Consider the following 56,259-nt stretch of genomic DNA (forward strand, 5'->3'; position numbering starts at 1 on the left):
ACCAACCCCAACCGGGGCCCCCCCACCCCCCAAAACCCAAAGGGCTACCCCCCCGGGCCCCGGGCCCGCCCGCCCCCCGGGCCGGCCGGCCCCCCCCCGGCCCCCCCCCCCCCCCCCGAGCCCGGCCTCATCCCTCATCCCGGCTCTCGGCCGCGTCGTCCGGGGCGGCCGAGAGCCGGTCACCGCCTCCTCAGGTCCGCCGGACGCCGATGAGCCGCTGCAGCAGGATGAAGGCGAACAGCAGCAGGCCGATGAAGATCTTGGTCCACCAGGAGCTGAGGGTACCCTCGAAGCTGATGATCGTCTGGGTCAGGCCGAGGACGAGGATGCCCAGAACGGTGCCGAAGAGATACCCGGAGCCGCCGGTGAGCAGCGTGCCGCCGATGACGACGGCCGCGATGGCGTCCAGCTCCATGCCGACGGCGTGCAGGCCGTACCCGGACAGCATGTAGAAGGACAGCAGGATCCCGCCGAGCGCGGAGCACAGCCCGCTGATCGTGTAGACGGCGATCTTCGTTCGTCCCACGGGGAGACCCATGAGCAGCGCGGACTGCTCGCTGCCGCCGACGGCGTAGACCGTGCGGCCCAGACGCGTGTAGTGCAGCACGTACGCGGCGACCAGCACCACCACCGTGGCGATCACCACGCTGGGCGAGATCCACATCTCTCCGACCAGGTCGATCCTGGTCTGCGCGAAGGCGGTGAAGAGACCGTCGGTGATCGGGATCGAGTCGGTGCCGATCGTGTAGCACAGCCCGCGCGCCAGGAACATCCCGGCGAGGGTCGCGATGAACGGCTGGACCTGGAAGTAATGGATGATCGCCCCCATCCCTGCTCCCAGCGCCGCGCCGACGGCCAGCACCAGCACGATCACCACCGGCGCCGGCCAGCCCTGGTTCGTGACGAGGCTGGCCGTGATCATCGTGGACAGCGCCACCACCGCGCCCACCGACAGGTCGATGCCGCCGGCGAGGATCACGAACGTCATGCCGACGCCGACGACGAGCAGGAAGGCGTTGTCGACGAAGACGTTGAGTATCACCTGGCCGCTGGCGAACCCCTCGTACCGGATGCCGCCGGCCGTGAACATCGCGATGAGCAGGCCCGCGGTCACCGCGACCGGAACGTACCTGCGGGGGATCGCGAGCCGCCCGGCGGGACCGGCCGTGATGGTGTCCGTCGTCATCTGTTCCTCACCGTCTCTTCCCGTGCCTGCCCGCCCTCTTCCCGCGCCTGCTCGGCGTCCGCGCCCGCGGAGGGACGGCCGGGCTCCTCCTTGGGAACCGGAGGCGGTGGGGCAGGACGTCTGTTCCCGCCGAACACCTTCTGCCGGAAGGCGGGCGACTGCAGCAGGCACACGATGGTCACCACGAGGGCCTTGAACAGCAGCGTCGTCTCGGGCGGCACACCGATCGAGTAGATCGTGGTGGTCAGGGTCTGGATGATCAGGGCCCCCAGCACGGTGCCGCTGAGCGAGAACCGGCCGCCCGCCAGCGAGGTGCCGCCGATGACGACGGCCAGGATGGCGTCCAGCTCGATCCACAGGCCGGCGTTGTTGCCGTCCGCGCTGGACACGTTGGAACTGATCATCAGACCCGCGATGCCCGCGCACAGCCCGCAGAAGGTGTACGCCACGATCAGCACGCCCCGGGAGCGGATCCCCGACAGCCTGCTGGCCTCGGCGTTGCCGCCGACCGCCTCGATGAACATGCCCAGTGCGAGCCGCCGGGTGAGAAAGGCGGTCAGCGCGATCAGCGCGATCACGATGAGGATGCCGAACGGCAGCGTGAGCCAGTAGCCACCGCCGATCAGCTTGTACGGGCTGCTGTTGATCGTGATGATCTGCCCGTCGGTGATCAGCTGGGCCAGGCCCCGTCCCGCGACCATGAGGATCAGTGTCGCGATGATCGGCTGGATGCCGATGGCGGCCACCAGGAACCCGTTCCAGGCCCCGAGCACGAGTATCACCAACAGCGTGAGGCCGATCGCCGACAGCACGCCGCCGACGGCGTTCTGGTCGGTCAGGTCGCTGATCTGCATGCAGGCCAGCGCCCCGCTGATCGCCACCACCGATCCGACCGACAGGTCGATGCCGCCGGTGGCGATGACGAGCGTCATGCCCAGCGAGACCAGGATCAGCGGCGCCCCGAAGCGGAGGATGTCGATGAGGCTGCCGTAGAGGTGGCCGTCCCTCATCTGCACGTTCAGGAAGTTGTCGGTGAACACCACGTTGAGCGCGAGCAGCGCGCCCAGGATCACGGCGGGCCAGAACAGCCGGTGCCGCGTCAGCGCGCCGAGGGCGCCGTTTCCCACAGTGCTCATACCGGTGCTCCACTCGCGATTTTCTGCATCAGGACATCGGTGGTGAGCGCGTCGTCGTTGTCGAGCTGGGCGATCAGCGTACGGTCGCGCAGCACCCCGACCCGGTGACTGAGCCGCAGGACCTCCTCCAGCTCCGCGGAGATGAACAGCACGGCCATGCCACCGTCGGACAACTCGACGACCAGCCGCTGGATCTCCGCCTTCGCGCCGACGTCGATCCCCCGGGTGGGCTCGTCGAGGATGAGCAGCCGGGGTTCCATGATCAACCAGCGGGCCAGCAGCACCTTCTGCTGGTTGCCGCCGCTGAGGGTGCGGACCGGCTGCTCTGGATCACCGGGCCGGATGTTCAGCGCGGTGATGTACTTGGCGACCAGTTCGTCCTGCTTGCGGCGGGACAGCGGCCTGCTCCAGCCGCGATCGGCCTGCAGCGCGAGGACGATGTTCTCCCGCACCGTGAGCTCGTCGACGAGTCCCTCCGCCCGGCGGTTCTCCGAGCAGAAGGCGATCTTCTGGTTCATCGCCGCCCTCGGTGTGCGCAGCGCGACCCGCTTGCCCTCGACCCGCAGCGAGCCGCTGTCGGCGTGGTCGGCGCCGAACAGCAGGCGCGCCAGCTCGGTACGGCCGGAGCCGAGCAGCCCGGCCAGCCCGATCACCTCACCCTGCCTGATGGTGAGCGTGAAGGGGCTGACACCGCCCGCCCGCCCGAGGTCGCTCGCCTCCACCAGCGGCTCCGCGACCCGAGCGGGCGGCTTTCCTTCGAGTTTCTCCAGATCGGCCAGTTCCCGCCCGATCATCTTGGCGACCAGATCGACCTGGGAGAGCTCGCGGGTGAGGTACTCCCCCACGAGCTTCCCGTTGCGCAGGATCGTCATGCGATCCGATATCTCGTAGATCTGGTCGAGGAAGTGCGAGACGAACAGGATGGCGATGCCCTTGTCCTTCAGCCGGCGCATCACCCGGAACAGCTGGGCCACCTCGCCGGCGTCCAGGCTGGAGGTCGGCTCGTCGAGGATCAGCACCTTGGCCTCGATGTCGACCGCCCTGGCGATCGCCACCATCTGCTGAACGGCCAGCGAGCACGACGCCAGCGGCGCCGACACGTCGATGCGCAGATCCAGGTCGCCCATCAGTTCATCGGCCCGGCGGCGCATCTCCCGCCACCGGATGCGGCCGAAGCGGCGGGGTTCGCGGCCCACGAAGATGTTCTCCGCCACCGAGAGGTTCCCGCACAGGTTGACCTCCTGGTAGACCGTGCTGATACCGCCCTGCTGGGCGGCGGACGGACTGGAGAAGGCGACAGGCTTCCCGGCCAGCTCGATCTCGCCCTCGTCGACGCCGTACACGCCGGTCAGGACTTTGATCAGTGTCGACTTCCCCGCGCCGTTCTCTCCCATCAGCGCGTGCACTTCGCCCGGCAGCAAACGGAAGCCGACATCGTCCAGGGCCTTGACGCCGGGGAATCGTTTGCCGATTCCGCTCATCCGTACGATCGGTGCCGGTTGGTCCATGCCGCGCTCTCCTCTCTTTCCCAGGTGGGCGGCTCAGTACTGACGGTTGGGGAGGGCTTCCTTCGCCTGCTCCTGGGTGAAGGTGGTCTCCTCGGTCACCACGCGCTCGGGGACCTGCTCACCGGCGACGACCTTCTTGGCCAGGTCCATCAGCTGGGGGCCGAGCAGCGGGCTGCACTCGACGATGTAGCTGATCTTCCCGTCGGCCAGGGCCTGCATCCCGTCCTTCACGGCGTCAATGGTGATGATCTTGATGTCCTTGCCCGGCACCTTGCCCGCGCCCTCGATCGCCTCGATGGCGCCCAGCCCCATGTCGTCGTTGTGCGCGAACAGCACGTCGATGTCCGGAGTGGACTTCAGGAACGCCTCCATGACCTCCTTGCCCTTGGCCCGGGTGAAGTCACCGGTCTGCGAGGCGGCGATCTTGAACTTCGAGTCGGCCGCGATCACCTCACCGAAGCCCTCCTTGCGGTCGTTGGCCGGGGCCGAACCGGTGGTGCCCTGGAGTTCGACGATGTTCACCGGGTCGGTGGAGTCCTTGTACTCCTCCACCAGCCACTGGCCGGCCTTCCTGCCCTCCTCCACGAAGTCGGAGCCGAGGAAGGTCTTGTACAGGGTCTTGTCCGCGGAGTCCACCGCCCGGTCGGTCAGGATCACCGGGATCTTGGCGTTCTGCGCCTCCTTCAGCACGGTGTCCCAGCCGGACTCCACCACCGGCGAGAACGCGATGACGTCGACCTTCTGCTGGACGAAGGACCGGATCGCCTTGATCTGGTTCTCCTGCTTCTGCTGGGCGTCGGAGAACTTCAGCTCGATGCCGGCGCTCTTCGCCGACTCCTGCACCGACTTGGTGTTGGCGGTGCGCCACCCGCTTTCGGCACCCACCTGGGAGAAGCCCATCACGATCGTGTCGTTGGCACCGGCTCCGGCGCCGCCGGCGTCGGCGGTGTCCGGTCCTTCCGTACTGCCGCAACCCGTCATCGCCGCGGCCATGACGCCCGCCAGGACGAGCGCTGAGATCTTTCGGAACATGGGGGGATGTCCTTCTATGTGAGCGTTAACATTTGAACGGAGGACCATGATTGGCGCCGGTCGTCCGGGTTGACGGCCGCGTCGACGAAGCGCCGCTCACCCGCAAGGCGATCGAGGGCACGCGATGGATGTCCGCGCACCACGCCCGACGCCTGGACCTGCTATGACGGCACGTCGATACCGCGCCACTTCACAGTTCCGCAGTCTCCGGTCGCGTGTTTTCTCCCACGCGCCCGAAGGTCCGTTGTGTAGCCGGGCGACCGTCTGGCGCGACATGCTCGCCTCGGCCGTCACCGGCGGTTGGAGCTCCACACCTGTCTGCACGGCCGCTCCTCATCTTGCGTTGGACAAGACTGTGAACGCTAACAACCGTGCCGTCAAGCGGTCGCCTTATTACGGTCTAATCACACCGGAAACCTGGGCTCTGCTAGACCTCGACCATCCACTGCCACGGGCAAGGACATTACTCACCATGACTCCCGGCTCCGGGAGAGCCGACCTGGACACGGAGCCGGACCGGGATACCCGCTCACCGGAAACGCCGGAAAACACGCGGAGGGCGGCGGCACGGGACGGCGATCCGCGGCTCTCCCCCGACCACCACGGGCATGCGCTCCGCACCCCACCCCGATACCGGTTCGGCGCCACCGCGAGCCCGGAGAGCGGAAAAAGGGTATTGACAGCGGTTACGTTAACGACAAAACTCGTGTTTGAAACATATCGGTAACCAGGCCGCCTCTCGCATCGCGATTGCCGCACCGCCACCCGGCGGCGCGCATCCTTCCTTCGCGAGACGTTCTCCCAAGAGCACAATTTTCCAAGAAGGCGGCGCGAAAACCGACGTGAGATGTTAACGCTAACAAAAAGTCTCACCCGGAGCGGCGCGACGGGAGCCCGACCGTGCGCTCCGGAACGTCCGGGCCTGCCGGGCGGCTCCCGGGAAGCCCCGACGGCACCGCCGGCCACCGACGGCCTCGACCGCGACGATTCACCCACCTCTCGTCGGCACCCGCCCTCCGCGACACCGGCCCCGGGAAACCCTCCCCCGCGGCACTACTCTTTGGCCCTGGGCTGGGCGCGGACGTGCATGCGCTCCCCCTGGGGACCGAAGAGGCTGAGGATCTCCGCCGCCCCCGCCCCCGCGCTGCCGAACCAGTGCGGGAGCCGGGTGTCGAACTCGGCGACCTGACCCGCGACCAGCACGAGGTCGTGGTCGGCCAGCACGAGCCTCAACCGGCCGGAGAGCACGTAGAGCCACTCATAGCCCTCGTGAACCCTGGGATCGGGCTCGGTCTGGTCCGCGGGGACGATGATCTTCCAGGCCGCGATGCCCCCCGGCTGACGGGTGAGCGGGACCACGGTCCGGCCGTGCGCGCGGCGAGGCGTGAGCCGGACCCTGGGATCGCCCACCTCGGGCGTGCCGACCAACTCGTCCAGCGGCACCTGGTGGGCCAGGGCGATGGGAAACAACAGCTCCAGGCTCGGCTTGCGCTGCCCGGACTCCAGGCGAGACAGCGTGCTCTTCGAGATCCCGGTCGCCTCGGACAGCGCGGCGAGGGTGATCTCGCGCTGGATCCTGAGCCGCTTGAGGCGAGGCCCGACCTCGGACAGAGCTTGAGCGATCTTGTCCATGCCACCAATTGTCACAGGGAACCGGCCTCGCGGCGGGCCCGGTCCCTCACGAGGTTTTTGTCGTACCGGCGTGGCAGCATGCCTCCATGGCGACATCGAAACAGCCGGTGACGGTTCCGACCGGCGTGAGCGCCGACGACTTTATGGCCACGGTTCCCGACCCACGCCGGCGAGCCGACGCGGAGCGCCTGCGCGCGATCCTGTGCGAGGTGACCGGTGAGCCCGCGGTGATGTGGGGTCCGAGCATCGTCGGTTTCGGCAGTTACCGTCGCACCTACGAGAGCGGGCGCACGGACGAGTGGCCCCTGGTGGGCTTCTCGCCGCGAAAGCAGCATCTCGTCGTCTACCTGGTGGGCGGGTTCGAGGAGCGCTACGCATCGGTGCTCACCCGGCTGGGTCCGCACAAAGCCGGAAAAGGTTGTCTCTACCTGAAAAGGCTCGACGACGTCGACGAGAGCGCACTGCGTGAGCTCGTCGACCGTGCGGCTCGGGTGCACAGGGGCGTCGACCGGGCCGGGTGAGCGTCGACGATCACCGTTGCCCGTCCCGTGAGGGCGGCTCCGCGGCACGGCACGCCTGCCGACGACCCCGCGCGTCCGGCGGCGCCGCCGGACGCGCGCGTCCACGGCTTTCCTGGCCGCCTCGCGGTTCGGTCAGCGTTCTTCCAGCATGTCGGTGACCGGCCGGCGGACTCCCCTGCCCTCGTCGAAGGTGACGCCCAGACGCATGATCATCTGGGGATACTCCTGCGAGCACAGCTCCTGTCGCAGGAATTCCCGCAGGTGAAACATCTCCAGAGCCTGGGTGTGGAAGGCCGCGCTGAGACCGTGGGCACAGGCGCGCAGCAGGACGCGCTGCAACGCCTGACCGGCCGTGATCCAGTCCTCGCGGGAGTCGCCCTTCGTGGTCAGGACCGCCACGACACCGGTGGAGACGGAGAAGAACTGATCGCTCTCGTTGCCCCAGGGATGGCCGTGGGTGTAGTCACGCTGGGCGAAGTGCGGGCGGGTCCGCCGGGGAGCGCGCGGGTAGCCCTCGGCCGGGACCCCGTCCGCGCGGGCGCTACCCGGTGGCCGTGCCCAGCGGATCAGCTCCAGCGACAGCGCCCGGTCCTGCGACTGCACGTCCTGGGCGGCGCAGGTGATCGCGGCGAGCACCCGGATCGCCGCCTCGGAGCGGATCGGTGTCAGCCGGGCCCCCGCACCGTCCGCCTCGGCCACCAGTGTCTCGACAAGCCGCTCCGGGACGGGCAGCTCGGTGAAACCGGCCCGGTGGGTGCGACGGCGCTCGATCTCGGCATACAGCAGCCGGGCGCTCTCGTCGGCGGGTATGGCCGCTCTCGGCCGTATCGTGGCCAGCAGCGCCGGGCGGTCGGGGTCTGGCAGCACGCGCACGTGCGGCTCGTAGCCGAGCGCGCGCAGCGCGAGCCGCACGTTCATCAGGGCCGCGCCACAACTGATCAGCATCTCCCGGCCGGCGGCGTCACCGATCCGCAGTTTCCTGTCGCTGTCGGCGCGCAACGCGATCTCGTCGCCGTCGACCCCGAAGGACCACGGCTGGGTGTTGTGCACCGACGGCGCCCACGTGGCGGCCTGGAGCGCCGTGCGGATCACCGAGGTGATCTCTTCTGCGGTGCGGACGTTCATGATCTTCCCCTTGTCCATGGTCTCGTCCCTGTCACAGGAACGGCGGAACGGGAACGAGGTCATCGGATCGGCAGGTGAGGGCGTTCTCGACCTCGATGACACCCTCGATCTCGCCGACCGCCGCGACCAGGGGCGCGATCTGCGACCGGAAGGGGAGCCGTCCCCTCAGCGTGACCACCCCCGCCTCGACGGCCACGCTCATCGCCTCCGGGGCGACGGCGAGCCGGTCACGGACCTCGGCGACCTCGCGTTCGATCTCCTCGGGCGGGCGGGCGAAGACCTGGAGCAGATCGCTCTGGTGAACGGTGCCGGTGATACGCCCGGTGACCGCGTCGATCACCGGTAGCTGCTTGATCCGATGCCGGTGCATCAGCCGTGCCGCGTCCCGCACGGCGGTGTCCTTCGTGATGGTGATCACGGGGGTGGTCATGATCTGCCTGGCCGTGCCGCCCGCGGCCTTACGGTGCTCCTGGCGTCTTTTGTGACTGTCGAAGACGCCGGCGCGCGCGCCCGAATCGGTCTCCCTGAGCAGGAGATCGTCGTCGGATACCATGCCGATGGGATGGTCGTCGGCGTCGATGACGGTGAGCGCGCCGACCTTGAAGCGCCGCATGGCGTCGACCATCTCGGTGAACGTCGCCTCCGGCCGCACCGCGATCGCCGTGCCGCCCATGACTTCCCCGACCTTCATGACGCACCTCCTCACGACGAGCATCGCAAGGCGGTCCTGGAGGCGTCAGCGGCGAAAGTCCCTGAACAGGAGGACTTATGGTCTGCGCACGACGATGATCTCCCAGATCTCCCAGATCCCTCACCTCGTGCCCCGCACCCGTCCGAGGGCGGACGCGGGGCGCCGGGACGGGTCCCTTTAGTGGGGCCAGGTCCAGTCGCGGATCTCGGGCAGGTCCTCACCGTGCTCACGGGTGTAGGCCCGGGCGGTCAGGCGGGCGTCGGCCATGTGCTGGCGCAGGTGCGCCGACCGCTCGGCCAGCCCGGGAACCCGGTCGATGACGTCCATCACGAGGTGGAACCGGTCGATGTCGTTGAGCATGACCATGTCGAACGGCGTGGTCGTGGTGCCCTCCTCCTTGTAACCGCGCACGTGGATGTTCTCGTGACCGTTGCGCCGGTACGTCAGGCGATGGATCAGCCACGGATAGCCGTGGAAGTTGAAGATGATCGGCCGGTCGGCGGTGAACACCGTGTCGAAGTCCGCGTCCGACATGCCGTGCGGATGCTCCGACGGCGGCTGCAACCGCATCAGGTCCACCACGTTGACCACCCGGACCCGCAGTTCGGGCAGATGCTCACGCAGCAGCGCGGCCGCCGCCAGCGTCTCCAGGGTGGGTACGTCGCCCGCGCACGCCAGCACCACGTCCGGTTCGACGCCGGCGTCGGTGCTGGCCCAGTCCAGGATGCCCAGCCCTCGGGTGCAGTGCGCGATCGCCTCGTCCATCCCCATCAGATCCAGCACCGGCTGCTTACCCGCCACGATCACGTTCACGTAGTCGCGCGAGCGCAGGCAGTGATCGGCCGTCGACAGCAGCGTGTTGGCGTCCGGCGGCAGATACACCCGCACCACCTCGGCCTTCTTGTTCATCACCACATCCAGGAAACCGGGGTCCTGGTGGGAGAAGCCGTTGTGGTCCTGGCGCCACACGTGCGACGACAGCAGATAGTTCAGCGAGGCCACCGGACGACGCCAGCCGATCTTCCGCGAGGACTCCAGCCACTTGGCGTGCTGGTTGAACATCGCGTCGATGATGTGGATGAACGCCTCGTAGCAGTTGAACAACCCGTGGCGGCCGGTCAGCAGGTAGCCCTCGAGCCAGCCCTGACACAGGTGCTCGCTGAGCACCTCCATGACCCGGCCGCCCGCCTGGAGGTGGTCGTCGCCGTCGCGGATCTCGGCGTTCCAGGCGCGGCCGGTGACCTCGAAGACCGCCTGCAGCCGGTTGGAGGCGGTCTCGTCGGGACCCATCAGCCGGAAGGTCTCGGGGTTGGCGGCGATGACCTCGCGCAGAAACCCGCCCAGCACCCGGGTGGGCTCACTGCTCGCGGTGGCCGGTGAGGTGACCTTGACCGCGTGCTCGCGAAAATCGCCGAGCGCCAGCGGCCGCAGCAGTTCGCCGCCGTTGGCGTGCGGGTTGGCGCTCATCCGCAGTGGTCCTTCGGGCACCGTGTCCAGGATCTCGGCCACCGGCCGCCCGTCGGCGTCGAACAACTCCTGTGGCCGGTACGAGCGCATCCACTCCTCCAGCATCGCCAGGTGTTCGGCGTTGTCGCGCACCCCCGACAGCGGGACCTGGTGCGAGCGCCAGGTGCCCTCCACCGGCAGGCCGTCGACCCGCTCGGGACCGGTCCACCCCTTCGGCGTCCGCAGAACGATCATCGGCAACCGCTCGGCCCGCCCCCGCCGGTAGTCGGCGATCTGCTCCCAGACCGTCTCCAGCGTCCGGGCCATGAGCGCGTGCATCGCCTCGGGCTCGTCCCCGGCCACCACGTGCGGGCGGTATCCGTACCCCTCCATCAACGCGAGGAGCTCTTCTTCCGGGATGCGGGCCAGCACGGTGGGATTGGCGATCTTGTAGCCGTTCAGGTGCAGGATCGGCAGCACCACGCCGTCACGCCTTGGATCGAGGAACTTGTTGGAATGCCAGCTGGCCGCGAGCGGCCCGGTCTCGGCCTCCCCGTCCCCGATGACACTCGCGACCACCAGCTCCGGGTTGTCGAACGCGGCCCCGTAGGCATGCGCCAGCGCGTACCCGAGCTCCCCTCCCTCGTGGATCGAACCGGGCGTCTCGGGCGCCACATGGCTGGGAATGCCACCGGGAAAGGAGAACTGCCGGAACAACCGCCGCATCCCCTCCCCGTCACGGGAGATGTCGGGATAGCACTCGGTGTAGGAACCCTCCAGCCAGGCGTGCGCCACCGCCGCCGGGCCGCCGTGACCCGGACCGGCGATGTAGATCATGTCCTGGTCGCGTTCGGTGATGATCCGGTTCAGGTGGGCGAAGCAGAAGTTCAGTCCCGGGGTGGTCCCCCAGTGTCCCAGCAGCCGCGGCTTGATGTGCTCGGGCCGCAACGGCTCGGTCAGCAGCGGGTTGTCCAGCAGATAGATCTGACCGACCGACAGATAGTTGGCCGCGCGCCAGTAGGCGTCGACATGCGCGAGTGCGTCCATACATCGACAGTTCCTCGGCTGAGGCGTTCAAACCCCGATACGGCGAACACGTTCGTCACATCGCGCGGCACGGGCGCACCACGCGTACGAGGGCGTACCGGGACCAATCGGGGCAGGCGCGTCGAACCACCGGACCTCGCCTCGCCGTGATCGACAGCGCCTTCCCTCTACCGGATCGGGGTGGAATAGACGAAGATCTCCGGGTGAGCCGAGAGGGCCGTACGGACGCGTTCGCAGTCGCCGCGGTTCACATCGCCGGGAGCATCGGGACGCCCCCCCCCGGCAGCACAGCGGTACCTCGGGGTGAGACGCCATCCGACGAGAGGAGCCCCTGAGTGAAGGTCGCCATTGTCGGCGGAGGTCTCGGCGGGTTGACCGCCGCCCTGCTCCTGCGGCAGGCCGGTGTCGAGGCCGTCGTGTACGAGCAGGCCGCCGAGTTGCGCGAGGTGGGAGCGGGGATCGGGGTGAGTCCCAACATGGTCCGCCCCCTGGTGCGGGCCGGACTCGGCGAGCGACTGGCCTCCTTCGCCGTCCCCATGGATGCCGCCTGGGAGTTGAGGCGCTGGGAGGACGGCCGGGTGCTGGCCTCCCAGACGATGGGCGAGGAGTGCCGGCGGCTGTACGGCAGCGACTTCTACGTCGCGCACCGCGCCGACCTGCTCGACATGCTGGTGAAGGCGCTGCCCGAGGACGTCATCAGGACCGACCGGCGACTGGAGGTGCTGCGGCAGGACCCCGACGGGGTCGAGCTGACCTTCGGCACGGCCACAGGCGCGAGGGCGACGGTGGTCGCCGACGCGGTGATCGGCGCCGACGGCATCCACTCGGCGGTCCGGCCTGCGGTCGTCGACGAGGAGCCCCCGCGCTTCTCCGGGCTCTGCGCCTACCGGTGCCTCATCGACGCCGAGCGGGCCCCTGAGCTGTCGGTGCGCCGGGTGCAGACGCTCTGGCTGGGGCCGGGGCGCCACTTCGTCCACTACCCGATCAGGGACAGAAAGCTGATCAACGTCGTCGCGATCGTGCCCGCGGGCGAGTGGCGCGTCGAGTCGTGGACGGCCGACGGGCGGCTTGAGGACCTGAGGGGCGAGTTCGAGACCTGGGACCCTCGGCTGAGAGGGCTGATCGACGCGGCCACCGCGACCAAGCGCTGGGCCCTGTACGACCGCTCTCCCCTGGAACGCTGGACGTCGGGGCGGGTGACCCTGCTGGGGGACGCCGCCCACTCGATGCTGCCCTTCCTCGGTCAGGGCGCCGCCCAGGCGGTCGAGGACGCGGTGGTGCTCGCGATCTGCCTGCGCGAGGCCACCCGCGAGACGGCGGCGGAGGCGCTGGCCCGCTACGAGAGGATCCGCAGGCCCCGGGCCTCGCAGGTGCAGCTGATGAGCCGGGGCCGCGAGGTGCTGAACCATCTGCCCGACGGGCCCGCCCAGCTGGAACGCGACGCGACCCTGGCCGCCAGTAGTCCGCTCCGGCAGAGCGCCTGGCTTTACGGCCATGACCCCGAGACCGCCGTGGCGGACTGAGACGACGATCCCGGCCGCGGACCGGACGGCGGGCCCGACAGCGAGCTCGGAGCCGGGCTCACCCGCAGACGACGCCTCGGCGAGGCTCGCCGTCGCGCTCGGGCAGGGCCCCGTTCATCTGCCGGCCTCGGCGCGCAGCTCGGCGAGCAGCTCGCCCTGCTCGGCGAGAACCTCGGCCAGGATCGATCGCGCCACGGACATCAGGTCGGCCAGGTCCCTGGTGGACAGGGCGTAGACGACGGTGGCGCCGTCCCTGGTGGCGGTCACGACTCCCGCGCGGCGCAGCACGGCGAGTTGCTGGGAGAGGTTGGAGGCCTCGACGTCGATGGCGCTCAGCAGGTCCCGCACCGGCCGGGGGCCGTCCTGGAGAAGCTCCAGGACCTGGATGCGGACCGGATGGCCGAGGGTGCGGAAGAATTCGGCCTTGGCCTGGTGCAGCGGCACCGGCATGATCACACAGCTCCGGCGGCAGGCCCGCCACCGGCGTGTCGTACGTCGACGCCGTGCTGGTCGGCGATGCGCAACAGGTTCTCCAGGCGCCCGGACAGGACCTCGATCGCGTGGTCGTCGAAGGCCTGGCGCATGAGCTCCAGCTCGCCGTCGACATCGGCGATGCGTGCCCGTAGCTCCGCCGCGAACTCGCTCATGTCCCCCACCTCCCGTGGATCAGGTCACTCCCCGGCGTCTGGTTTTATCGGCACACCGTTCCTCATGATGTGGCAAATTGCATAATTCTTCAAATCGTAATGACGTTGGCTATGATGGCGAAGGCCGTTTTCTACCAGGGCCCGCGGCCGGTTCGAGCCCGATCGATGACGGATCGACCGCGAAGCGGGATACTTGGTACGGCTACCGCAGACTGACCTGCGGCGTCAGAGCGCGCCAGCCGGCGATGCGACAGTGACGAGGGGCCGAGCACGGCCTGCGCGAGGGAGTACAGCCAATGGGACGGGGCCGAGCCAAGGCTAAGCAGACGAAGGTTGCCCGTGAGCTGAAGTACAGCAGCCACAGCATGGATCTTGACCGGTTGCGCAAGGAGCTTGGCGCCGGCGACGATCCTGCGCCGGAGAGCGAGGCCGACGACCCCACCGGTGAGCCCACCGGCAGGTGACACCGCGGACGGGCCCTGCCCCCCGACCGGCCCCGCCCGGCCGCCATGACACCGGCGGAGTCCGGCCCTCGGACCTCGCGACTCCGTCGTGAGGGTTCTTCTCGGCGTATCGTGCGGCCGTGAGCCGCTCGAGGGACATATCGATCGGCGGTGAACCCCCGAGGCGGTGTCCGCCGCGCCGGGGCGAATTCCGCGCAACATCCGGCAACATCATTGAGGCACCCGCCCAGGGCTGCTTACCGTCACGGTTGTGCGTACCGCAGCGTCGCGGTCGCACTCCCGGTCAGCGCGTCGACGGAGAGCTCTGGCGGGTCCCATTCATCTCTCGGTGGCCGGCTTCCCTTCCTCGCCGGGCATCCGGGATCCGCCAGTTCACACGCCGTGGCCCCGGGACGAATCGCCGGATCGCGCGAGGTCGTGCCTCGCGCGGGCGGAAAGTCTCCCCGGGCCACGGCCACCATCGACCTCCCCGCCTTCACCGCGCCTCAGCGTGCCTTGCGCCCTCTCGCCCGGGATCGCCGAAGCCCTCCGGACAGAAAGCACGGCTGACACATGTCCCGACTTGTCCGGTTATGCTGGCTGGTCCGATGGACCTGACCGGGTGGAGTTCTCGATGACGATCTCCCGCGGGGTGGCCGGAGCCACCCCGCGAGCCGTGCCCGGCGGCGACGGGCCGCGACACGCGTGGGCCGGGACCTTCCCGCCGGAGGAACAGTGACGAACCGCTACGGGCCCCAGTTCGGGCCCGACATCACCTTCCTCGGCGTCGAACGGTGCTCACTGGACGATCCCGCGAGCTACGCGGGCGCCGACGTCGTGATCGTGGGCGCGCCGTTCGACGGCGGCACCTCACACCGGCCCGGCGCGCGCTTCGGACCGCAGGCGATCCGGATGACCGACTACCTGCCGCACGACGGGGCGCGCCCCAGCCTGGCGCTGCGCACCGACGGTCTGCGCGACCTGCGCGTCCTGGACGCGGGTGACGTCGAGATGCCGCCGGGCGACATCGCGACGTCACTGGCCGCGCTGGAGTCCGCCGTCGAGAAGGTCGCCCGTTCGGGGGCCATCCCGGTGATCCTGGGCGGTGACCACTCGATCGCCTTCCCCGACGCCAAGGGGGTGGCCAACGTCCTCGGGCACGGCCGGATCTCGATGATCCACTTTGATGCCCACGCGGACACCGGCGACATCGAGTTCGGCTCGCTGTGGGGCCACGGGCAGCCGATGCGCCGGCTCATCGAGTCGGGGGCACTGCGCGGCGACCGTTTCCTGCAGGTCGGCCTGCGCGGCTACTGGCCGCCGCCGGAGACGCTGGACTGGATGGCCGAACGGGCGATGCGCTCGTACGAGATGACCGAGATCGTGCACCGGGGCCTGGACGAGTGCCTGACCGAGGCCTTCGCCATCGCCGTCGACGAGTGCGACGGCGTCTTCCTGTCCGTCGACATCGACGTGTGCGATCCGGGTCACGCCCCCGGCACCGGAACCCCGGAGCCGGGTGGCATCACCGCGCGCCAGCTCCTGGACTCCGTGCGGCGCATCTGCCTGGAGCTGCCGGTCGTCGGCGTCGACGTCGTGGAGGTCAGCCCGCCCTACGACCACGCCGACATCACCGCCGCGCTGGCCAACCGCGTGGTCCTTGAGGCGTTGAGCGCCATCGCGCGGCGGCGGCGCGACGCCCGGGACGGAACCGTCTGGAACCCGCTGCTGCCGCTGCTCGCCGAACGCCCGGACCGCGGGGCCGACCGGCCGGGCGGTCCGGGCCGCTGACCCGCCCCGGAGGCCTATCTGGCTCTCGGGCGGTTGCCCCATTTGGGCCTGCGGAACAGGTCTCGGCGTTCCAGCAGGTAGACGAGCTTCGAGGCCGCGGTCCTGACGGCCTCCTCGTGGCGGTGGCGCTTCTGCGGGACGACGGCGCTCCAGCGCTCCAGCAGGAGGGCGATCTCCTCGGCGAGTTCACCGATCACCCGGTAGCGGGTGCTGAAAGCGTAGAGGTCTCCGTGTATCTCACCCACCAGGTCCTCGTCGACCCGGTGTGCGAGCGGCCTGACCCTGCTGAGGATCCCCGCCTCCATCGCCGGGGTGACCGGTGCCCGGCGGGCGTCGCCCTCGGGCACCATGATCAGGGCACGGACCCGCGCGACGGCCAGGGCGCGCTCGGCCTGCGGGGTCGCGGGGTGCTCTGCGAGGTCCAGGAGGCGGCGGAGGGTCTCCTGCGTCTTGTCGTCGAACATGGAAAACCCGTTCCGCCTTCGCGTCCGCATTGCCGCCGGACCGGGAGGAAAAGGGGGGAAGGTCTCGGCATCGGCACCCACGCATGCCGCGCACGTGCCATCACATGCTATTCGACCCGATGGACTCTGATAGGCGGGACGCGTACCGGTGTGACCGGTGAGCGCGGGGTGAGTCGAGATATGCCCGGAAAGTGAGAGAGCCACCGGCGTCCCGGACCTCATCCGTCGCCGGACATCCGGGGGTGGCGTCGCGCCGGGACCGGGGCGGACGGCCGGACGATGGTACGTGCTGCGGGGACGCGTTTCCCGCCTTTCACCGGATCCGGTATGGGATGACCTCTCAGCTCGGCTTTTTCCGCAAATAGCCCCACTTCTCAATTTTTCTGCGAATACAGTCCAGTTTTGTCGGACGGCGCCCCCTTCTCTGAAGGGTGGAGGAGAGTGGACGGGGTGGCTCACAGCCATGGATCCGATCGGTGACGATCTGCTCAGGACCATCAAGCCCGAACTCGGGTACCGGGAGGGGCCGGGCCAGCACAGCAAGTTCGGCGAGTGGTACGCGGTCAACGTGGCCCAGGACCCGCAGTACAGGACCGCCCCCTGGTGCGCGATGTTCATCGCCTGGGCGGCGGAGAAGGCGGGGGTGCAGGAGTACGTGGGGCAGTTCGCCTGGACCCCTTCACAGGCCCGCTGGTTCGAGAACCACGGCGCGTGGACACGGACGCCGGAGCCGGGGGCCCTGGTCTTCTTCGACTGGTCGGGCGGCAAGGACATCACGGGGATCGACCACGTCGGCATCGTGGAAAGCGTGAACGGTGGAACGATCCACACCATCGAGGGGAACGTCGACCGGGTCTGGCTGAAGCGTAAGACCCGCGACCAGAGCAAGGTCGTCGGCTACGGCCTGCCCCGCAAGGTCAAGGAGAAACTGACGGCCGTCCCGGGAAAGGACGGCACCGCTCCACAGGTGGCGGGGCGGATCGAGGTCCGTCCCGCGCTCGCCCCCGGCGCGACGACCTCTTCCGACACCCCTGGAACGCTTCCCGTCTCCATGGAGACCGCCGCGATCGCCGGACTGCTCACCTTCATCCTCGGCACCACGTTCGTCCTGTCCCGGCTGCGCCTTCGTGCCTCCCGCGTCCCGGCGGGGCGGCATCGCAGGAGGAACGGGCGGGGGGAACGCGCCGATCCGTGGATCGGCATGGCACCTCCGGTCGCCGAGACGCTCCCTCGCACGCAGACACCTCCGGACCGGCAGGCGCTCCCCTCGACCCTGGTGTCCCATCCGGGCGACCGGCCGGACGGCGCGCCCCGGATCCGCGAGACGATCCGGGTGAGCAGGCCGAGCTGGGCGTACGAGCCGTACCGCGCGAGCCTGTCCGAACGCGCCGACGGCGTCTTCGGCCGCGCCGGCACCCGCATCGCCGGGCCGGACCCGGAGGGGAGGTCGCGGCGCGGCACGCTGGAGACACACGAGGGCGAGGAGGCGCGGGCCGCGTGACCGATCTCGCCCGTAACGGGGGGAGATCGGACAGGATCACCTGGGCACGTGCAGGAACGAAAAGGATCGGACAGCCGCGGACAGCATCAGATGGCCACACGCCAGGCCACGACGGGTTGCTCAATAAGGTTAGGCAAAGCTAAGTTGCTGAGGACGGCATTCCCTCGGTGAAGGCGGCACGATGACAGCGGGCGGCGAGCAGACCCTTGAGCGCGCGGCGGAGGTCCCGGCCTATCGTGGCCACCAGGTGGCGGTCCTGCGGACGGAGCGGCTCAGCCCGAGCTTCGTGCGGGTCACCTTCGGCGGCGAGGATCTGGCGGGCTTCGCCGACAACGGTTTCGACCAGCGGATCAAGGTGATCCTCCCGCTGCCCGACGGCAGCATCACCCCCCTGGGCGAGGGTGCCGACTGGTACCAGCGGTGGCGGGCGCTCCCCGACGAGCTGCGCAACCCGATCCGCACCTACACCGCCCGCGCCGTACGGCCCGAGCAGCGCGAACTCGACGTCGACTTCGTCCTGCACGGCGAGACCGGCCCCGCCTCCCGATGGGCGACCCACGCCTCCCCCGGTGACCGGGTCGTGGTGGTCGGCCCCAACGCCGCGCACCCCGGTCCCACCGGCGGCCAGGAGTGGGCCCCGCCCGCCGGGGCGTCGCACCTGCTGCTCGCCGGGGACGAGACGGCCGTGCCCGCCATCGCCGCGATCGTCGAGTCGCTGTCCGGCTCCGTGCGTGCCACGGCGCTGCTGGAGATCCCGAAGGCCGCCGACGCGCTCCGGCTCGACGTCCGGCCTGGCGTGAAGGTCACCTGGCTGCCCCGCGGGGGAGCCCGCCACGGCGACCTGCTCATCCCGGCCGTACGCGAGACCCTGGGCGCGCTCACCGCCGAGCGCGCCGTCACCGGCGCCGCGAACCCGCTGGAGGACGTCGACGTCGACGCGGAGATCCTCTGGGAGGTCCCCGAGGCCCCGCAGGGCGACGGCCTGTACGCCTGGCTGGCCGGCGAGGCGGGCATGGTCAAGCTGCTCCGCCGCCACCTGGTGCAGGAGGCCGGCGTCGACCGCTCCTCGGTGGCCTTCATGGGCTACTGGCGGCTGGGACGCTCGGAGAGCGCCTGAACAGGGCCCCTGCCATGTCACCGGCGCCGGTGACATGGCCCTCACCGGGGCGCCTTTGCCCTCACCCGCGCGAAACCTGCCGACTCCTTGACGCCGGGGAGACCCCGGCAGGTGTGCGGGCCACGTAGCTTGAGGGCGTGAGGTGCCCCGCTCGCGACGTGAGAAGGCCGACATGACGGCAGCGGAATCCGCTCGTCAGGATCCGGCGGGCGCCTGCGGATACCGGCCCATCGCCGACCACGGACTCATCGGCGACCTGCGAACCGCCGCGCTGGTGGACACCGGCGGCACCATCGTCTGGTACTGCTGCCCCCGCTTCGACGCGCCCAGCGTGTTCGGCTCGATCCTGGACGCGAGCCGGGGCGGATCGTTCGAGCTGGGCATCCGGGAACCGGCGAGCACCAAGCAGTTCTACTTCCCCGACACCAACGTGCTGATCACCCGTTTCTTCGCCGCCGACGGGGTGGGCGAGGTCCAGGACTTCATGCCGATCGTCGGCGGCACGTCCGACGACACCCGGCACCGGCTGATCCGGCGGGTGAGATGCGTGCGCGGGTCGCTGTCGTTCCGCGCCCGGGTGGCTCCGCGCTTCGACTACGGCAGGCAGCCCCACGTCCTGAGCCTGTCCCAGGAGCGGGCGGTCTTCGAGTCGCCGTCGCTGTCGCTGGCCCTGTCCTCCAGCACCGTCCTGGAGGCGGACGGCCAGGACGTGCGCTCGGAGTTCGAGCTCGGCGAGGGCGAGTGCGCGGTGTTCGCCCTCGACAGGTTCGGCGACGACCTGGCGCCGCGCTCGTGCCCGATCGAGGAGGCCGAGGAGGAGTTCGCCGCGACCGTGGCGTACTGGCGCCACTGGCTGTCCTCCTCGACCTACCGGGGCCGGTGGCGGGAGATGGTGCACCGGTCCGCGCTCACGCTGAAACTCCTCACCTACGCGCCGACCGGCGGGATCGTGGCCGCCGTGACGACCAGCCTGCCCGAGCAGATCGGCGGGGAGCGCAACTGGGACTACCGGTACGTCTGGATCCGCGACTCGGCGTTCTGCGTGTACGCGCTGCTGCGGCTGGGCTTCGGCGAGGAGGCCGAGGCCTTCATGGGGTTTCTGTCACGGCACGTCAGCCGCGACGACGGCGGCGGGCCCTCGGGCCCTCTGCAGATCATGTACGGCGTCGACGGGCGCACCGAACTCCCCGAGATCGAGCTGGCCCACCTGGAGGGCTACCGGGGCTCGGCTCCGGTGCGCGTCGGGAACGCCGCGGTGGACCAGCTCCAGCTGGACATCTACGGCGCCCTCCTCGACTCGGTCTACCTCTACGACAAGTGGCACCGGCCGATATCCAGCGCTCTCTGGGACGACGTCCACATCCTGGTGGACTGGGTCTGCGCCAACTGGGACCGGCCCGACGAGGGCGTGTGGGAGACGCGCGGCGGGCGCAAGGACTTCGTCTACTCGCGGCTGATGTGCTGGGTGGCGATCGAACGGGCCATGCGGATGGCCGCCCACCGCGGGCTGCCCGCCGACACGCCGCGCTGGCAGCTGGCCCGTGACGCGATCTACCGGCAGATCATGCGGCGCGGCTGGTCGGAGGAACTGCGGGCGTTCGTCCAGCACTTCGACGACGACGTCCTCGACTCCTCGGTGCTGATGATGCCGATGACGAAGTTCATCTCCCCCACCGACCCCAAATGGCTGTCGACCCTCGACGCTCTCGGCGCGAACCTGGTGTCCGACTCGCTGGTCTACCGCTACGACCCCGACGTCAGCCCTGACGGGCTGCGCGGTGAGGAGGGCACGTTCTCGATCTGCTCGTTCTGGTACGTCGAGGGGCTCACCCGGGCCGGGCGCCTGGACGAGGCACGGCTCGCGTTCGAGAAGATGCTCACCTACGCCAACCACCTCGGCCTGTACGCCGAGGAGATCGGGCGGACCGGCGAGCAGCTCGGCAACTTCCCGCAGGCCTTCACCCACCTCGCACTGATCAGCGCCGCGTTCAACCTCGACCACGCCCTGGGCTGAGCCGCTCCCCTTGGCGTTCCTCCCACGCCCCCGAGGGTGGGAGGAACGCCAAGGGTTCTGGCCGGACATCGCCGAAACGGTGAAACCCGTGGAGCCCGGTGAAAGCGCGGCACCGCCCCGGTCAGACTCCGCCCTCCAGGTCTCCCTCGGACTTGAGGTAGACCTCCTGCAGATCGCGCAGGACGGCGGGGTCGGGATGCTCCCACATGCCGCGACCGGCCGCCTCCAGCAACCGCTCGGCGATCCCGTGCAGCGCCCACGGGTTGGACCTGGCCATGAACTCCTGGTTCTCCGGGTCCAGCACGTAGGTCGCGGCCAGCTTGTCGTACATCCAGTCGGCGACGACGCCGGTGGTGGCGTCGTAGCCGAACAGGTAGTCGACGGTGGCGGCCAGTTCGAAGGCCCCCTTGTAGCCGTGCCTGCGCATCGCGGCCAGCCAGCGGGGGTTCACCACCCTGGCGCGGAAGATCCTGGACGTCTCCTCGGAGAGCGTCCTGGTGCGGACCGCGTCAGGCCTGGTGCTGTCGCCGACATAGGCGGCCGGGGCCTTGCCGGTGAGCGCCCGGACGGTGGCGATCATGCCGCCGTGATACTGGAAGTAGTCGTCGGAGTCGGCGATGTCGTGCTCGCGGGTGTCGACGTTCTTGGCCGCCACGGCGATCCTGCGGTAGGCCGTCTCCATGTCCTGCCTGGCGGGAACACCGTCGACGTCCCGGCCGTAGGCGAAGCCGCCCCAGACCGCGTACACCTCGGCCAGATCGGCGTCGTCGCGCCAGTTGCGGCTGTCGATCAGCGGCAGCAGCCCGGCGCCGTAGGCCCCGGGCCGGGAGCCGAAGATGCGCATGGTGGCTCTGCGCTCGTCTCCGTGCTCGGCCCGGTCGGCGAGCACGTGCGCCCGCACGTAGTTGAGCTCCTCGGGCTCGGCCAGCCCGGCCACCAGTCGTACGGCGTCGTCCAGCATCGCCACGACGTGCGGGAAGGCGTCGCGGAAGAAGCCACTGATCCGGATGGTGACGTCCACGCGCGGACGGCCCAGTTCGGTGGCCGGGATCGGCTCCAGGCCGGTGACGCGGCGCGAGGCCTCGTCCCAGAGCGGCCGCACGCCCAGCAGCGCCAGCACCTCGGCGACGTCGTCGCCCGCGGTGCGCATCGCGCTGGTCCCCCAGACCGACAACCCGACCGAACGCGGCCAGTCGCCGGTGTCGGCGCGGTAGCGCTCCAGCAGGGAGTCGGCCATCGCCTGGCCGGTCTCCCACGCCAGTCTGCTCGGCACGGCCTTGGGATCGACCGAGTAGAAGTTGCGGCCGGTGGGCAGCACGTTGATCAGCCCGCGCAGCGGCGAACCGCTCGGCCCGGCGGGCACGTAGCCGCCGTCGAGGGCGTGCAGGATCGCGTCGATCTCGTCGGTGGTGCGCGCCAGCCGGGGCACGACCTCGACGGCGGCGAACCGCAGGATCCGCTCCACCTCCCCCAGGTTCGCACCGCGTACGTCGGCCGCGGCGGGCACCCCGGATCCGCCGCCCCGGCCGGTCACTCCGGCCGGGCCCGCCGAGGCGCCGGCGTCGTCGCGGCCGGTGTCGTCGGCCCGGCCCAGGACCTCGGCGGTCACCTCCCCTGCCGCGGCCGGGTCCCAGCCGCGGTGTTCCATCGCCTCGACCAGGGCTCGGGCCAGGGTCTCGGCGTCGTCGACACCGATCCGTCCCGCGCTGCCGTCCTCGGCCAGGCCCAGTGCCTCGCGCAACCCGACGAGCGCCTCGCCACCCGCCCACATCTGCCGGGCGCGGAGCATGGCCAGGACCAGGTCGACGCGCGGCCCCCCTTCGGGGGCGGCTCCCAGCACGTGCAGGCCGTCGCGGATCTGAACGTCCTTGACCTCGCACAGCCAGCCGTCGATGTGCAGCAGGAAGTCGTCGAACTCGGCGTCGTGGGGACGGTCGGCGACCCCGAGGTCGTGGTCGAGCCTGGCGGCCTGGATGAGCGTCCAGATCTGGGCGCGGATCGCGGGCAGCTTGGCCGGGTCCATCGCCGCGATGGAGGCGTGCTCGTCGAGGAGCTGCTCCAGCCTGGCCATGTCCCCGTAACTGTCGGCGCGGGCCATCGGCGGGACGAGGTGGTCGACCAGGGTGGCGTGGGCGCGGCGCTTGGCCTGGGTGCCCTCGCCCGGGTCGTTCACCAGGAACGGGTAGACGAGCGGCAGGTCGCCGAGCGCGGCGTCCGGGCCGCAGGAGGCCGACAGGCCCGCCGACTTGCCGGGCAGCCACTCCAGGTTGCCGTGCTTGCCCACGTGGACCACGGCGTGCGCGCCGAAGCCGTCGGCCAGCCAGCGGTAGGCGGCCAGGTAGTGGTGGCTGGGCGGCAGGTCGGGATCGTGGTAGATCGCGATGGGATTCTCGCCGAAGCCGCGCGGCGGCTGCACCATGACCACCACGTTGCCGGAACGCAGCGCGGCCAGCACGATCTCGCCCTCGGGATCGTGTGAGCGGTCCACGAACAGCTCGCCGGGCGCCGGGCCCCAGTGCTCCTCCATCCGGGCGCGCAGGTCCGCGGGGAGGGTGGCGTACCACTCGGCGTACCGGCTCGCCGCGATGCGCACCGGGTTTCCCGCGAGCTGTTCCTCGGTGAGCCAGTCCTGGTCCTGCCCGCCCGCGGCGATCAGCGCGTGAATGAGCGCGTCGCCGTCCTGCCCGCTCACCCCGGGCAGCTCGTCCTCGGCGCCGATGTCGTAACCGCGCTCGCGGAGCGCGGCCAGCAGCCGTACCAGGCTGGCCGGGGTGTCCAGGCCGACGGCGTTGCCGATGCGCGCGTGCTTGGTGGGATAGGCCGACAGCATCAGCACCAGCCGCCGCTCGGCGGGCGGGATGTGCCGCAGCGCGGCGTGGCGCACCGCGATGCCCGCCACCCGCGAGGCCCGCTCGGGGTCGGCCACGTAGACGGTGAGCCCGTCCTCGTCGATCTCCTTGAAGGAGAACGGCACCGTGATGATCCGTCCGTCGAACTCGGGGATCGCGACCTGGGTGGCGGCGTCCAGCGGGGACAGGCCGTCGTCGTTCTCCTCCCAGGAGGCCCGGCTGCTCGTCAGGCACAACCCCTGCAGGATCGGCACGTCCAGCTCGGCGAGCGCGCCGACGTCCCATGCCTCGTCGTCCCCGCCCGCCGACGCGGTCGCCGGGCGGGTGCCGCCCGCGGCGAGCACGGTCACCACCAGGGCGTCCACCGTGCGCAGGACCTCCAGCAGGCCGGGTTCCGCGGTGCGCAGCGAGGCGCAGTACACCGGCAGCGCCCGCGCGCCCGCGTCCTCGATCGCCGAGCAGAGCACTTCGACGAAGGCGGTGTTCCCCGCCACGTGGTGGGCCCGGTAGTAGAGCACCCCGACGACGGGTCCGTCCTGGCCGCGCGTCTCGCGCGCGAGCGTTCCCCAGGTGGGGGTGGGCTCGGGCGCGGCGAACCCGTGGCCGGTGAGCAGCAGCGTGTCGGACAGGAAGTGATGCAGCTCGGTCAGGTTGGCCGGGCCGCCGTGGGCGAGGTAGGCGTGCGCCTCGGCGCAGACCCCGCCGGGCACGGTGGACAGCTCCATCAGCTCGGCGTCCGGCGCCTGCTCGCCGCCGAGGACGACGACGGGCCGGGGTCCGGCGAGCAGCGCGTCCAGCCCCTCCTCCCAGGCGCGGCGCCCGCCGAGCAGGCGGACCACGACCAGGTCGGCGCCCTCCAGCAGCGGTGGGAGGTCGGCGGCGGTGAGTCTGGCGGGGTTGCCGAGCCGGTAGTCCGCGCCGCTCGCGCGGGCGCTCAGCAGGTCGGTGTCGGAGGTCGAGAGCAGCAGGATCACGCGCCACACTCCAGCAGAGGAGTGGCGGTACGGCCCGCGGGAGCCGCGATGCGGCGGGAGAGCGGCGACGTCGCGGTGTGACGCGGGAACGGCGGTGTGACACCGTGATGCGGCGACCGCGATGCCGCGTCGTAATGGGAAGACCACGATGCCGCGTCGTAGCGGGGGAACGGCGATGTCGCGGTGTGACGGGGGAACGGCGAAAAGCGCACGGAGCTTCCTCCCTCGGGGTCCTCGCCCCGGGTCGTCGTCGGCCACGACGGCTGGAGTCTCCTGGCTCCCGGATCGGTGCTCACCCCGGCCTTCCCGTCCTTCGTCGGACAGTGGCCCGGGTGGGGTTCGCTCCCCGGTTACAGTGGCGGGACCGCGCCGGATTCACACCGGCTTCCTCCCTTGCCGTCGCCATCGATGACACTACGGCAGTCCGGGTCATTGCAAGAAACTGGCATTAACATCCTCTGAGTGTCCATTGCCGACTTTTCCGGACGATCGCGGCTCGACGCGTGCCCCGGGGCCCTCCAGGTCCACCCCGCCGCGGACGGCGGCCTGGCCCGCGTCCGCGTACCCGGAGGTCGTCTCACCCCCTCCCAGCTGCGAGAACTCGCCGACGCCGCCACGGCGTACGGCAACGGCGTCATCGAGCTCACCTCCCGGGCGAACGTCCAGGTGCGCGGTCTCGGGCCGGAGAATCCCGGAAGCGGTCCGGAAAACGGATTCGCCGCGCGGATGGCGAGAGCGGGCCTGCTGCCCTCGGCGACACACGAGCGCATCCGCAACATCCTCGCCTCCCCGCTGACCGGAGTGGACGGACCGGCCGAACCAAACGACCCCGGCAGACCGGCTGGATCGGCCGAACCAAACAAATTCGGCAGACCAAACAAACCAACCGGACCCGCCCAACCAGGCGGAATCGACGAGCCAAGCAGGCCGAGCGGACCGAGCGGCGGGGATGCTCCGAACGGCACGAAAACGAACGGCTGTGGGATCGCCGACATCACCCCTCTGGTCGGCGAGCTGGATCGACGGCTGTGTGCTCGCCCGGCCCTCGCCACCCTGCCGGGACGGTTCATGTTCGCCCTCGACGACGGACGGGGAGACGTGGCCGGCCTGGGCGCGGACGCCACGATCCTGCCCACGGCACCGGACGAGGCCGCGTTGCTCCTCGCCGGAACCGACACCGGCCTGCGCGTACCGCTCGACGAAGCCGTGACCGTCCTGCTCGCCGCCGCCGAGGCGTTCCTCGACGAACTGGCCACCCGGGACGTCACCGCCTGGCGGATCGCCGAACTTCCCGACGGGCCCTCCCGGATCGCCACCCGGGTGCGAACCGCTCTCGGACTCCCCGACACGCCCCCCTTCGAACCGGTGAGACCGCACGTCGTGACCTCCGGGCCGGTCGGCGTCATCGAGAGCACGGACCGGCGAGGGAACCGAACCGGCGTCACCGGAGAGACAGGTCCCGGAAAGGCCGCAGGCCACGGAGACAGGGACACGGACGGTCCAGGAAACGAGGGCACGCGGGTGGCGCTCGGGGTGGCGATCCCCCTGGGGCGGCTGACCTCCGCGCAGGCACTGCTGCTCGCCGACGCCGCCTCGGGCGGGGAGATCCGGCTCACGCCATGGCGCGGTGTGGTCCTGCCCGGCCTGGACCGCGCCGAGGTCACGGGCACGGCCGCCCGTCTGGAGGCCGCCGGGCTGGTCGTCGACCCCGCCTCCCCCTGGATCGGTGTGACGGCCTGCACCGGCCGCCCCGGCTGCGCCAAATCCCTCGCCGACGTCCAGGCCGACGCCGCCACCGCCATCGGCATGGCCCCGCCGTCCGCAACCTCGCCACCCGGGAGTGAGCCGCCGTCCAAGGGCGAACCGTCCACGACCTCACCGGCCGGGAGCGAACTCGGCATGGCCCCGCCGTCCACGATGGGGCCGGGCACCGATACGCTCCCCGTGCACTGGGCGGGCTGCGCCAGGCGCTGCGGCCGCCCGAGGGGACGGGTCGCGGACGTGATCGCCACCGGTGACGGTTACCGCCTGGAACTGGACGGCACCGCCCTGACCTGCTCCGGCATCGAGGAGACCGCGGCCGCGGTGGCGGCCGCCAGAGGGGAAATGTGATCGACTACGTCCGCGACGGCGCGGAGATCTACCGCCGCTCCTTCGCCACCATCCGCACGGAAGCCGACCTGGACGGCCTGCCCGCAGACGTCGCCCGGGTCGCGGTCCGTATGATCCACGCCTGCGGGATGGTCGACCTGGTGAGCGACCTGCGCTGGTCGCCCGGTGTCGTGGCCTCGGCGCGCGAGGCGCTCCAGGCGGGCGCCCCGGTGCTCTGCGACGCCACGATGGTCGCCTCGGGGGTGACCCGGCGCCGCCTTCCCGCGGGCAACGAGGTGATCTGCACCCTCGGCGACCCCCGCGTGCCGGAGCTCGCCGCGCGGCTGGGCACCACCCGCAGCGCCGCGGCACTGGAACTGTGGCGCGACAGGCTCCAGGGCTCGGTGGTCGCGATCGGCAACGCGCCGACCGCGCTGTTCCGGCTGCTGGAGATGGTCGAGGAGGGCGCGGGCCGCCCGGCCGCCGTACTCGGCGTCCCGGTCGGCTTCATCGGCGCCGCCGAGTCCAAACAGGCCCTCGCCGAGCACCCGGCGAGGCTGGAACACCTCGTCGTGAACGGACGCCGGGGCGGAAGCGCGATGACCGCCGCCGCGGTCAACGCGATCGCGAGCGAGGAGGAGTGAGCGACGACGTGAGCACACGCGTGACCGGACGGCTGTGGGGCGTGGGACTCGGCCCCGGCGACCCCGAGCTGGTGACCGTCAAGGCCGCCCGCCTGATCGGCGAGGCGGACGTGATCGCCTTCCACAGTGCCCGCCACGGCCGCAGCATCGCCCGCTCGGTGGCCGCTCCCTACCTGCGGCAGGGGCAGGTCGAGGAGGCGCTCATCTACCCGCTCACCACCGAGACCACCGACCACCCCGGCGGCTACCAGGGGGCGATCGACGACTTCTACGCCGCCTGCGCGGTGCGGCTGGCCGCCCATCTGGACGCCGGGCGCGACGTGGTGGTGCTGTGCGAGGGCGACCCGCTCTTCTACGGCTCGTACATGCACATGCACAAGCGTCTGTCGCACCGCTACGTCACCGAGGTCGTGCCGGGCGTGACGTCGGTGAGCGGCGCCTCGGCGGTCCTGGGCCGCCCGCTGGTCGAGCGGGACGAGGTCCTGACCGTGCTGCCGGGGACGCTCCCCGCCGAGGTGCTCGCCGAGCGCCTGGCGGCCACCGACTCGGCCGCGGTGCTGAAACTCGGCCGTACCTTCACCAAGGTCCGCGACGCGCTGGCCGAGGCCGGGCGTCTCGACGAGGCCTGGTACGTCGAGCGCGCCACCACCGGGCAGCAGCGCCTGGCGCCTTTGGCCGAGGTCGACCCCGGCAGCGTCCCGTACTTCTCGCTGGCGCTGATCCCCAGCCCTGTCAACAGCCCCGTCAACGCGTCGAGCCCCGCGCCCGCCGCCGTAGCCGAGACCCCGGGCGAGGCGAGGGCGCGCGGCGAGGTGGTCGTGGTGGGACTCGGCCCCGCCGGGCGTCCGTGGCTGACCCCGCAGGCGCAGGAGGCGCTCGCCGAGGTCGACGAACTCGTCGGGTACGGCCCCTACCTGGACCGCGTCCCGCCCAACCCGCGCCAGCGCCGCCACCCCACCGACAACCGGGTGGAGGCCGAGAGGGCCGCGCACGCGCTGGAACTGGCCGCGGCCGGGTCGAGGGTGGCCGTGGTCTCCTCGGGCGACCCCGGGGTGTTCGCGATGGCCAGCGCGGTGCTGGAGGTGGCGTGCGAGCCGAGGTTCGCGGACGTGCCGGTACGGGTGCTGCCCGGCCTGACCGCGGCGCACGCGGTGGCGAGCAGGGCCGGTGCGCCCCTCGGCCACGACTACTGCGTGCTGTCGCTGTCGGACCTGCTCAAACCCTGGGAGGTGGTCGCCGAGCGGATCAGCGCCGCGGCGAAGGCCGACCTCGTCCTGGCCCTCTACAACCCGGCCTCGAAGAGCCGTACCTGGCAGGTGGCCGCCGCGCGGGACCTGCTGCTCGAGCACCGCGCGCCGCAGACCCCCGTGGTCGTCGGCCGCGACGTCGGCGGGGCCGACGAGCACATGACCGTCACCACCCTCGGCGACCTGGATCCCGGAGCGATCGACATGCGCTGCCTGCTGCTGGTGGGCTCGTCCACCACGCGGGTGGTCGAGCGAGCCGACGGCGAACGGGTGGTGTTCACCCCTCGCCGCTACCCCGCCTGACCCGGACGTGACGGCTCCTCCTCAGTCGTCGAGGAGCCGTCACGCGGTGAGGGCGAGTCCGGCCTTCACCGCTCGCCGGCGTGCCGGGCCCGACGCCCCGAACCGGCACCCGCACCCCCACCGGGACCGCTCACACTCTCCAGCCAGGCGAGCGCCGCCTCGACGGTCCCCACCGAGACCACCCCCTCGGGCAGCGGCGGACGGCGTACGATCACGACCGGCACCCCGAGCTCACGGGCGGCGAACAGCTTCGCGGTGGTCATCTCACCACCGCTGTCCTTGGTGACCAACACCTCCACCCGGTGCTCGCGCATCAGGGCCAGCTCGCCGTCCACCGTGAACGGCCCCCGGCTCAGCAGCACCTCCAGACGTCGCGGCACCACCGGCCCCGGCCGGTCCACCGAACGGGCCAGGAACCACTGCCCGTCGAGACCCGCGAAGACCGGCAGGCTGCGACGTCCCGTGGTCAGGAACACCCGCTCCCCCAGCGAGGGCAGCAACTCGGCGGCGGCCTCCAAAGAGGGCACCCAGCGCCAGTCGTCACCGGGAGCCGCCCGCCACCCGGGCCGCCGCAGGATCAGCGACGGCAGGCCCGTACGGGCCGCCGCCTCGGCCGCCGAGGCGCTCATCCTGGCCGCGAACGGATGCGTGGCGTCCACGACGACCTGGACGCCGTGCTCCACCAGCCACGCCGCGAGCCCGCCGGGACCGCCGAAACCTCCCTCGCGCACCTCCCCCACCGGCAGCTTCGGATCACGCACCCGGCCCGCCAGCGAGGACACCACGTGCGTCCGCGGGCGATCGGCGAGCGCGGCGGCGAGCCGCCTCGCCTCGTCGGTGCCCCCCAGGATCAGGACCTTCAGCACGGGGTCAGTCACGGCAACGGGCCGCGGAGTACAGGTGACTGTCGGGAAACTCCGAGGCGGTCAGCACCCGTCCGACGACGATCACCGCGGTGCGGAGGATCCCCGCGTCGCGGACCTGCCCGGCGATGTCGGCCAGGGTGCCGCGCAGGATCACCTCGTCGTCGCGGCTCGCTCTCGCCACCACCGCCACCGGACAGTCGGCACCGTAGTTGGGAACGAGCTCCGCCGCGACGGCCTCGACCCGCTGCACCGCCAGATGCAGGACCATCGTGGCCCGGCTACGACCGAGCGTGCCCAGATCCTCGCCCTCGGGCATGGGAGTGGCGCGCACCGAGGTGCGGGTCAGCACCACCGTCTGCCCCACCCCCGGCACCGTCAGCTCACGCCCCAGCGACGCCGCCGCCGCCGCGAAGGCGGGCACCCCCGGGATCACCTCGTACGGCACTCCCTCGGCGTCCAGCCGCCGCATCTGCTCGGCCATCGCGCTGAACACCGACGGGTCACCGGAATGCAGCCTGGCCACGTCCTCCCCCGCCCGGTGAGCGGCGACCATCTCCGCGACGATCTCCTCCAGGTTCATCCGCGCGGTGTCGACCAACCGCGCGCCCCGCGGGCACGACTCCAGCAACTCGGCGGGGACCAGCGATCCCGCGTACAGGCACACCGGTGCGGACGCGATCGCCCGCGCTCCCCGCACGGTGATGAGATCCGCGGCACCCGGTCCGGCGCCGATGAAACGTACCGTCATCGCTTCTCCTCCAGGGCGGGCGGCTTGAGCACGGTCCAGATCGTGACGGGCATCATGGGCCGCCAGCCGGTGAACCCACCGACCGGAGAGGTCCTGCTGACCGCGAGCCGGACCATGTCGCCACCGAGCCTGCCGTGCCAACGGGCCAGGACCGCCTCGGACTCGACGGTCACCGCGTTCGCCACCAGCCTGCCCCCCGGCCTCAGCGCCTCCCAGCACGCCTCCACCATCCCGGCGACCGTCAGCCCGCCGCCGACGAAGACCGCGTCGGGCGTCTCCAGCCCGGCGAGCGCGGCCGGAGCGGCACCGGTCACCACGTCTAGACCGGGAACGCCCAGCGCCGCGGCGTTGCGTGCCACCACCGCCGCCCTGTCCGGACGCGACTCCACCGCGACGGCCCGGTTGTCCGGATGCGCGCGCATCCACTCGATGCCGATGCTGCCCGCCCCCGCGCCGACGTCCCACAGCAGCTCCCCGGGAACGGGAGCCAGCCGAGACAGAGTGACCGCGCGCACCTCGCTCTTGGTGAGCTGCCCGTCGTGCTCGAACGCCTCGTCGGGCAGGCCGGGAAGGCGCGGCAGCGCGACCGTCCCGGCGTCCGCGCGGCACTCCACGGCGACGACGTTGAGATCGTGGGTCACGGCCGTCGACCAGGTGTCCGCCCTACCCGAGACCACGCGCTCCCCGGCGCCACCCAGCCGCTCCAGAACCGTCACCGTGCTCGCGCCGTGACCTCGGGCGGCGAGCAACGCCGCGACCCGGGCCGGAGTCCGGCCGTCGGCACTGAGGACCAGGACACGACGGCCTTCGTGGACGACCGGGTGCAGCACCTCGACGGGACGCGTCACGAGGCTGACCACCTCGACACGGTCGGCCGCCCACCCGAGCCTCGCGCAGGCGAGGGAGACCGACGACGGGTGCGGCAGGACCCGCACCCGTCCGGCGCCGAGCAGCCGCACCAGGGTCGTGCCGATGCCGTGGAACATGGGGTCGCCACTGGCCAGTACGCAAACCCTGCGGCCCCGGTGAGCGGCGAGCAGCGAGGGCAGGGCGGGCAGCAGCGGCGAGGGCCAGACGACGCGCTCGACACCGCGGTCCGCACCGGAGTCGACACCGAGTTCGGCTCCCGGCTCGACGCCCGACTCGCCACCGAACCTCGCACCGTGGTCGCCACCGGGTTCGGCTCCCGGCTCGACACCGTGCCCGGCAGCGCGCTCGATGCCGATCTCCGGGACGAGCCGCAGTTGCCTGGCGCTGCCCATCAGAACCTCGGCGGCGCACAGCTCGCGCCGCGCCGCCCGCGACAGACCGGCCCAGCCGTCGTCTCCGATCCCGACGACGACAACGGCGGGATCGACGGCGGTGGAATCGGCGGAGGAGGGCTCAGACATTGCCCAGCACCCGGGTGAGGCGGATCTCGACCACGACGCGGGCGGGATTCTCCCTCGGCACCCGATAACGCTCGGCGTAGCGGCGCTCGGCGTCGGCGACCGACTCGGGGTCGGTACGGATCACCGCACGCCCCTCCAGGGTCGACCAGCGGCGCCCGTCCACCTGGCAGACCGCGACGGCCGCCCCAGCGTCACCCGCCGCGAGCACATGGCGGACCTTGTGCGAGCCACCCGAGGTGATCACCCTCGCGATCCCCGAGTCGGCGTCCAGCGTCACCCCCACCGGAACGACGTGCGGCGTGCCGTCGGCGCGCACGGTGGTCATCGTGCACAGATGACGCTCCCGCCAGAACGCGCGGAGGTCCTCCCCGAGATCCTTCAACAGTCAACCCTTCCCCGATTCCGCTCTACCGGGCGACATGCTAGCCCCGGACCACGCCCACCCCCGGCCCCGGTCACCGGCCAGGGTGATCACGCTCCCCTCGCGGCCCCGCAGGATCCCTCGCGCCGCTCCGCCGGGAACCGATCGACCGGCAAGCGACATGGAAGTGACCGTTCTCCCCGCCGTCGCACCCCGGACAGGCGGCATCCTGATAAGCATGAGTTATCACATATGCGTGGTGTGCCTGGGAAACATCTGCCGCTCCCCCATGGCCGAGGTCGTGCTGAGGAAGACCCTCGACGACCACGGCCTCGGTGACCTCGTCACGGTCGACAGCGCGGGCACCGGCGGCTGGCACCAGGGCGGCCCGATGGACGCGCGGGCCGCCGAGACGCTCTCCGACCACGGCTACGACGGCTCGGAGCACCGGGCCAGGCAGTTCCTGAGCGACTGGTACGACCGGGTCGACCTGGTGCTCGCCATGGACGCCCACAACCTCGGCGCCCTGCGCCGCCTCGCCCCCGCGGGCGCGGACGTGCGCCTGTTCCGCTCCTTCGACCCCACCGCCCCCGAGGGCGCCGAGGTGCCCGACCCCTACTACGGCGAGCGCGAGGGCTTCACCGAGGTGCTGGAGATGGTCAGGGCCGCCTCCGAGGGACTCGCCAAGCACCTGGCGACCACCCTGAGGTGAGGACTCTCCACCGGACTCGCGCTCGCCTCCGTGACAGGCGAGGAACCGGGGTTTCCTGACGGGGGGATCTTCACCGACCCGACGCCTTTACAAAGTAGATCACTAGTCGGTCTCCGTCATCCGTCCGCGAGACGGGCCTGGTCACGGCGCGCCCGTCCCGCTCATGGCGCCGCGCCACGAGTGGCCCGCCCCGACCCCACGTCGTACCTCCGGGAGGCGTCCCGGAGGTACCGGCCCCACCTTCCCGCGCCACCGGTCCCCCCCTGGATCCGCCGGGCACCTACCCCGTACGGCCGAGCCCGTACGACGAGGCGGCGGAGGACGCCTCGCGGGCGTCGAGGAGCTCCTCCCAGTGTTCCTGCGCCCAGGCGCACGCGGCGTTCATCGGTTCGAGCAGGCTGCGGCCGAGCGGCGTCAGCGCGTACTCGACCCTCTGCGCGGGATGAACGGTGCGCACGATCAGGCCATCGCGCGCGAGCGTCCGGAGCGACTGGGTGAGCACCTTCGCGGTGATGCCGCGCAGGGGGATCCGAAGCTCGGAGAACCGTCGCGGCCCGCCTTCGAGGCAGCGGATGATCATCCCTGCCCATTTGTCGCCGAAGCGGATGGGCGTGAGGTCGGACGGGCAGACCGGATCGAACATCTCCGGGTCGAGGGGCTCTGTCACCCCTTCACGCTAGCCGGGGATCCCGCTGGGGACCACCGCCGACCGTCGCGCCGAACCACGGGTGGCCGGGTATCCCGGCGGTAACCACCTGCCCGGTTAATCTCCCGGCAGCGGCCGGCGATCAGGCCCGGCCCTGGACACGAGGGGTTCCAATGAGCAGGATCATCGTCTTCGGTGCCGGCGGCAGGGGCGGCCGGGCGGCCGTCCACGAGGCCCTCCGGCGCGGGCACCAGGTCACCGCGGTCGTGCGCGACCCGGCCGGGCACGGTGACCTGGCCGCGGACGGTGTGCGGATCGTCGCCGGCGACGTCACGGACGCGAACGGTGTCGCGCGGCTCGCCGAGGGCCACGACGCCGCGATCAGCTCCGTCTACGACGCGGGCGCGGCGCACGACGTCTTCTTCGCCGACGCCGCCCGCGCCCTGCTCGACGGGCTGACGAGGGCGGGAGTGACCAGGCTGCTGACGGTCGGCCTGGCGTCGGTGCTGGAGACCTCCTCGGGGACGCTCCTGATGGACACGCCCGGCTATCCGCAGGAGTACCGGTCGTTCTACCTGGGGCACGCGGCAGGAAACGAGGTGCTGCGCACCGCCCCCGCCTCGCTCGACTGGCTGGTCGTCAGCCCGGCCGGTGACTTCGACCACGGCGGCGCCCGTACCGGCCGCTACCGCGTGGCCCCCGCCGAGGCGGCCAGCCGCATCTCCTACGCCGACTTCGCGATCGCGCTGCTCGACGAGATCGACACCCCCGAGCACCACCGCACGCACCTCGGCGTCGAGGCGGCCTGATGAAAGGGGAGGTCGTCGACTGCCCGAACGAACGGGTGGCCCGGCACAGCCGAACGGCACACCCCCCTGGTTGATCGTCGAGCGTACGGGACGACGCGTCCCCACCGGTGCCCCCGCCGTGACCGGCCGGCACGGCGGGGGCACCGGGTGGTCAGCGGGTCTCGCCGGTTCCGCTCGCGCGTTCCAGCACCTCCAGGACGGTCCCGGCGAGCAGCGCGATCTTGTAGTGGTTGCGGGCCGCCGGAGCGCACCGGGCGGCCGCCAGCCCGGCCGCCCGGTCGAGGGGCTCGCCCGCCAGGAGTGCCTCCTCGACCTCGGGCAGGCGTACGGGGACGCGGGCGACACCCCCCACGGCCACCCTGGCGAAGGTGATCCTCCCGTCGTCGACGCCCAGCCGCGCCGCGGCCTCCACCAGCGGCCACTCGGCCTCGGACCTGCCGATCGCACGGCGGTAGGCGGCCCGCTCCCCGGGCACGGGCGGCGGCAGGACGACGGAGGTGAGGATCTCCCCCGGGTCCAGCAGATGGTCCCGGGAGGGGTCCGAACCGTCTCCGTACAGGTCGGCGACGGGGAACGGCTCCCTGCCGTGCGTCTCGGCGGAGGCGTCGCAGGCGAGCAGGGCCACCGCCAGCGACGACGGGTGCGGCGCGACGCACGGGCCGCTGTCGAGGATCGCGGCGTTCGGGGAGAGCCCGGCGCGGGCCGGGCAGTGGTCGCCGCCGTTCTGGTGGCAGGAGAAGGCCGGGTTACGGAAGTACGCGCAGCGGTTGCGCTGCAACAGGTTGCCCCCGACGGTGGCCACCTCGCGGATCTGGGGTGTGGCCAGACCCGCCGCCGTCAGCGCCAGGCAGGGGTGTGTGGCGCCGAGGCGCGCGTCGCGGGCCACCCGCGCGACCGTGGTGAGCGCGCCGATCCTGACGGAGCCGTCCGGCTGCCAGGTGACGCCGGACAGATCGGGCAGGCCGCGCAGGTCCACGTGCGGTCCGGCCGCGCGGCGGCCCATCAGGTCGGTGCCTCCGGCGCGGAACTCGCCCCCGCGCCGTACGGCCTCGCCGAGATCGGTGAGCACGGTCATCGAACACCTTCCAGTGTGAGGCGGGGGGTGTGCTCCGGGGAGAGGGCCGTCGGCCGCCCCCTCCCGGGGTCCGGGTACGGGTCCGGCCGCGTCCGCGCGAAGGGGGTCAACGGGTGATCCCTTCGAGGAGCCGGTCGGGACGGATGGGCAGGTCGTGGGGGCGCCAGCCGGTGGCGTTGTGGACGGCGTTGCCCACCGAGGCGGCCACGCCGACCGTGGAGATCTCTCCGACCCCGACGCCGTTGCCGTTGACGTGGTCCCACCCGTCGCGGTGGAAGTGCACGGTGATCTCGGGGGTGTCGCCGATGCCGGGGATGCGGTAGTCGTCGAGGTTCGCGGTCAGCACGTTTCCGGTGACCGGGTCGACCAGCCGCTCCTCGTACAGGGCGTAGCCGATGCCCTGCACGACACCGCCCTCGCACTGGCTGCGTGCCGGCCGCTCGGCGTAGATGTGACCCGCCGCGATCCCGGCCCACACCCGAAGCGGCCTGACGGTGCCGAGGCGGGTGTCGACCTCGACCTCGGTGACGTGGACGGAACCGCTGAACCCCCGGCCGATCGCCATGCCGCTCATCGGGAACGGGGTGACGTAACCACGCCGGTCGCGGCGGCGCCCGCCCACGACCCTGGCGCCGTCGGTCAGGCCCAGCTTCCGCAGGCGCCGCGCGGCGTCGCGCGCGGCGGGGGCCACCGAGGCCGTGGTGCGGCTGCCGATCGAGCCCGGTCCGTGCACGGTGCCCGTCCTGCCGACCTCGACGCGGACGCGTTCGGCGGGCAGTCCGAGCTCCTCGCACACGACTCCGGCGATGACGGTGCGGACGCCGGTCCCGATGTCCTGGGTCGCGGTCGAGGCCACGACCACGTCACCCTCGACACGCAGCTCCACCTCCGTGGCGGGGTCGAGCATGTAGAGCCAGTTGGCGGCGGCCACCCCGACGCCCCGGCGGAAACGCCCCGTCTGGGAGCCGGTACGCGGCCTGGACGTCCACTCGGGCAGGGCCGCGGCCAGGTCGTAGAGCGCGTGCCGTTTGCGGTTGCCGTCCCAGCGGCGCCGCAGCGCGATCGGGTCCTCGCCCCTGCGGTGGGCGGCCTCGTCCACCGCCTGCTCCAGCGCCCAGAGCATGGGCGGCGCCCCCGGCCCGCGGAACGGGGTGCCCGGCGGCTCGTTGGTGACCACGTCGTAGTCGCGGAGCCTGCGGGGCGCGGTGCCGTACACGAGGCGGGCCATCAGCGCGACGGACGACCCGATGGCCACGCCGCCGCGCCCGTGGACGTCCATGGTGAGGGCGGCGAGTTCGCCCCGGTCGTCGGTGAGCAGTTCGATGCTGGTGCGGGTGCCCGGGCGGTTGCCCGCGTCGGTGAGCTCCTCGGCTCGGCTGAGCACCACGCGCACCGGCGCGCCATGGGCCCGGGCGAGCTCGACGGCCGCGATCGTCTCGACGGTGACGCCGACCTTGGCCCCGAAACCGCCGCCGACGTGGTCGGCGACGATGTGGACCCGCTCGATCGGCAGGTCCCACCGCTTGGCGACCTGCTCGGCGGCGATGACCACGGTCTGGGTGGACAGGTGCAGGTGCAGGTCGCCCTCGGCGTCCCAGTGGGCGACGCAGGCGTGCGGCTCCAGCGGGGTGTGGACCTGCACGGCGGTGGTGAACGTGCCGGTCACCAGGCGGGGGTCGGCGTCGCGCCTGGCGGCCTCGATCCGCTTGGCGGCGGTGCGCCCGCGCCAGCTCGCCCTGGTGAAGGGACCGCGCACGTTGCCGTTCCAGGCGCCGGGCAGTTCCATCCCCTCGCTGGAGCTGGGGACGTGCTTTCTGGACTCCTCGTCGTAGACGGGCGGGGCGTCCGGCGCGTCGTCGAGCGCGGCGGGCCTCGGCTCGTAGCCGATCTCGGCGGCCTCCGCGATCACCAGCGCCTCGCGGCGGGTGGGGGCGGCGACGGCGGCGACGGGCTGGCCCGCGTAGCGGACGACGCGGTCGGGCGGCAGCAGGTCGACCACGTGGGCGGCGTCCACCGTGACCGAGGTGACGCGGGCGTGCGCCCTCGTGGAACGGATGACCACGCCTTCCAGCTGGCCTTCGAGGCGCACGTCGGTCGTGTATCGGGCGTGGCCCGCGACCTTGTCCATCGCCTCCACCCTGGCGGGCGTCCCCGCGGCGCCGTCGTGCTCTCCCCGGCAGGCGGCGGCGATCGCGGCGTAGATGCCCTCGTACGCGCCGCACCTGCACAGATGACCGGCGAGGGCCGCGGCGATCCGCTCGCGCGGTGGCGCGACGTCGCCGTGCTCGGCGCGCCAGGCGTCGACGAAGGCCGCGCCCTCGACCGCGAACCCGGGCGTGCAGTAACCGCACTGCAGGCCGTCGTGGACGGCGAGGGCCCGCTGGACGGGGTGGTCGAGCCCTTCGGCGGTGGTGATCTCGCGCTCCTCCAGCGCGGCGGACGGCAGCAGGCAGCTCGCCTGGGGCACGCCGTCCACCATGACCGTGCACGCGCCGCAGACCCCGGTGCGGCAGGCGGCCTTGGCGCCGGTGAGGCCGAGACCGTCGCGCAGGACGTCCACGGCGGCGTCGTCGGGGCCGGCCTCCACCGTGGTGGGCAGCCCGTTTACCGTTATCTTCATAACTCTCCAGTTGACGTCGTCAACATTATGTTGACAGTGTCAACCAGATACGTTGACGTTGTCAACACAGCCTGCCCGGAAAGGGGATCCACGTGGTGGACGGCACCAGGACCCGCCTGGTCGAGAGCGCGCTGAGACTGCTGCGCGAGGAGGGCCTCGACGCCGTGACGCTACGCGCCGTCGGCGACCTGGCCGGCCTGTCCCGTACGGCCCCCTACCGGCACTTCGCCGACAAGACCGCCCTGCTCGCGGCACTCGCCGTCCGGGTCATCACCGATCTCAGCGCGCACGTCGCCGCCGCGGTCCTGGCGGCCGAGACCCCCCGCGACCGGCTGCGGGCCTTCTACCTGAGCTACGTCGAGTACGCCGTCGCACACCCCGAGGAATACCGGCTGGTGTTCGCCTCGGAGTTCGTCGTCGGGCACCACCCGGATCTGGAGACGGCGATCGACCAGGTGATGACGGCGCTCGACATGGAGGGTCCGTGGGAGGGGCCGGTGCCCAAGGCCAGGGTGATGGCCCTGTTCTCGACCGCCCACGGTCTCGCTGAGCTGGCGGTGGCGGGACAGTTCTCCCACAAGGGGATCGGATACTCCGACGTCGTCGACGTCCTGGTGAACCCCGGCGAACGGTGACGAGCGGCCGCAGACGGTCAGAGAGGGACGGTGTCCCTCGGGCCGCCGTCATGGGGGGCAGCGGCCGGGGAGGGGTGCACGGCGGACCGGCCGCCGCGCTCGGCGGCCCTCGCCACGTTGCGCAGCATCGGCCCGAAGACCAGGCTGTGGAAGGGCGCGACCGACCACCAGTAGAGGTGCCCGGCCAGGCCACGAGGATGGAAGATCGCCCGCTGGCCGTAGACGGTCTCCCCCCGGTACGTGAGCACCCGCATCTCCAGCCAGGCGAGGCCGGGCAGGCGCATCTCCGCGCGCAACCGCAGCAGGCGCCCCGGCTCGATCTCCTCGACCCGCCAGAAGTCGACGGAGTCGCCCACCCAGAGCCGCCGGGGATCGCGACGCCCTCTGCGCAGGCCCACGCCACCGACCAGCCGGTCGAGCAGACCGCGCAGGCTCCAGGCCAGGGGCAGGGAGTACCAGCCCACCTCGCCGCCGACGGACTCGATCACCGCCCACAGAGCCTCGGGTGAGGCGTCGACCCGACGGGCCCGCGCGTCGACGTACAGGCTGCCGCCCGCCCAGTCGGGGTCGGTGGGCAGCGGGTCACTCGGCGCCCCGGGGGTGGAGGCCGAGGACCAGCGGGTGACGACCTTGGCCTCCTTGACGCGCTGGAGGGCGAGTTCGACCGCCCGCCTCAGCCCGATCAGCCCACCCGGCGGGTCCTCGACGTAGCGGGCGATGTCGTGCTCGCCGCAGACGGCCTCGTTGCGCAGCGACTCCACCAGCGGGCGGGCCAGGCTCGCCGGGACCGGGGTGACCAGCCCCACCCAGTGGCTGGAGAGGCCGGGGCTCAGCAGCGGGACCGGGATGATCAGCCTGCGGGGCAGGCCGGCGACCTCCGCGTAGACCCGCATCATGTCGGCGTAGGTGAGCACGTCCGGGCCGCCGATGTCGAAGGAGCGGTTCACCTCCTCCTCGACGGAGGCCCAGGCCACGAGGTAGCGCAGCACGTCGCGAATCGCGATGGGCTGCGTCCTGGTGCCCACCCACCGCGGCGTCGTCATCACGGGCAGCCGCTCGGTGAGGTGGCGCAGCATCTCGAAGGAGGCCGAGCCCGATCCGATGATGACCGCGGCCCGCAGCACCACCGCGGGCACCGAGGAGCGCAGGAAGATCTCCCCCACCTCGACGCGGGAGCGCATGTGCGGCGAGAGCCTCTCGTCCGGCGCGAGGCCCCCGAGATAGACGACCCGGCGAACCCCGGCGCGCTCGCACGCGGCGGCGAAGGTGGTGGCCGCCTCGCGGTCGGCGGCGGCGAAGTCACTCCCCCCGCCCATCGTGTGGATCAGGTAGTAGACCACATCGATGCCTTCCAGGGCCTTCGCCGCCTGCTCGGCGTCGGCCGCGTCGGCCTGGGCGACCTCGACCCGGGAGACCCACGGCTGGTCGCGCAGGCGGCCGGCCGACCTCACCATGCAGCGGACCTCGTGCCCCGCGTCCAGCAGCTCGGGAACGAGCCGCCCTCCGATGTATCCGGTCGCGCCGGTCACGAGACATCTCATGCGTACATTTTCGTACGGCGCCCCCCGGTGGTTGCGGCCGGACCCTTTCCTGTGCCGCGCCCGGGCTCACCGCCCCCTTGGCCCGCCGTTTCCACGCAGCCGGGTTTCCCCGCCGGCGTTTCCAGCCCGCCGTTGCCCCGCCGTCGTTCCGCGCCCGCTTCCGGCTCAGAGCCTCGCTTGGAACCCCTCTCGGATCTCCAGGAGGATCTCGCGGGTGCGCGTGGCCGGCTCGGCCTCGATGCACAGGCGCTCCATGACCTCCAGGTAGCTGTCGACGTCGTCGCGCTTCTCCAGGTAGACGGCGCTGGTGAGCTGCTCCATGTAGACGATGTCCGGCAGGTCGGGCTGGGAGAAGCGCAGGATGCTGAAGGGGCCTCCGGCCGCGGCGTGGCCGCCGACGCTGAAGGGCACGATCTGGACGGTCACGTTGGGCAGTTCGAGCGCGCGCAGGATGTGGTCGATCTGCTCGCACATCGCCTCGGCCCCGCCGAGAGGGCGGCGCAGCACGGCCTCGTCCAGCACGGCCCACAGATGGGGCGGGTCCTGGCGGTGCAGCAGCCGCTGACGTGCCATGCGCAGTTTCACCCTGCGGTCCAGCTCCTCCGGGGAGGCCGAGGGGAAGCCCAGCCGGATGACGGCCCGCGCGTAGCCCTCGCTCTGCAGCAGGCCGGGAACGAACTGGACCTCGTAGTTGCGGATGCCGCTGGCCGACTCCTCCAGGCCCACGTACGTCTCGAACCAGGCAGGCAGCACGTCGTTGTAGTTGTGCCACCAGCCGGCGAGGTTGGCCTTCTCGACGAGGGAGAGGAACGGCTCACGATCGGCGTCACTCGTCACCCCGTACAGGGTGAGCAGGTCGGACACGTCCCTGACCCGGAAGCTGACCCTGCCGAGCTCCATCCGGCTGATTTTGGAGTGCGAGGCGCGGATGGAGTGCCCCGCCTCCTCCAGCGTGATGCCCCGCTGCTCGCGCAGGCGGCGGAGCTGTGCGCCCAGGACGATCCGCAGCACGGTGGAGCTGCCCCGCGGTGCGGCCATGGAGGTCGTGGGAGCCGTGGAGGCCGCAGAGGCCGCGGAGGTAGGACCGACCGGCCGACCGTCGGCGTTTGGCATGATCATCTGCAGTCCTTCGGGCGCGGAACGCGATCCTGCGCCCACTCTTTGTGGCGATCGCGAGCCTTCACGGTACTCCGCTCGCCACGCTCAGACCATAGAAGATTTTATCTTTCAATCACAGCGGCGGATCTTCAATTGATCAGGTCGTCGAACTCCCCGCTCTTCACCCCGCGGACGAAGTCGTCGGCCTCGCGGCGGGTGTAGATCAGCGCGGGGCCTTCGGGGTCGCGGGAGTTGCGCATCGCGACCCTGCCGTCGGGCAGTTCCGCGAGTTCCACACAGTTGCCGCTGGGGTTGCTGAAGTGGCTCTTGCGCCACATGACACCGTCCATCAGGGCGGCCGACATGCCGTTGTACAGCTGGTTCATCCTCGCCTCTCACTGATTAGGGAGGGAAACAACACTCCGAGTGTAGGGCTTTTTGTGCAGATGCACGTGCATCTGTACTTGCCTATGCACATTACGGAAGGCAAGATGGCAGACGGATCAACCTCGCCACATGATCGTCCCCTCCTCAAGGTCGCCGATGACTGGTTACCGAAGACGCGAAGCCACACCCATCCGAGCTGAGATCGGAGGGTGGGAACGGTGGTTGTCGATGCTTAATCACCTGCTCCCCCCGAGCGGCCTGCCCCCCTGGGCCGGTAGGGAGGACCACGCCGGCCAGTTACAGATGGCCGTCCGCAGCCTCCGTTACGACTCGTGCGCGGCGCGGACCGCCCGCGAGTTCACCACCAAGGCGCTGCGGGCCTGGGAGCTGGAGCCGCTGATCGACGACACCGGCATCGTGGTCTCCGAACTCGTGACCAACGCCGTACGCCACGGCACGCGAGGTGTCCCGCACGCCCGTTCCTTCCCCGAGGTCAGGGTGATCCTCTGCCACACCGAGCGCTCGGTGCTGTGCGCGGTCACCGATCCCAGTGACCAGGGCCCCTGTCTGCGCGAGCCCGACTACGAGGCGGAGAACGGCCGGGGACTCCAGCTGGTCGACGGTGTCAGCGAGACGTGGGGCTGGGCACCGCTGGAGAGCCGGGGCAAGGCGGTGTGGGCGGCCTTCGCCCTGCCCCCGGCAGGAGAACGCCACCTGGAAGCCTGCCACTGACGACGCGCGAGAGCCCGTCACCGAAGGTCGAGTGCCAGGAAAGTTACCCGAGTGGAAGGAGGCTCTGGCAGGAAACACCTCACCCTGTGGGCAGAAGGTCGATAATGTCCGCTGGAACCGCATGTCGGACGGAGGACATCATGGCGTCGTCGCAACCTGAGCGCCTCAGGTTCGATCCCACGATCCCGAACGCGGGCCGGATATCCGACTACTTCCTGGGTGGCAAGGACAACTTCGCCAGCGACCGGGACGCCGCACAGATGGCGCTCTCCATCGCCCCCGAACTCCCCGCCATGTCGCGGGAAGGACGCAGATTCCTCGACCGCGTCGTACGCTTCCTGGTCGAGGCCGGCATCCGTCAGTTCGTCGACATCGGCTGCGGCCTGCCGACCCAGGGCAGCGTGCACCAGATCCTGCGCGGCATCGCGCCCAAGGCGCGGGTCGTCTACGTCGACAACGATCCGATGGTCGTCGTCCACGCCCAGGCCCTCCTGAAGGACGACAGCCCGGCCACCGTCGTCGAGGCGGACATGCGCGACCCCGAGCGGCTCCTCGCGCATCCCGGCCTCACCGACCTGATCGACCTCGACGAGCCCGTCGCGATCCTGCTCTTCTCGGTCCTGGCCGACCTTCCCGACGACGTCGAGGCGATGCAGGCCGTCGCCGCCCTGCAGAAGGCCGTCGCGCCGGGCAGCTACATGGCCCTCTCCCACGCGGTCTCCGATCTGTGCCCGGACAGGACCGCGCGGCTCGCCACCCTCTTCCAGGACAGCGGGTCGATCACCGGCCCCCGCCGTGCGAACCTGCGCACCAAGGCCGAGGTCGAACTCTTCCTCGACGGGCTGAGGCCGGTCGAACCGGGCGTCGTCTACATTCCCGAATGGCGGCCGGAGGGCGCGATGCCGCACCGGCCTGATGCCGTCTGGGTCGTCGGTGGAGTCGCACGGAAAGAATAGGATTTTTTGGGAAACCATCGGGTTTTGCCTGCATTGATGGTGCCTCGGCACCTGTTCACGCGACGCGCGATTCTCTAATGTCGCAGGCAACAGCGGAGGTGAGAACGTGAACGACACGTCCCGGCGGCCGGGAGCAGGCCTGGACACCCGCGTTCCCAACATCGCCAGAATGCACGACTACTTCCTCGGCGGGAAGGACAACTTCGCCGCCGACCGCGAGGCGGCCGAGGAGGTGCTCGCCGTCGCGCCCGAGATCAGGACCATGACGCACGAGGCCCAGGCGTTCCTGCGCCGGATGGTGCGATATCTCGTCGAGCGAGGCATGACCCAGTTCGTCGTCATCGGCTCCGGTCTGCCCAACCGCCGCAACGTCCACCAGGTGGCCCAGGAGATCGTCCCCGACACGCGCGTGGTCTACGTCTCCAACGACCCCGTGGTGCTCTCCCACGCCCGCGCCACGCTCGCCACCAACCCGTACACCACCGCCGTCGAGGGTGACGTCCTGCACCCCCGCGAGCTGCTCACCGACCCGGAACTGCTGCGCCTGGTCGATCTGGAGCTACCGGTGGCCGTCCTGATCCTGTCGGCCCTGCAGTTCATCCCCGACGAGGACGACCCGCACAAGAGCGTGGCCATCCTTCGCGACGCGGTGCCGGTCGGCAGCCACTTCGGCATCGGCCACGTCGTCTTCGACACGCGGCCGGAGGCCAAGGGCCCGCTGGTCGAGATCTTCCAGCGGGTCCTCGGCCGCACCGAGGACGCCTCCCGGCGAAGCGATGAGGTGCTGCGCTTCTTCGACGGGCTGGAACTCGTCGATCCCGGCCTGGTCTACATCCGCCACTGGCACCCCGACAACCCGCTCACCGCGCAGGGCCGCGACAGGACGTGGACGATGGGCGGGGTGGCCCGCAAGGTCAAGGACTGACGAGGACCGGCCCCGCACGCGACCGGCGGATCCCTCCCACCGGCCTCCGGGAGACTCCAGGAGGCGGACCTAACCCGCGACCAGGAGGTCGTCGCGCTCCACGGCCTCCAGCGATAGCGTCTTGTAGCCGACCTCGTCGAACAGCACGGTGATCCGGTCGCTCTCCCTGCTCATCACCATCCCCGGCCCCCAGGCACTGTGCCGCACCCTGGCGTGCATCGCGAAGGGCCCCTCGCCCGCGGCCTCCGGCTCCTGGGGCAGGCCCGCGCGGCAGGTGTCGCAGGCCTCGCAGCCGCGCTCGCGCGGCTCGCCGAAGTATTCGAGCAGGAAGCGGCGGCGGCAGCCCGTGGTCTCCGCGTACGCGCGCATCATGTCGATCCTGGAGTCGTCGATGCGACGCCGGGTGTCGTCCAGCTCGACGGCGCGGGCCGCGGCCGCCTCGGGCTCGGGACCGCCGGACACCCGGCGCAGGTCGCCCTCGCCGGTGACCTCGATCGCGTTCGCCCGCTCCAGGAGGTTGACCAGCCAGGTGAGCCGGGTGGCGCCGACGTCGAGCAGGGTCCGCATCTCGCCCGCGGGTACGGTGCCGCCGTGCTCGTGCACCAGCGTGGCGACCCGTAGCAGCAGTTCCTCGTCGGCGCGTCCCCCGACGAAGAACCTGCGCAGCCCGAGGTCCTCGGAACGGTAGAAGAGCACCGCGGCGGCGGGCCCGCCGTCCCGCCCGGCCCGTCCGATCTCCTGGTAGTAGGAGTCCGGCGACTCCGGCGGGGCGGCGTGCAGCACGAACCGCACGTCCGGCTTGTCGATGCCCATGCCGAACGCCGAGGTCGCGACCACGACGTCCAGCTCGTCGTCGCGGAACATCTCGTGGATCCTGTGCCGCTCGGCCGCTTTCATCCCCGCGTGGTACGCCTCGGCCCTGCGACCGGCCTCGCGCAGCGCGGTGGCGTACTCCTCGGCGGCGCGGCGGGTGGCGACGTAGACCAGCCCGAGTCCTGAGCGGGACGCCGCGTCCTCCACCAGCGCCCGCCTCAGATCCTCCTGGGTGACGAAGCGGCGCACCTGTAGGTCGATGTTGGGCCGGTCGAAGCCCCGCACGATCTGGCGGACGTTCCTCAGCCCGAGGGCGGTGACGATCTCGTCGCGTACCGCGGGGGCGGCCGTGGCGGTCAGCGCCACCACCGGCGGATGCCCCAGCTGCTCGATGACCTGGCCCAGCCTCAGGTAGTCGGGCCGGAAGTCGTGGCCCCACGCCGACACGCAGTGCGCCTCGTCCACGGCGATCAGCGAGGGACGCGCGGCGCGCAGCCGCTCGACCGTCTCCGGTTTCGCGAGTTGCTCGGGTGAGAGGAAGACGAACTCGGCCGCGCCCGCGCGTACGGCCTCCAGGGACGCCTCGCCGCCGGACTGGGCGGAGTTGACCGCGACCGCCCCGCCCGCGTCGGCCTCGGCCAGCCCGGCGACCTGGTCACGCTGGAGGGCGATGAGCGGCGAGACGACGACGGTGGGCCCGTCGAGCAGCAGTGCCGGCACCTGGTAGACGGCCGACTTACCACTGCCGGTGGGCATGACCACGAGGGCGTCGCCCCCGGCGAGCAGGTGACGCATGGCGTCGAGCTGCCCGGGGCGCAGGTCACGCCAGCCGAAGACCTCGCGGGCCACGGCGCGCAGCTTTCGCGCCCTCGGCCCGAACCTGTCCTTGATGCTCATGCCCTCCGCCTTCCCGCCGTGTGACGGCCAGGTACCCGCGGATCGGGGCACTAGTCGCGCGGTGTCCCCTCGATCGGAGGAGGGCGCGGGACGGGTACGGGCGGGAAGCGGGAGACACCGATGAGGGGCGCCCCAGCGCGGACACCCCTCCTTCGGCCGGATCGCGGCCCGGCCTGTCAGCCGTCGGATCGCAGCCCGGCCCACCGGGTCGCCCCGGTCCGCCGTGTCGGGTCACCACGCCTGCCGCGTCGCGGCTCGGCCGGTCTGCCGGGCCGCTGTCGGGCCGCTGTCGGGCCGCTGTGGGCCGGTCGCGGTTCGGGCCGCCGGGGCACAGCGGCTCGACCGGCCCGCCGGCATCGTGACGGCCGTCGCGGTCGTCGTGACCGCGACGGCCGTCACGGCCGCCGCGTGTTCACCGCCTTCGCCGCGGTCACTTCGGCATGAGCACCGTGTCGACGAGGTAGACGACGGCGTTGGAGGTCTGGATGTTGCCGCAGAGGACCTTGGCGTCGTCGACGGTGAAGTCCTCACCGGAGCCCTTCACGGTCAGTGTCCCTCCCTGCATCGTGGTCAGCGTGCCTTGGGTCAGGTCCTCGGGGGTCTTCTTCCCCTCGACGACGTGGTGGGTCAGGACCTTGGTCAGCTCCGCCTTGTCCGACAGGAGCTTGTCGAGCTTCTCCTTCGGAATCTTGGCGAACGCCTCGTTGGTGGGGGCGAACACCGTGATGTCCTTGGCGGAGTTGAGCGTCTCGGTCAGGCCGGCCTGCTCGATCGCCTGGGCCAGCGTGGAGAGGGAGGGGTTGGAGGCGGCGGCGGTGGCGACCGGCTGCGAGGCCATCTCGCTGAGGCTGCCCTCGCCGCTGGCGGGCAGGGACGCGCACCCGGGGCCGAACGGCTCCGTCATCGCACCCGAGGGTTCGGGCGAGGCGCCCTCGGTGGGCATGGTCGTGTCTGTCGGGACCGGTGTGGGAGAGGTGATCCACCCGTGGGCGGCGACCGCCTGCGCGGCGGGGGCTGCGGTCAGGGCGAGTACGGTCAGGGCCGATGCCAGAAGAGACTTCTGCTTCACGGTTTTCTCCTTGGTTGGGCGGATGAGCCATCCGGGTCCGTCGGCGGGTTCCCGAGCCACTCATGTCCTGTATTGGAGATCAATTCCCTGAGATTTGAGGCTAAATGCCCCACTTGAGGACTCTTGACCACATATCTCCCGAGAGAGATAGCTATTTTCCGTTCGACGGGGCGTTAATCAAGGCCCTCCGCATCCCCCCGTAGAGTGGGAATCATGAGCCCGAAGATCGCAACCAACGAGGTCGTCTCCCGCGACCGGCTGCTGGATTTCCTCCGTGACCGCCACCGCGCGCTGGTCATCACCGCGCGGCGCGACGGCAGGCCACAGGCGTCCCCGGTGACCTGCGGCGTCGACGCCGAGGGCCGCATCGTGGTGTCCACCTACCCCGAACGCGCCAAGGCCTCCAACGCCCGCCGTGACCCGCGGGTGAGCGTCGTGGTCCTGTCGGACGACTTCGACGGCCCCTGGGTGCAGGTGGACGGCACGGCCGAGGTCCTCGACCTGCCGGAGGCCCTCGAACCGCTGGTCGACTACTACCGGTCCATCTCCGGTGAGCACCCCGACTGGGACGAGTATCGAGCGGCGATGACACGGCAGGGCAAGTCGCTGTTGCGCGTCACCCCGGAGCGCTGGGGCCCCATCGCCACCGGCGGCTTCCCCGCCCGGCTGGCCTGAGGGCCTGGCGCCCGGACAGGCCCTCAGGCCAGGCTGCACTGCCCGGCCGCGTCGCGGTCGATCGACTCGACCGGACAGGCCCTCAGGCCGGGCGGGCCCCGTGGACCGGCCTGTCGGCCAGGAGACGACCTCCAAGGATCACCCCAGGTCGGCCAGGACGGCCTCGGCCGCCCTGCGCCCCGAGACCAGGGCTCCCTGCTGCGAGCCCGTGTCGCGGTGGTCTCCGCACACATAGCGGCCCGGCGCGAAGCGCACGGGGCGCCGCAACGAGAACGGCGGCACCATCGCGGGCAGCGCCTCCTTGACGGCGTACGTCGCCAGATGGTCCCAGTTCGAGGTGTCCGTCCCGTAGATCTGTGAAAGCCGTGCCCTGACCCGGGGCTCGTCCGCGTCGGAGAGGACTCCCAGCACCGACGTGGAGACCAACGCCCGGCCCGGCGGCGCGTACGCGGGCGCGGCGTCGCTGATGACCAGGGTGTCGGTGATGTGGCCCTCCGCGTCGACGATCTGCGTGGGGTCGTCCATGGGCGAGCGGGAGGCCGCGTGGTAGAAGGTCGTCACCGAGCGCATCGCCGGAGTCTCCAGCCCCGGATAGAGTGCGGCCGCCATGGCGGGGTCGGTGGCCACCACCACCGCGCGGGCCTGGATCGTCTCGCCCCCGGCCGTCTCCACGCCCTCCTCGGTCACGGCGAGGACCGGGGTCTCCAGCGCGAGCGCCCCCGGAGGAAGGCGTCCGGCGAGCTGCCGGGTGATCTCTCCCATGCCGAGCGCGGGCACCCCGACCGTTCCCCGGGCGAAGGCGCGCCAGATGAGGTGGAAGAAACGGCTGGAGGTCTCCAGTTCCCGTTCCAGGACGACACCGGAAAGGAACGGGCGGATCAGTTTCTCGACCATCCTCGGTGAGACGCCCCAGTGCCGCAGTTCCTCACGCGTGGTGCGTTCGCGCCCGTCGCGCAGCCGGCTCACCGGCAGCAGGAGGTCCCGTGCGGTCAGCGCCGCCAGGGCCGCCTTGTCGCGCGGGGAGCCCACGTCGGCGAGGAGCCCGCTGAGCGCCTGGCCCGGGTGGCGCCAGGGCAGCATGAACCGCTCCCGCCGCCCTCCCTCGAAGGAGATCAGGCCGGACGGGATCGGGCGCAGGTCCAGGGCTCCGATGTCGAGGACCCGCGCGGCCTCCGGGTAGGCGGTGTTGAAGACCTGGAAGCCGCGGTCCAGCCGGAAGCCGTCCACGACGTCGGTGCGCACCCGCCCGCCCGCCTCGTCCGCCGCCTCGACGACGCGGACCTCCACTCCCGCCGAACGCAGCCGCAGGGCGCATGCCAGACCGGCGAGACCCGCACCGACGATCACCACCGTGTCCGGCATGACGCACCCCCTCACGTCGACGGCGGCACGAAACCTCAGGAGGTCCGTGGAATCCCCCGGATGAGGGGACCCGCCGTCCTTGTCGTCGAGCGGCGAGCGCCGGGGGTTGCGCCCGCCGATCCGTTCGTCGTACGACCTACCCCAGCTTCACGGTGATCTCGCCTCCGAGCTGGAAACCTCCGGTCAGTTCCAGGTCGTCACCGCTCCAGAAACGGCCGGGGTCGTACCAGTTCGGCCGTCGCCCTCCGGGCAGCAGTCCCATGGCCTCGTAGGTGACCGCGACGACCTCCGCGCAGTAGGCGCTCTCCAGGGCGCTCTCCTCGGTGCCCCGCTTGAGGATCCTGGGCACCCGCCCCTTCATCCAGCGGCCGGCGAGCCTGGCCGTCGAGGGGAAGGGCGTGCCGTCCAGCCGGGCGACGGTGCGCAGGACGGCGTCCTCCATCTCGGGGGGTGCCTGCGGCTCCAGCTGTCTCAGCCAGCCGCGCTGGCCGTATCTGGTGGCCCAGACCGTCACCGCCTCGCGCAGGTCGTGCAGCTGGACGCCGCGCTGGTGGGTTCCCGACCACAGGTCGGGCAGGGAGCGACCCAGTTCGGCGTGCCACATCAGGGGCGGCATGTCGTCGATGACGACCGACATGCCGACGTGGTTGACGGGGCTGTTCGTCATGGTCTGGATCGCTCGATCGGGCACCGTTCGACCGCGGAACAGCCACACGTCGCCGGTGCGGGTCAGGTTGACGGCCTCATCGAGGCTGATGCTCTTGCCGGACATTCCGATAGCGTAGGCACATGCGATGGTGGAAGATACTCGGTCTGGCGGGTGTGGCGGGCGTCGCGGCCACGGGAGTCGTGATCGCGCGGGCCGAGCGCCGCCGGCAGGCGTACACCCCGGAGGAGATCCGCGCCCGCCTTCGCGCCCGCCTGGAGGAGTCCTCCGGCGAGCTCTCCCGGGATTCCGCCGAGCCGGTTCCCCGGTCCGTCGGCCCCGCCGACCAGACCCCCTGACTTCACGCCCTGTCCCGAGGCCCCCTCCCCGCCGCCCGGGCCGGACACCCGGAGCCCGGCGGTGCGCCTGAGTCGCTGCCGTGCCTCAGACGTCCGGCAGCGACTCAGGCGCGCCGCGCGGGGGCGAACCGTCGTCGCCGTCGCCCTCGGGGGCCGTTTCCCGGGCGAGTAGCGCGCGGGGGCGGGCCGCGAGACGGCCCGCCCCCGCCCTGCGACCGTCAGTCGAACCGGATCGCGGCCGGGTCCCACCCCTCGGGCAGCGGTGCGGGCACCGGGCAGGTGCTGCCGACCTCCACGAACTCGCCCCGCTCCGCGGACTCCGCGATGGCGATCATCGTGTCGAGGACGTGCAGGCCGAGCTCGCCGGTGGTCCGGTGCGGCCTTCCCTCACGGATGGCCTGGGCCATGTCGAGCACGCCCAGGCCGCGACCGGCCTCGGTACCCTTGATGGGAACCGGCGTCCACTCCTCGTCGGTGGCCCGGCGCAGCCGGACCTCACCGCCGAAGGTGTTGGGATCGGGCACCTCCATGGTCGCCTCGGTACCGGTGATCTCGACGAACCCGGTGCGTCCCAGCGGCGAGTCGAAGCTGAAGACGAGCGTGGCGGCCTGCCCCGCGGCGAACTCCAGGAGCGCGGTCGTGTGGGTGGGCACCGCCACGGGAACACGCGTCCCCGCCTTGGGGCCGGAGCCGACGACCCGTTCGTCCCTCGCCCTGCGGCTGACCGCGGCGACCCGCGCCACCGGGCCGAAGAGGGTCACCAGGGTCGTCAGGTAGTAGGGACCCATGTCGAACAGCGGCCCGGCCCCGGGCTGGAAGAAGAACTCGGGGTTCGGGTGCCAGACCTCGGGACCCGGTGTCTGGAACAGGGTGAGGGCGGTGAGCGGGGTGCCGATGGCCCCCTCGGAGACGAGCCTGGCCGCGGTCTGCAGCCCCGCGCCCAGGAAGGTGTCCGGGGCGCTGCCCAGGAGTACCCCCGCCGCCGTGGCGGCCTCGACGAGCCGCGCGCCGGACTCCCTGTCCACGGTGAACGGCTTCTCGTTGTAGACGTGCCGCCCGGCCAGGACGGCGGCGAGCGCCACCTCGGCGTGCGCGGCCGGGATCGTGAGGTTGACCACCAGTTCCACGTCGGGGTGCGAGATCGCCTCCTGCGGGGAGGTCGCCACCGGCACGCCGTAGCGCGCGGCGACCTCCTCGGCACGGGCCAGGTCCAGGTCGGCGCACGCCACCACGCGCACGCCGGGGAAGGTGGTGAGGTTACCCAGGTACTGGTGGCTGATGTTGCCGCATCCGACGATCGCCACCCCGAGCGGGCCGGTCATGCGCTCACCCGCCCGGCGGCGACGAGACCGGTCAGGTAGGCGTGGCTGTCGTCCAGCGCCTGGAGCATGTCGGTGGCGCAGTGGTCGAGCTCCACGATCCGCACCGCGTCCGGCGCGGTGTTCAGCGCGTCCACGATGGGCACCTGGCCGGCGCCGACCGCGGTCATCGGGCCCTCCTGGGTGGCGGGGCCGTCCTTGACGTGCAGGTGGCTCACCCGCTCGCCCAGCCGGTTCAGCAGCCCCGAGGGGTCGACCCCGCCGGTCGCCGCCCAGTAGAGGTCGACCTCCAGCAGCACCGAGGGGTCCAGCAGCTCCGCCAGCACCTCCAGCGCGGGACGGCCGTCCACCCGTTGCTCCAGTTCCCACCAGTGGTTGTGGTATCCGAGCCGTAGCCCGTGGTCGGCGGCCTCACGGGCCGCCTCGCCGATGTTCCTCGCCGCCAGCTCGACCCCCTCCCTGTCGGCGAACCACTCGGCGGGGGCGGCGGGCACGATGACGGTCCGCGCGCCGACCGCGACGGCACCGGCGAGCGAGGACGCGCGCCGCTCGTCGAGAAGCGGGGCGTGAACGCTGCACACCGAGAGCCCGGCCTCCTCCAGATCCTCGCGCAGACCTCCCGGATCGAGATGCGCGTCGAACGGCTCGACCGCGTCGTACCCCATGCCGGCGATGCGGCGCAGCACGGCGCGGCGATCGACGGCCGCCTGTTCGCGTACGGAGTACAGCTGGACGGCGAGTGAGCTCATCAGTTCTCCTTAGGCGTGGGGGACACCTTCGCCTGCGGGCGAAGGAGAGAACGCGGCTTCCTACCCCGCGACGGGGAGGACCAGGGCCGCGGCGCCGTACAGGCCGGCGTCGCGTTCCAGGGAGGTCCGTTCGACGGTCAGGCGGCGCAGGAAGGCGAGGCCGGCCCGTTCGGCGACCGCCTGGCGCAGCGGGGCGAGCAGGGTCTCCCCCGCCCCGGACACGCCGCCCCCGATGACGACGTCGTCGATGTCGAAGAGCGCCGCCGTGGTGAGGATCGCCACGGCCAGCGCGTCGGCGGCCCGCTGGAAGGCCAGCTGGGCGGCGGGCACCCCGCGTGCGGCGTCGGCCGAGAGCGCGCGGGCGTCCGGACGCGCACCGGGAGCGCTCCAGCCGTTCGCCAGCGCCCAGCGGACCATGCTCGGGCCGCTCGCGATCGTCTCCAGGCAACCGGTCGCCCCGCAGGGGCAGAGCTCTCCGTCGCGGTCCACGATGATGTGCCCGATGTGTCCGGCGTTTCCCGTGGGTCCCACGTACGGCGTCCCGTCGAGGACGAGGCCCCCGCCCACACCGGTGGACACCACGATGCCCAGCAGGGCGCGGGAGCGCGAGTGCCCGCCCCGCCACCACTCCCCCAGTGCCATGCACTGCGCGTCCCCCGCGAGGGCGACGGGGAGGCCGGGAAGGAGCTCGCTCACCGCGCCGACCAGGGGGAAGCCCCGCCAGGCGGGGATGTTGACCGGGCTGACCGTGCCGGCGACGGCGTCGAGGGGGCCCGCGGAGCCGATCCCGATCCCGGCCAGATCTCGGGTGTCATCGACGGCGGCGTCCGCGGGGCGATCGTCCCGGGTACCACGGATGTCGTGGACGAGCGAGACCAGTGTCGCCTCGGGGTCCCGGCCGACCGGTACCTCCACCCTGCGTGTCACGGTCCCGTCGGGCCTGACCAGCGCCGCGGCGAACTTGGTGCCGCCGATGTCGATCGCGAGGGCGGTCACCGGCCGGCCCGTCCGGCATGCCGGAGCGCGGCTGGAGGGCAGGTGACCATCGGTGCCACCGCGCGGCTGTGCAAGGGGGTCCTCCGCTGATCGATGCCACAAAGGGTACTTTTCCCAAGTGACCGGGCAAACAGGCTGAAGGTACGACGGTAATGACAACGTTGTCAACGGTATACGGGAAGCACGGAGCCACCGGTTCACCCCAAGCCCTCATGAGTTGTGCAGCCTTATCTGATTTAAGGGCAGATACGGTTAGCCCAGGTGTGATGTGAGGAGACTGCGATGACGCACGAACACGCGGGACAGCCCGCCAGGCCGTCCGATCTGGTCGACGTGGCCCGCCTGGTGACCTCTTACTACGCCCTGCATCCCGACCCGGGTGAGATCGGCCAGCGGGTGGCGTTCGGGACGTCGGGACACCGGGGCTCCTCGCTGAACGTCGCCTTCAACGAGGACCACATCCTCGCGACCAGCCAGGCCATCGTGGAGTACCGGGCCGCGCAGGGTGTCGACGGCCCGCTGTTCCTGGGCGCCGACAGCCACGCGCTGTCGGAACCGGCCGGCGTGTCGGCGCTGGAGGTCTTCGCGGCCAACGGGGTGACGGTCATGATCGACAGCCGGGACGGCTACACTCCGACCCCCGCGGTCTCCCACGCGATCCTGGCCCACAACCGGGGACGTTCCTCGGCGCTTGCCGACGGCGTGGTGGTGACCCCCTCGCACAACCCGCCCGGCGACGGCGGCTTCAAGTACAACCCGCCGCACGGCGGCCCCGCCGACACCGACGCCACCTCCTGGATCCAGGACAGGGCCAACGCGCTGATCGCCGACGGGCTGAAGGAGGTCAGGCGGATCCCGTACACCCGGGCGCTGGCCGCCGACACGACCGGCCGGTACGACTTCCTCGGCCACTACGTGGACGACCTGCCCTCGGTGCTGGATCTCGACGCCGTCCGGGAGGCGGGGGTGCGCGTCGGCGCCGACCCGCTGGGCGGGGCGAGCGTCGCGTACTGGGGGGAGATCGCCGAGCGGCACCGGCTGGACCTGACGGTGATCAACCCGCTCACCGACCCGACATGGCGGTTCATGACGCTGGACTGGGACGGCAAGATCCGGATGGACTGCTCGTCGCCGTACGCGATGGCCTCGCTCATCGCCAACCGTGACGCCTTCGACGTCTCCACGGGCAACGACGCCGACGCCGACCGGCACGGCATCGTCACGCCCGACGGAGGGCTGATGAACCCCAACCACTACCTCGCCGTGGCGATCTCCTACCTCTACTCCCACCGGCCGGGCTGGCCCGGCGGTGCCGGGGTCGGCAAGACGCTGGTGAGCAGCGGCATGATCGACCGGGTGGCCGCCGACCTGGGCAGGCCGCTCATGGAGGTCCCCGTCGGGTTCAAGTGGTTCGTGCCCGGCCTGCTGGACGGCTCGCTGGGCTTCGGCGGCGAGGAGAGCGCCGGGGCGTCGTTCCTGCGGCGCGACGGCTCGGTGTGGACCACCGACAAGGACGGCATCATTCTGGCATTGCTCGCCTCGGAGATCATCGCGACCACGGGCCGTTCACCGAGCGAGCACTACGGCGACCTGGTGTCCAGGTTCGGCGACCCCGCCTACGCCCGCGTCGACGCCCCCGCGACCCGGGAGGAGAAGGCGGTGCTCGCCAGGCTCTCGGCCGAACAGGTCACCGCGGGCAGCCTCGCCGGCGAGGAGATCACCCAGGTGCTGACCTCGGCCCCCGGCAACGGCGCGGCCCTCGGCGGGCTCAAGGTCTCCACCGAGAACGCCTGGTTCGCCGCCCGCCCCTCGGGCACCGAGGACGTGTACAAGATCTACGCCGAGTCCTTCAAGGGCCCCGAGCACCTGAAGCGGGTGCAGCAGGAGGCGCGCGACCTGGTCTCGGCCTCCCTGGGCTGACGGCGACGACATACGACCGGCGGGCGCGTCCGAGGCAGGGCGCCCGCCGGGCGCCCCTCCCCGGACGAAAGCGGACGCGGCCTCAGGTGAACATGCGCCAGGCGGCGGGCAGGACCGTCCAGCGGCGCCGGGTGATCCGGCCGGTCAGCTCGCCGTCGGCGTTCACCGGGACGGAGTCGCCCTCCACGGTCACCTCCCCGCCACGGGTGGTGATCACGTCGCGCAGGCCGGGATGGGTTCCCCTGCGCAGCCGGAGGGCGTAGGCGAGCCTGTTCAGCGGTCCGGTCGTCAGCGAGACGACGACGTCGGCCATGCCGTCGTCGGGCCTGGCCCGGGGAGCCAGCGGGGTGCCGCCGCCGATGGTGAGGCCGTTGCCGATCCCCACCATGAGCACCCGGTGCCCGTCGCCGACGGAGCGGCCGTCCACGGTGACGCGCAGCCGCCAGCCGGGGCTTCGCACACCGGCGAGCAGCGCTCCCGCCGCGTAGGCGAGCCGCCCGAGCACCGGCTTGAGCGGCGTCGCCCCCTCGGACGCCTCGGCGCCGATGCCGAGGTGGACCATGTTGACGACGACCCCGTCCTCGTCGTCCACCAGCAGGTCGAGCGGCTGCGGCCGGCCCGCGAGCACGACGCGGGCGGCGACCGGCGGGTCCAGCGGGACGCCCAGGCCGCGGGCGAAGTCGTTGCCCGTACCCAGCGGGACGAGTCCCACCGTACGGGCCTCCAGCTCGCCGCGCCGGTGCAGGGCGGCGACCACCACGTGCAACGTGCCGTCGCCGCCCAGCACGACCACGTCCCTGCCCGGGCAGGAGTCGAGCATCTCGTCCAGGTCCTTCTTACCGGCGGGCGCCTCGATCACGTCGGCGCCACCGGCGCGCAGCGTTTCGAGTGCGGCGGTCCTGGCCTTCTCGTCGGCGCTCCCCGCGCTCTCGTTGTAGATCGCCAGCAGCTCGGCCATGTCGTTCCTCCACGTGGTCGTCCCTACGGCTCCTGCCCACCGGAGTCCCGATCACGCGGGTC

The 56,259-nt window shown here is 71.4% G+C and carries 50 protein-coding genes and 1 riboswitch (1 of these 51 running past the window's edge); of the genes, 19 read left to right on the forward strand and 31 right to left on the reverse strand.

The features are described 5' to 3' along the window. Positions 1-190: 190 nt before the first annotated feature. The 5 genes from yjfF to ACFY3D_RS32440 all read right to left on the reverse strand — a co-directional run bounded on the left by yjfF (position 191) and on the right by ACFY3D_RS32440 (position 6,494). The gene (yjfF, locus tag ACFY3D_RS32420; RefSeq protein ID WP_350946201.1) at positions 191-1,186 is read right to left on the reverse strand and encodes a galactofuranose ABC transporter, permease protein YjfF; all 996 of its coding nucleotides are present in this window, start codon (positions 1,184-1,186) and stop codon (positions 191-193) included. Then, on the reverse strand, positions 1,183-2,322 hold the full coding sequence (locus tag ACFY3D_RS32425) for an ABC transporter permease (RefSeq protein ID WP_389986582.1): 1,140 nt from the start codon (positions 2,320-2,322) through the stop codon (positions 1,183-1,185). The genes yjfF and ACFY3D_RS32425 overlap by 4 nt, the downstream gene beginning before the upstream one ends. Continuing rightward, on the reverse strand, positions 2,319-3,830 hold the full coding sequence (locus ACFY3D_RS32430; RefSeq protein WP_362901030.1) for a sugar ABC transporter ATP-binding protein: 1,512 nt from the start codon (positions 3,828-3,830) through the stop codon (positions 2,319-2,321). Before ACFY3D_RS32430 ends, ACFY3D_RS32425 begins: the two co-directional genes overlap by 4 nt. 33 nt (positions 3,831-3,863) lie before the next feature. Continuing rightward, positions 3,864-4,862 (reverse strand): ABC transporter substrate-binding protein, encoded by a 999-nt coding sequence (locus ACFY3D_RS32435; RefSeq protein ID WP_350946204.1) that lies wholly within the window; start codon positions 4,860-4,862, stop codon positions 3,864-3,866. 1,053 nt (positions 4,863-5,915) lie between these two features. Next, complete coding sequence (locus tag ACFY3D_RS32440; protein WP_389986585.1) at positions 5,916-6,494, reverse strand: helix-turn-helix domain-containing protein; 579 nt, start codon at positions 6,492-6,494, stop codon at positions 5,916-5,918. An 86-nt stretch (positions 6,495-6,580) separates the two neighbouring features. Here ACFY3D_RS32440 and ACFY3D_RS32445 point away from each other — a divergent pair, with 86 nt between their 5' ends. Next, positions 6,581-7,015 (forward strand): DUF1801 domain-containing protein, encoded by a 435-nt coding sequence (locus tag ACFY3D_RS32445; RefSeq protein ID WP_362901033.1) that lies wholly within the window; start codon positions 6,581-6,583, stop codon positions 7,013-7,015. 132 nt (positions 7,016-7,147) lie between these two features. Here ACFY3D_RS32445 and ACFY3D_RS32450 read toward each other — a convergent pair whose 3' ends face one another. From ACFY3D_RS32450 to ACFY3D_RS32460, 3 genes are all read right to left on the reverse strand, one after another. Next, positions 7,148-8,158 carry an Acg family FMN-binding oxidoreductase gene (locus ACFY3D_RS32450; protein ID WP_389986588.1) on the reverse strand — a complete coding sequence of 337 codons (1,011 nt, stop codon included), beginning with the start codon at positions 8,156-8,158 and terminating at the stop codon, positions 7,148-7,150. A gap of 13 nt (positions 8,159-8,171) precedes the next feature. Continuing rightward, entirely contained in the window at positions 8,172-8,831 is a 660-nt protein-coding gene (locus ACFY3D_RS32455) for a CBS domain-containing protein (RefSeq protein WP_389986591.1), read from the reverse strand. A 177-nt stretch (positions 8,832-9,008) separates the two neighbouring features. Then, positions 9,009-11,324: a phosphoketolase gene (locus ACFY3D_RS32460; protein WP_389986594.1), complete on the reverse strand. Its 2,316-nt coding sequence runs from the start codon at positions 11,322-11,324 to the stop codon at positions 9,009-9,011. Between the two features lie 335 nt (positions 11,325-11,659). Here ACFY3D_RS32460 and ACFY3D_RS32465 point away from each other — a divergent pair, with 335 nt between their 5' ends. Further along, a complete protein-coding gene (locus ACFY3D_RS32465; RefSeq protein WP_389986597.1) occupies positions 11,660-12,847 on the forward strand; it encodes an FAD-dependent monooxygenase in 1,188 nt (395 codons plus the stop codon). Between the two features lie 114 nt (positions 12,848-12,961). Here the strand turns inward: ACFY3D_RS32465 and ACFY3D_RS32470 are convergent, their stop codons facing one another. Continuing rightward, a complete protein-coding gene (locus tag ACFY3D_RS32470) occupies positions 12,962-13,297 on the reverse strand; it encodes a metalloregulator ArsR/SmtB family transcription factor (RefSeq protein WP_350946379.1) in 336 nt (111 codons plus the stop codon). Positions 13,298-13,299: 2 nt separating this feature from the next. Then, positions 13,300-13,494 carry a hypothetical protein gene (locus ACFY3D_RS32475; protein ID WP_389986600.1) on the reverse strand — a complete coding sequence of 65 codons (195 nt, stop codon included), beginning with the start codon at positions 13,492-13,494 and terminating at the stop codon, positions 13,300-13,302. Positions 13,495-13,790: 296 nt separating this feature from the next. On the opposite strand from ACFY3D_RS32475, the gene ACFY3D_RS32480 reads away from it, so the two are divergent. Together ACFY3D_RS32480 and speB are read left to right on the forward strand one after the other, a co-directional pair. Beyond that, positions 13,791-13,958: a DUF3073 domain-containing protein gene (locus tag ACFY3D_RS32480; RefSeq protein ID WP_350946212.1), complete on the forward strand. Its 168-nt coding sequence runs from the start codon at positions 13,791-13,793 to the stop codon at positions 13,956-13,958. A 714-nt stretch (positions 13,959-14,672) separates the two neighbouring features. Then, entirely contained in the window at positions 14,673-15,728 is a 1,056-nt protein-coding gene (gene speB, locus ACFY3D_RS32485; protein ID WP_389986603.1) for an agmatinase, read from the forward strand. 14 nt (positions 15,729-15,742) lie between these two features. Here speB and ACFY3D_RS32490 read toward each other — a convergent pair whose 3' ends face one another. Continuing rightward, positions 15,743-16,192: a hypothetical protein gene (locus tag ACFY3D_RS32490; protein ID WP_350946214.1), complete on the reverse strand. Its 450-nt coding sequence runs from the start codon at positions 16,190-16,192 to the stop codon at positions 15,743-15,745. Positions 16,193-16,655: 463 nt separating this feature from the next. Here ACFY3D_RS32490 and ACFY3D_RS32495 point away from each other — a divergent pair, with 463 nt between their 5' ends. From ACFY3D_RS32495 to ACFY3D_RS32505, 3 genes are all read left to right on the forward strand, one after another. Then, a complete protein-coding gene (locus ACFY3D_RS32495) occupies positions 16,656-17,693 on the forward strand; it encodes a CHAP domain-containing protein (RefSeq protein ID WP_389986607.1) in 1,038 nt (345 codons plus the stop codon). Positions 17,694-17,874: 181 nt separating this feature from the next. Next, entirely contained in the window at positions 17,875-18,810 is a 936-nt protein-coding gene (locus ACFY3D_RS32500) for a siderophore-interacting protein (RefSeq protein ID WP_389986610.1), read from the forward strand. A 172-nt stretch (positions 18,811-18,982) separates the two neighbouring features. After that, on the forward strand, positions 18,983-20,824 hold the full coding sequence (locus tag ACFY3D_RS32505) for a glycoside hydrolase family 15 protein (protein ID WP_389986613.1): 1,842 nt from the start codon (positions 18,983-18,985) through the stop codon (positions 20,822-20,824). A 121-nt stretch (positions 20,825-20,945) separates the two neighbouring features. Here ACFY3D_RS32505 and cobN read toward each other — a convergent pair whose 3' ends face one another. After that, positions 20,946-24,647, reverse strand: a complete 3,702-nt coding sequence (cobN, locus tag ACFY3D_RS32510; RefSeq protein ID WP_389986616.1) for a cobaltochelatase subunit CobN — start codon at positions 24,645-24,647, stop codon at positions 20,946-20,948. Between the two features lie 245 nt (positions 24,648-24,892). Further along, a riboswitch (cobalamin riboswitch) is annotated at positions 24,893-25,088 on the reverse strand. Between the two features lie 21 nt (positions 25,089-25,109). On the opposite strand from cobN, the gene ACFY3D_RS32515 reads away from it, so the two are divergent. Genes ACFY3D_RS32515 through ACFY3D_RS32525 form a run of 3 tightly spaced genes read left to right on the forward strand, consistent with a single transcriptional unit; the run spans position 25,110 to position 28,932 of the window. Continuing rightward, positions 25,110-26,759 carry a precorrin-3B synthase gene (locus tag ACFY3D_RS32515; protein WP_389986619.1) on the forward strand — a complete coding sequence of 550 codons (1,650 nt, stop codon included), beginning with the start codon at positions 25,110-25,112 and terminating at the stop codon, positions 26,757-26,759. Then, the gene (locus tag ACFY3D_RS32520; protein WP_389986622.1) at positions 26,756-27,382 is read left to right on the forward strand and encodes a precorrin-8X methylmutase; all 627 of its coding nucleotides are present in this window, start codon (positions 26,756-26,758) and stop codon (positions 27,380-27,382) included. The genes ACFY3D_RS32515 and ACFY3D_RS32520 overlap by 4 nt, the downstream gene beginning before the upstream one ends. Before the next feature lie 20 nt (positions 27,383-27,402). Beyond that, positions 27,403-28,932 (forward strand): precorrin-2 C(20)-methyltransferase, encoded by a 1,530-nt coding sequence (locus ACFY3D_RS32525; protein ID WP_350946380.1) that lies wholly within the window; start codon positions 27,403-27,405, stop codon positions 28,930-28,932. Between the two features lie 65 nt (positions 28,933-28,997). Here the strand turns inward: ACFY3D_RS32525 and ACFY3D_RS32530 are convergent, their stop codons facing one another. The 4 genes from ACFY3D_RS32530 to ACFY3D_RS32545 are packed head-to-tail and all read right to left on the reverse strand — an operon-like array spanning position 28,998 to position 32,319. Then, on the reverse strand, positions 28,998-29,810 hold the full coding sequence (locus ACFY3D_RS32530) for a cobalt-precorrin-6A reductase (RefSeq protein WP_389986625.1): 813 nt from the start codon (positions 29,808-29,810) through the stop codon (positions 28,998-29,000). Beyond that, positions 29,803-30,546: a precorrin-4 C(11)-methyltransferase gene (cobM, locus tag ACFY3D_RS32535; protein WP_350946222.1), complete on the reverse strand. Its 744-nt coding sequence runs from the start codon at positions 30,544-30,546 to the stop codon at positions 29,803-29,805. The genes ACFY3D_RS32530 and cobM overlap by 8 nt, the downstream gene beginning before the upstream one ends. Beyond that, positions 30,543-31,937 (reverse strand): precorrin-6y C5,15-methyltransferase (decarboxylating) subunit CbiE, encoded by a 1,395-nt coding sequence (gene cbiE, locus ACFY3D_RS32540; RefSeq protein ID WP_389986628.1) that lies wholly within the window; start codon positions 31,935-31,937, stop codon positions 30,543-30,545. Before cbiE ends, cobM begins: the two co-directional genes overlap by 4 nt. Further along, entirely contained in the window at positions 31,930-32,319 is a 390-nt protein-coding gene (locus ACFY3D_RS32545; protein ID WP_389986631.1) for a pyridoxamine 5'-phosphate oxidase family protein, read from the reverse strand. The genes cbiE and ACFY3D_RS32545 overlap by 8 nt, the downstream gene beginning before the upstream one ends. Positions 32,320-32,536: 217 nt before the next feature. Here ACFY3D_RS32545 and ACFY3D_RS32550 point away from each other — a divergent pair, with 217 nt between their 5' ends. Next, positions 32,537-33,010 (forward strand): low molecular weight protein-tyrosine-phosphatase, encoded by a 474-nt coding sequence (locus ACFY3D_RS32550; protein ID WP_389986634.1) that lies wholly within the window; start codon positions 32,537-32,539, stop codon positions 33,008-33,010. A gap of 280 nt (positions 33,011-33,290) precedes the next feature. Here the strand turns inward: ACFY3D_RS32550 and ACFY3D_RS32555 are convergent, their stop codons facing one another. Beyond that, positions 33,291-33,677 (reverse strand): helix-turn-helix domain-containing protein, encoded by a 387-nt coding sequence (locus ACFY3D_RS32555; RefSeq protein ID WP_350946229.1) that lies wholly within the window; start codon positions 33,675-33,677, stop codon positions 33,291-33,293. 152 nt (positions 33,678-33,829) lie between these two features. Here ACFY3D_RS32555 and ACFY3D_RS32560 point away from each other — a divergent pair, with 152 nt between their 5' ends. Further along, a complete protein-coding gene (locus ACFY3D_RS32560; protein WP_389986637.1) occupies positions 33,830-34,465 on the forward strand; it encodes an NAD(P)-dependent oxidoreductase in 636 nt (211 codons plus the stop codon). 151 nt (positions 34,466-34,616) lie between these two features. On the opposite strand, the gene ACFY3D_RS32565 is transcribed toward ACFY3D_RS32560, so the two are convergent. Next, on the reverse strand, positions 34,617-35,540 hold the full coding sequence (locus ACFY3D_RS32565; protein WP_389986640.1) for an FAD binding domain-containing protein: 924 nt from the start codon (positions 35,538-35,540) through the stop codon (positions 34,617-34,619). A gap of 106 nt (positions 35,541-35,646) precedes the next feature. Further along, positions 35,647-38,160 carry a molybdopterin-dependent oxidoreductase gene (locus tag ACFY3D_RS32570; RefSeq protein WP_389986643.1) on the reverse strand — a complete coding sequence of 838 codons (2,514 nt, stop codon included), beginning with the start codon at positions 38,158-38,160 and terminating at the stop codon, positions 35,647-35,649. Positions 38,161-38,252: 92 nt separating this feature from the next. Here ACFY3D_RS32570 and ACFY3D_RS32575 point away from each other — a divergent pair, with 92 nt between their 5' ends. Then, on the forward strand, positions 38,253-38,795 hold the full coding sequence (locus ACFY3D_RS32575) for a TetR/AcrR family transcriptional regulator (protein ID WP_362901071.1): 543 nt from the start codon (positions 38,253-38,255) through the stop codon (positions 38,793-38,795). Positions 38,796-38,812: 17 nt separating this feature from the next. Here ACFY3D_RS32575 and ACFY3D_RS32580 read toward each other — a convergent pair whose 3' ends face one another. The 3 genes from ACFY3D_RS32580 to ACFY3D_RS32590 all read right to left on the reverse strand — a co-directional run bounded on the left by ACFY3D_RS32580 (position 38,813) and on the right by ACFY3D_RS32590 (position 41,820). Next, positions 38,813-40,336 (reverse strand): SDR family oxidoreductase, encoded by a 1,524-nt coding sequence (locus ACFY3D_RS32580; RefSeq protein WP_389986646.1) that lies wholly within the window; start codon positions 40,334-40,336, stop codon positions 38,813-38,815. 165 nt (positions 40,337-40,501) lie between these two features. After that, a complete protein-coding gene (locus ACFY3D_RS32585) occupies positions 40,502-41,455 on the reverse strand; it encodes a helix-turn-helix domain-containing protein (protein ID WP_389986649.1) in 954 nt (317 codons plus the stop codon). Between the two features lie 128 nt (positions 41,456-41,583). After that, positions 41,584-41,820 carry a DUF397 domain-containing protein gene (locus ACFY3D_RS32590; protein ID WP_350946236.1) on the reverse strand — a complete coding sequence of 79 codons (237 nt, stop codon included), beginning with the start codon at positions 41,818-41,820 and terminating at the stop codon, positions 41,584-41,586. A 229-nt stretch (positions 41,821-42,049) separates the two neighbouring features. On the opposite strand from ACFY3D_RS32590, the gene ACFY3D_RS32595 reads away from it, so the two are divergent. The 3 genes from ACFY3D_RS32595 (at position 42,050) to ACFY3D_RS32605 (ending at position 44,434) form a co-directional block, all read left to right on the forward strand. After that, positions 42,050-42,553 carry an ATP-binding protein gene (locus ACFY3D_RS32595; RefSeq protein ID WP_350946382.1) on the forward strand — a complete coding sequence of 168 codons (504 nt, stop codon included), beginning with the start codon at positions 42,050-42,052 and terminating at the stop codon, positions 42,551-42,553. Positions 42,554-42,693: 140 nt separating this feature from the next. Beyond that, positions 42,694-43,509, forward strand: a complete 816-nt coding sequence (locus ACFY3D_RS32600; RefSeq protein ID WP_389986653.1) for an SAM-dependent methyltransferase — start codon at positions 42,694-42,696, stop codon at positions 43,507-43,509. 106 nt (positions 43,510-43,615) lie between these two features. Then, on the forward strand, positions 43,616-44,434 hold the full coding sequence (locus ACFY3D_RS32605; RefSeq protein ID WP_389986656.1) for an SAM-dependent methyltransferase: 819 nt from the start codon (positions 43,616-43,618) through the stop codon (positions 44,432-44,434). A gap of 69 nt (positions 44,435-44,503) precedes the next feature. On the opposite strand, the gene ACFY3D_RS32610 is transcribed toward ACFY3D_RS32605, so the two are convergent. Next, positions 44,504-46,144, reverse strand: coding sequence for a RecQ family ATP-dependent DNA helicase (locus tag ACFY3D_RS32610; RefSeq protein WP_389986659.1), 1,641 nt, complete (start codon positions 46,142-46,144; stop codon positions 44,504-44,506). A gap of 430 nt (positions 46,145-46,574) precedes the next feature. Next, the gene (locus tag ACFY3D_RS32615; protein ID WP_389986662.1) at positions 46,575-47,213 is read right to left on the reverse strand and encodes a fasciclin domain-containing protein; all 639 of its coding nucleotides are present in this window, start codon (positions 47,211-47,213) and stop codon (positions 46,575-46,577) included. Positions 47,214-47,426: 213 nt separating this feature from the next. On the opposite strand from ACFY3D_RS32615, the gene ACFY3D_RS32620 reads away from it, so the two are divergent. Next, entirely contained in the window at positions 47,427-47,888 is a 462-nt protein-coding gene (locus ACFY3D_RS32620; RefSeq protein ID WP_389986665.1) for a PPOX class F420-dependent oxidoreductase, read from the forward strand. A gap of 138 nt (positions 47,889-48,026) precedes the next feature. Here ACFY3D_RS32620 and ACFY3D_RS32625 read toward each other — a convergent pair whose 3' ends face one another. Together ACFY3D_RS32625 and ACFY3D_RS32630 are read right to left on the reverse strand one after the other, a co-directional pair. Further along, on the reverse strand, positions 48,027-49,250 hold the full coding sequence (locus ACFY3D_RS32625) for an NAD(P)/FAD-dependent oxidoreductase (RefSeq protein ID WP_389986668.1): 1,224 nt from the start codon (positions 49,248-49,250) through the stop codon (positions 48,027-48,029). Between the two features lie 136 nt (positions 49,251-49,386). Then, the gene (locus ACFY3D_RS32630) at positions 49,387-50,022 is read right to left on the reverse strand and encodes a hypothetical protein (RefSeq protein WP_350946243.1); all 636 of its coding nucleotides are present in this window, start codon (positions 50,020-50,022) and stop codon (positions 49,387-49,389) included. 17 nt (positions 50,023-50,039) lie between these two features. On the opposite strand from ACFY3D_RS32630, the gene ACFY3D_RS32635 reads away from it, so the two are divergent. Further along, positions 50,040-50,255: a hypothetical protein gene (locus ACFY3D_RS32635; RefSeq protein ID WP_389986671.1), complete on the forward strand. Its 216-nt coding sequence runs from the start codon at positions 50,040-50,042 to the stop codon at positions 50,253-50,255. 218 nt (positions 50,256-50,473) lie between these two features. On the opposite strand, the gene ACFY3D_RS32640 is transcribed toward ACFY3D_RS32635, so the two are convergent. From ACFY3D_RS32640 to ACFY3D_RS32650, 3 genes are read right to left on the reverse strand one after another with little or no spacing between them, the layout of a single operon-like run. Beyond that, entirely contained in the window at positions 50,474-51,577 is a 1,104-nt protein-coding gene (locus tag ACFY3D_RS32640; protein ID WP_389986674.1) for a Gfo/Idh/MocA family protein, read from the reverse strand. After that, complete coding sequence (locus ACFY3D_RS32645; RefSeq protein WP_389986677.1) at positions 51,574-52,323, reverse strand: sugar phosphate isomerase/epimerase family protein; 750 nt, start codon at positions 52,321-52,323, stop codon at positions 51,574-51,576. The genes ACFY3D_RS32640 and ACFY3D_RS32645 overlap by 4 nt, the downstream gene beginning before the upstream one ends. Before the next feature lie 60 nt (positions 52,324-52,383). Further along, the gene (locus ACFY3D_RS32650; protein ID WP_389986680.1) at positions 52,384-53,319 is read right to left on the reverse strand and encodes an ROK family protein; all 936 of its coding nucleotides are present in this window, start codon (positions 53,317-53,319) and stop codon (positions 52,384-52,386) included. A 282-nt stretch (positions 53,320-53,601) separates the two neighbouring features. Between ACFY3D_RS32650 and pgm the strand changes: the two genes are divergently transcribed. Further along, entirely contained in the window at positions 53,602-55,239 is a 1,638-nt protein-coding gene (gene pgm, locus ACFY3D_RS32655) for a phosphoglucomutase (alpha-D-glucose-1,6-bisphosphate-dependent) (protein WP_389986683.1), read from the forward strand. Positions 55,240-55,321: 82 nt separating this feature from the next. Here pgm and ACFY3D_RS32660 read toward each other — a convergent pair whose 3' ends face one another. Together ACFY3D_RS32660 and ACFY3D_RS32665 are read right to left on the reverse strand one after the other, a co-directional pair. After that, on the reverse strand, positions 55,322-56,197 hold the full coding sequence (locus ACFY3D_RS32660; protein ID WP_389986686.1) for a diacylglycerol/lipid kinase family protein: 876 nt from the start codon (positions 56,195-56,197) through the stop codon (positions 55,322-55,324). A gap of 23 nt (positions 56,198-56,220) precedes the next feature. Then, a protein-coding gene (locus ACFY3D_RS32665; protein ID WP_389986689.1) for a hypothetical protein crosses the window boundary here: on the reverse strand, positions 56,221-56,259 show its final stretch. The gene runs 510 nt beyond the window's last position; only the last 39 of its 549 coding nucleotides appear in the window; the start codon falls outside the window, past its right edge; the stop codon is at positions 56,221-56,223.

The sequence above is a fragment of the Streptosporangium sp. NPDC000509 genome, assembly GCF_042898365.1.
In the GTDB taxonomy this organism is placed as follows: domain Bacteria; phylum Actinomycetota; class Actinomycetes; order Streptosporangiales; family Streptosporangiaceae; genus Streptosporangium.

What these genes read in the sequence shown, in the direction of transcription:
- ACFY3D_RS32645 (WP_389986677.1), bottom strand. Translation starts at nt 52,323, where the DNA reads ATGAGCTCACTCGCCGTCCAGCTGTACTCCGTACGCGAACAGGCGGCC.
- ACFY3D_RS32475 (WP_389986600.1), bottom strand. Translation starts at nt 13,494, where the DNA reads ATGAGCGAGTTCGCGGCGGAGCTACGGGCACGCATCGCCGATGTCGAC.
- ACFY3D_RS32490 (WP_350946214.1), bottom strand. Translation starts at nt 16,192, where the DNA reads ATGTTCGACGACAAGACGCAGGAGACCCTCCGCCGCCTCCTGGACCTC.
- cobM (WP_350946222.1), bottom strand. Translation starts at nt 30,546, where the DNA reads ATGACGGTACGTTTCATCGGCGCCGGACCGGGTGCCGCGGATCTCATC.
- ACFY3D_RS32625 (WP_389986668.1), bottom strand. Translation starts at nt 49,250, where the DNA reads ATGCCGGACACGGTGGTGATCGTCGGTGCGGGTCTCGCCGGTCTGGCA.
- ACFY3D_RS32460 (WP_389986594.1), bottom strand. Translation starts at nt 11,324, where the DNA reads ATGGACGCACTCGCGCATGTCGACGCCTACTGGCGCGCGGCCAACTAT.
- ACFY3D_RS32500 (WP_389986610.1), top strand. Translation starts at nt 17,875, where the DNA reads ATGACAGCGGGCGGCGAGCAGACCCTTGAGCGCGCGGCGGAGGTCCCG.
- ACFY3D_RS32470 (WP_350946379.1), bottom strand. Translation starts at nt 13,297, where the DNA reads ATGCCGGTGCCGCTGCACCAGGCCAAGGCCGAATTCTTCCGCACCCTC.
- ACFY3D_RS32600 (WP_389986653.1), top strand. Translation starts at nt 42,694, where the DNA reads ATGGCGTCGTCGCAACCTGAGCGCCTCAGGTTCGATCCCACGATCCCG.
- ACFY3D_RS32630 (WP_350946243.1), bottom strand. Translation starts at nt 50,022, where the DNA reads ATGTCCGGCAAGAGCATCAGCCTCGATGAGGCCGTCAACCTGACCCGC.
- ACFY3D_RS32565 (WP_389986640.1), bottom strand. Translation starts at nt 35,540, where the DNA reads ATGACCGTGCTCACCGATCTCGGCGAGGCCGTACGGCGCGGGGGCGAG.
- ACFY3D_RS32445 (WP_362901033.1), top strand. Translation starts at nt 6,581, where the DNA reads ATGGCGACATCGAAACAGCCGGTGACGGTTCCGACCGGCGTGAGCGCC.
- ACFY3D_RS32610 (WP_389986659.1), bottom strand. Translation starts at nt 46,144, where the DNA reads ATGAGCATCAAGGACAGGTTCGGGCCGAGGGCGCGAAAGCTGCGCGCC.
- ACFY3D_RS32430 (WP_362901030.1), bottom strand. Translation starts at nt 3,830, where the DNA reads ATGGACCAACCGGCACCGATCGTACGGATGAGCGGAATCGGCAAACGA.
- ACFY3D_RS32570 (WP_389986643.1), bottom strand. Translation starts at nt 38,160, where the DNA reads ATGAAGATAACGGTAAACGGGCTGCCCACCACGGTGGAGGCCGGCCCC.
- ACFY3D_RS32495 (WP_389986607.1), top strand. Translation starts at nt 16,656, where the DNA reads ATGGATCCGATCGGTGACGATCTGCTCAGGACCATCAAGCCCGAACTC.
- ACFY3D_RS32435 (WP_350946204.1), bottom strand. Translation starts at nt 4,862, where the DNA reads ATGTTCCGAAAGATCTCAGCGCTCGTCCTGGCGGGCGTCATGGCCGCG.
- ACFY3D_RS32480 (WP_350946212.1), top strand. Translation starts at nt 13,791, where the DNA reads ATGGGACGGGGCCGAGCCAAGGCTAAGCAGACGAAGGTTGCCCGTGAG.
- ACFY3D_RS32455 (WP_389986591.1), bottom strand. Translation starts at nt 8,831, where the DNA reads ATGAAGGTCGGGGAAGTCATGGGCGGCACGGCGATCGCGGTGCGGCCG.
- ACFY3D_RS32425 (WP_389986582.1), bottom strand. Translation starts at nt 2,322, where the DNA reads ATGAGCACTGTGGGAAACGGCGCCCTCGGCGCGCTGACGCGGCACCGG.
- yjfF (WP_350946201.1), bottom strand. Translation starts at nt 1,186, where the DNA reads ATGACGACGGACACCATCACGGCCGGTCCCGCCGGGCGGCTCGCGATC.
- ACFY3D_RS32595 (WP_350946382.1), top strand. Translation starts at nt 42,050, where the DNA reads ATGCTTAATCACCTGCTCCCCCCGAGCGGCCTGCCCCCCTGGGCCGGT.
- pgm (WP_389986683.1), top strand. Translation starts at nt 53,602, where the DNA reads ATGACGCACGAACACGCGGGACAGCCCGCCAGGCCGTCCGATCTGGTC.
- ACFY3D_RS32660 (WP_389986686.1), bottom strand. Translation starts at nt 56,197, where the DNA reads ATGGCCGAGCTGCTGGCGATCTACAACGAGAGCGCGGGGAGCGCCGAC.
- ACFY3D_RS32560 (WP_389986637.1), top strand. Translation starts at nt 33,830, where the DNA reads ATGAGCAGGATCATCGTCTTCGGTGCCGGCGGCAGGGGCGGCCGGGCG.
- ACFY3D_RS32635 (WP_389986671.1), top strand. Translation starts at nt 50,040, where the DNA reads ATGCGATGGTGGAAGATACTCGGTCTGGCGGGTGTGGCGGGCGTCGCG.
- cbiE (WP_389986628.1), bottom strand. Translation starts at nt 31,937, where the DNA reads ATGTCTGAGCCCTCCTCCGCCGATTCCACCGCCGTCGATCCCGCCGTT.
- ACFY3D_RS32620 (WP_389986665.1), top strand. Translation starts at nt 47,427, where the DNA reads ATGAGCCCGAAGATCGCAACCAACGAGGTCGTCTCCCGCGACCGGCTG.
- ACFY3D_RS32550 (WP_389986634.1), top strand. Translation starts at nt 32,537, where the DNA reads ATGAGTTATCACATATGCGTGGTGTGCCTGGGAAACATCTGCCGCTCC.
- ACFY3D_RS32505 (WP_389986613.1), top strand. Translation starts at nt 18,983, where the DNA reads ATGACGGCAGCGGAATCCGCTCGTCAGGATCCGGCGGGCGCCTGCGGA.
- ACFY3D_RS32440 (WP_389986585.1), bottom strand. Translation starts at nt 6,494, where the DNA reads ATGGACAAGATCGCTCAAGCTCTGTCCGAGGTCGGGCCTCGCCTCAAG.
- ACFY3D_RS32640 (WP_389986674.1), bottom strand. Translation starts at nt 51,577, where the DNA reads ATGACCGGCCCGCTCGGGGTGGCGATCGTCGGATGCGGCAACATCAGC.
- ACFY3D_RS32585 (WP_389986649.1), bottom strand. Translation starts at nt 41,455, where the DNA reads ATGATCATGCCAAACGCCGACGGTCGGCCGGTCGGTCCTACCTCCGCG.
- ACFY3D_RS32590 (WP_350946236.1), bottom strand. Translation starts at nt 41,820, where the DNA reads ATGAACCAGCTGTACAACGGCATGTCGGCCGCCCTGATGGACGGTGTC.
- ACFY3D_RS32580 (WP_389986646.1), bottom strand. Translation starts at nt 40,336, where the DNA reads ATGAGATGTCTCGTGACCGGCGCGACCGGATACATCGGAGGGCGGCTC.
- ACFY3D_RS32450 (WP_389986588.1), bottom strand. Translation starts at nt 8,158, where the DNA reads ATGGACAAGGGGAAGATCATGAACGTCCGCACCGCAGAAGAGATCACC.